This is a genomic window from Burkholderia sp. BCC1638 (assembly GCF_902833195.1).
In the GTDB taxonomy this organism is placed as follows: Bacteria; Pseudomonadota; Gammaproteobacteria; order Burkholderiales; family Burkholderiaceae; genus Burkholderia; species Burkholderia diffusa.
On sequence record NZ_CADFEC010000004.1, the window covers coordinates 55,245 to 109,905 of the forward strand.

57 protein-coding genes and 2 tRNA genes (2 of these 59 only partly in view) are annotated in these 54,661 nt (G+C 67.3%); 30 read left to right on the top strand and 29 right to left on the bottom strand.

Annotation, left to right across the window (positions count from 1 at the left end):
- The 3 genes in view from HWX22_RS05560 to rluC are tightly spaced (at most 5 nt apart) and all read right to left on the bottom strand, a layout consistent with a single transcriptional unit that may run on beyond the window.
- Positions 1–142, bottom strand: partial view of a Rieske 2Fe-2S domain-containing protein gene (locus tag HWX22_RS05560; RefSeq protein ID WP_059523743.1) — the start only. Its footprint begins 269 nt before the window's first position; the window shows 142 of its 411 coding nt (coding positions 1–142); the start codon lies at positions 140–142; the stop codon falls past the left edge of the window.
- On the bottom strand, positions 139–798 hold the full coding sequence (locus HWX22_RS05565) for an HAD-IA family hydrolase (RefSeq protein WP_059523745.1): 660 nt from the start codon (positions 796–798) through the stop codon (positions 139–141). The genes HWX22_RS05560 and HWX22_RS05565 overlap by 4 nt, the downstream gene beginning before the upstream one ends.
- Positions 799–803: 5 nt before the next feature.
- Positions 804–1,808 carry a 23S rRNA pseudouridine(955/2504/2580) synthase RluC gene (gene rluC / locus HWX22_RS05570; RefSeq protein WP_059702505.1) on the bottom strand — a complete coding sequence of 335 codons (1,005 nt, stop codon included), beginning with the start codon at positions 1,806–1,808 and terminating at the stop codon, positions 804–806.
- 723 nt (positions 1,809–2,531) lie between these two features.
- On the opposite strand from rluC, the gene HWX22_RS05575 reads away from it, so the two are divergent.
- The 6 genes from HWX22_RS05575 (at position 2,532) to HWX22_RS05600 (ending at position 9,725) form a co-directional block, all read left to right on the top strand.
- Positions 2,532–5,639, top strand: coding sequence for an Rne/Rng family ribonuclease (locus HWX22_RS05575; RefSeq protein ID WP_175915176.1), 3,108 nt, complete (start codon positions 2,532–2,534; stop codon positions 5,637–5,639).
- Between the two features lie 131 nt (positions 5,640–5,770).
- Positions 5,771–6,883, top strand: a complete 1,113-nt coding sequence (gene moaA, locus HWX22_RS05580) for a GTP 3',8-cyclase MoaA (RefSeq protein ID WP_175915177.1) — start codon at positions 5,771–5,773, stop codon at positions 6,881–6,883.
- A 28-nt stretch (positions 6,884–6,911) separates the two neighbouring features.
- The gene (mobA, locus tag HWX22_RS05585; RefSeq protein ID WP_175915178.1) at positions 6,912–7,529 is read left to right on the top strand and encodes a molybdenum cofactor guanylyltransferase MobA; all 618 of its coding nucleotides are present in this window, start codon (positions 6,912–6,914) and stop codon (positions 7,527–7,529) included.
- Positions 7,530–7,634: 105 nt separating this feature from the next.
- Positions 7,635–8,930, top strand: a complete 1,296-nt coding sequence (gene glp, locus HWX22_RS05590; RefSeq protein WP_175907370.1) for a gephyrin-like molybdotransferase Glp — start codon at positions 7,635–7,637, stop codon at positions 8,928–8,930.
- Positions 8,931–8,967: 37 nt separating this feature from the next.
- Entirely contained in the window at positions 8,968–9,243 is a 276-nt protein-coding gene (locus tag HWX22_RS05595) for a hypothetical protein (protein WP_006476519.1), read from the top strand.
- The gene (locus HWX22_RS05600) at positions 9,240–9,725 is read left to right on the top strand and encodes a GNAT family N-acetyltransferase (protein ID WP_175907371.1); all 486 of its coding nucleotides are present in this window, start codon (positions 9,240–9,242) and stop codon (positions 9,723–9,725) included. The genes HWX22_RS05595 and HWX22_RS05600 overlap by 4 nt, the downstream gene beginning before the upstream one ends.
- A gap of 96 nt (positions 9,726–9,821) precedes the next feature.
- On the opposite strand, the gene rmuC is transcribed toward HWX22_RS05600, so the two are convergent.
- The 5 genes from rmuC to pncB form a co-directional block, all read right to left on the bottom strand.
- Positions 9,822–11,300: a DNA recombination protein RmuC gene (gene rmuC, locus HWX22_RS05605; protein ID WP_175907372.1), complete on the bottom strand. Its 1,479-nt coding sequence runs from the start codon at positions 11,298–11,300 to the stop codon at positions 9,822–9,824.
- The gene (locus HWX22_RS05610; RefSeq protein ID WP_175915179.1) at positions 11,297–12,286 is read right to left on the bottom strand and encodes a D-glycerate dehydrogenase; all 990 of its coding nucleotides are present in this window, start codon (positions 12,284–12,286) and stop codon (positions 11,297–11,299) included. Before HWX22_RS05610 ends, rmuC begins: the two co-directional genes overlap by 4 nt.
- A gap of 81 nt (positions 12,287–12,367) precedes the next feature.
- Positions 12,368–13,798: a sodium:proton antiporter gene (locus tag HWX22_RS05615; RefSeq protein ID WP_175915180.1), complete on the bottom strand. Its 1,431-nt coding sequence runs from the start codon at positions 13,796–13,798 to the stop codon at positions 12,368–12,370.
- A gap of 52 nt (positions 13,799–13,850) precedes the next feature.
- A complete protein-coding gene (locus HWX22_RS05620) occupies positions 13,851–14,513 on the bottom strand; it encodes a lactate utilization protein C (protein WP_059523763.1) in 663 nt (220 codons plus the stop codon).
- 86 nt (positions 14,514–14,599) lie between these two features.
- Positions 14,600–15,799 (bottom strand): nicotinate phosphoribosyltransferase, encoded by a 1,200-nt coding sequence (gene pncB / locus HWX22_RS05625; protein ID WP_059523765.1) that lies wholly within the window; start codon positions 15,797–15,799, stop codon positions 14,600–14,602.
- A 289-nt stretch (positions 15,800–16,088) separates the two neighbouring features.
- Between pncB and fdxA the strand changes: the two genes are divergently transcribed.
- The 8 genes from fdxA to HWX22_RS05665 all read left to right on the top strand — a co-directional run bounded on the left by fdxA (position 16,089) and on the right by HWX22_RS05665 (position 20,468).
- Positions 16,089–16,412 (top strand): ferredoxin FdxA, encoded by a 324-nt coding sequence (gene fdxA, locus HWX22_RS05630; protein ID WP_006753067.1) that lies wholly within the window; start codon positions 16,089–16,091, stop codon positions 16,410–16,412.
- A gap of 103 nt (positions 16,413–16,515) precedes the next feature.
- Positions 16,516–16,591 (top strand) — tRNA-Asn (locus HWX22_RS05635).
- A gap of 75 nt (positions 16,592–16,666) precedes the next feature.
- Positions 16,667–16,742: transfer RNA gene (locus tag HWX22_RS05640), tRNA-Asn, on the top strand.
- Between the two features lie 107 nt (positions 16,743–16,849).
- Positions 16,850–17,335: a CreA family protein gene (locus HWX22_RS05645; RefSeq protein ID WP_059523767.1), complete on the top strand. Its 486-nt coding sequence runs from the start codon at positions 16,850–16,852 to the stop codon at positions 17,333–17,335.
- Positions 17,336–17,396: 61 nt separating this feature from the next.
- Positions 17,397–18,302 carry an AraC family transcriptional regulator gene (locus HWX22_RS05650; RefSeq protein WP_175907375.1) on the top strand — a complete coding sequence of 302 codons (906 nt, stop codon included), beginning with the start codon at positions 17,397–17,399 and terminating at the stop codon, positions 18,300–18,302.
- Positions 18,303–18,424: 122 nt separating this feature from the next.
- Positions 18,425–19,198 (top strand): AzlC family ABC transporter permease, encoded by a 774-nt coding sequence (locus tag HWX22_RS05655; RefSeq protein ID WP_175907377.1) that lies wholly within the window; start codon positions 18,425–18,427, stop codon positions 19,196–19,198.
- On the top strand, positions 19,195–19,533 hold the full coding sequence (locus HWX22_RS05660) for an AzlD domain-containing protein (protein ID WP_175907379.1): 339 nt from the start codon (positions 19,195–19,197) through the stop codon (positions 19,531–19,533). The genes HWX22_RS05655 and HWX22_RS05660 overlap by 4 nt, the downstream gene beginning before the upstream one ends.
- Positions 19,534–19,691: 158 nt before the next feature.
- Positions 19,692–20,468, top strand: coding sequence for a DUF4088 family protein (locus HWX22_RS05665; RefSeq protein ID WP_059816122.1), 777 nt, complete (start codon positions 19,692–19,694; stop codon positions 20,466–20,468).
- A gap of 117 nt (positions 20,469–20,585) precedes the next feature.
- Here the strand turns inward: HWX22_RS05665 and HWX22_RS05670 are convergent, their stop codons facing one another.
- Positions 20,586–20,996, bottom strand: coding sequence for a hypothetical protein (locus HWX22_RS05670; RefSeq protein ID WP_059816124.1), 411 nt, complete (start codon positions 20,994–20,996; stop codon positions 20,586–20,588).
- 279 nt (positions 20,997–21,275) lie between these two features.
- On the opposite strand from HWX22_RS05670, the gene HWX22_RS05675 reads away from it, so the two are divergent.
- From HWX22_RS05675 to fumC, 3 genes are all read left to right on the top strand, one after another.
- Complete coding sequence (locus HWX22_RS05675; protein ID WP_006753074.1) at positions 21,276–21,494, top strand: RNA-binding S4 domain-containing protein; 219 nt, start codon at positions 21,276–21,278, stop codon at positions 21,492–21,494.
- A gap of 129 nt (positions 21,495–21,623) precedes the next feature.
- Positions 21,624–23,012: a multidrug efflux MATE transporter NorM gene (gene norM / locus HWX22_RS05680; protein WP_175915181.1), complete on the top strand. Its 1,389-nt coding sequence runs from the start codon at positions 21,624–21,626 to the stop codon at positions 23,010–23,012.
- A 142-nt stretch (positions 23,013–23,154) separates the two neighbouring features.
- Positions 23,155–24,549, top strand: coding sequence for a class II fumarate hydratase (fumC, locus tag HWX22_RS05685; protein WP_175915182.1), 1,395 nt, complete (start codon positions 23,155–23,157; stop codon positions 24,547–24,549).
- A 56-nt stretch (positions 24,550–24,605) separates the two neighbouring features.
- Here fumC and HWX22_RS05690 read toward each other — a convergent pair whose 3' ends face one another.
- Together HWX22_RS05690 and HWX22_RS05695 are read right to left on the bottom strand one after the other, a co-directional pair.
- On the bottom strand, positions 24,606–25,118 hold the full coding sequence (locus HWX22_RS05690) for an acyl-CoA thioesterase (RefSeq protein WP_014897688.1): 513 nt from the start codon (positions 25,116–25,118) through the stop codon (positions 24,606–24,608).
- A 142-nt stretch (positions 25,119–25,260) separates the two neighbouring features.
- Positions 25,261–25,401, bottom strand: coding sequence for a hypothetical protein (locus HWX22_RS05695; protein WP_175915183.1), 141 nt, complete (start codon positions 25,399–25,401; stop codon positions 25,261–25,263).
- 178 nt (positions 25,402–25,579) lie between these two features.
- On the opposite strand from HWX22_RS05695, the gene HWX22_RS05700 reads away from it, so the two are divergent.
- Positions 25,580–26,287 (top strand): helix-turn-helix transcriptional regulator, encoded by a 708-nt coding sequence (locus tag HWX22_RS05700; RefSeq protein ID WP_059523783.1) that lies wholly within the window; start codon positions 25,580–25,582, stop codon positions 26,285–26,287.
- A gap of 162 nt (positions 26,288–26,449) precedes the next feature.
- A complete protein-coding gene (locus tag HWX22_RS05705; protein ID WP_175915184.1) occupies positions 26,450–28,969 on the top strand; it encodes a DUF6600 domain-containing protein in 2,520 nt (839 codons plus the stop codon).
- Positions 28,970–29,075: 106 nt separating this feature from the next.
- Here HWX22_RS05705 and HWX22_RS05710 read toward each other — a convergent pair whose 3' ends face one another.
- Complete coding sequence (locus tag HWX22_RS05710) at positions 29,076–30,047, bottom strand: thymidylate synthase (RefSeq protein ID WP_059816398.1); 972 nt, start codon at positions 30,045–30,047, stop codon at positions 29,076–29,078.
- A gap of 42 nt (positions 30,048–30,089) precedes the next feature.
- The gene (locus HWX22_RS05715; RefSeq protein ID WP_175915185.1) at positions 30,090–31,487 is read right to left on the bottom strand and encodes a sigma-54 dependent transcriptional regulator; all 1,398 of its coding nucleotides are present in this window, start codon (positions 31,485–31,487) and stop codon (positions 30,090–30,092) included.
- Between the two features lie 500 nt (positions 31,488–31,987).
- Between HWX22_RS05715 and HWX22_RS05720 the strand changes: the two genes are divergently transcribed.
- Positions 31,988–32,314 carry a hypothetical protein gene (locus tag HWX22_RS05720; RefSeq protein WP_175907657.1) on the top strand — a complete coding sequence of 109 codons (327 nt, stop codon included), beginning with the start codon at positions 31,988–31,990 and terminating at the stop codon, positions 32,312–32,314.
- 297 nt (positions 32,315–32,611) lie between these two features.
- Entirely contained in the window at positions 32,612–33,112 is a 501-nt protein-coding gene (locus tag HWX22_RS05725; RefSeq protein WP_175907389.1) for a dihydrofolate reductase, read from the top strand.
- 83 nt (positions 33,113–33,195) lie between these two features.
- Here the strand turns inward: HWX22_RS05725 and pmbA are convergent, their stop codons facing one another.
- Positions 33,196–34,566 carry a metalloprotease PmbA gene (gene pmbA / locus HWX22_RS05730; protein ID WP_059523791.1) on the bottom strand — a complete coding sequence of 457 codons (1,371 nt, stop codon included), beginning with the start codon at positions 34,564–34,566 and terminating at the stop codon, positions 33,196–33,198.
- A 128-nt stretch (positions 34,567–34,694) separates the two neighbouring features.
- Here pmbA and yjgA point away from each other — a divergent pair, with 128 nt between their 5' ends.
- Together yjgA and mog are read left to right on the top strand one after the other, a co-directional pair.
- On the top strand, positions 34,695–35,300 hold the full coding sequence (yjgA, locus tag HWX22_RS05735; protein ID WP_279610426.1) for a ribosome biogenesis factor YjgA: 606 nt from the start codon (positions 34,695–34,697) through the stop codon (positions 35,298–35,300).
- Positions 35,284–35,901 carry a molybdopterin adenylyltransferase gene (gene mog, locus HWX22_RS05740; protein ID WP_175915187.1) on the top strand — a complete coding sequence of 206 codons (618 nt, stop codon included), beginning with the start codon at positions 35,284–35,286 and terminating at the stop codon, positions 35,899–35,901. The genes yjgA and mog overlap by 17 nt, the downstream gene beginning before the upstream one ends.
- Before the next feature lie 16 nt (positions 35,902–35,917).
- Here the strand turns inward: mog and orn are convergent, their stop codons facing one another.
- The gene (gene orn, locus HWX22_RS05745; RefSeq protein WP_049030222.1) at positions 35,918–36,538 is read right to left on the bottom strand and encodes an oligoribonuclease; all 621 of its coding nucleotides are present in this window, start codon (positions 36,536–36,538) and stop codon (positions 35,918–35,920) included.
- 117 nt (positions 36,539–36,655) lie between these two features.
- Here orn and HWX22_RS05750 point away from each other — a divergent pair, with 117 nt between their 5' ends.
- From HWX22_RS05750 to HWX22_RS05760, 3 genes are read left to right on the top strand one after another with little or no spacing between them, the layout of a single operon-like run.
- Positions 36,656–37,915, top strand: coding sequence for a M48 family metallopeptidase (locus tag HWX22_RS05750; protein ID WP_175915188.1), 1,260 nt, complete (start codon positions 36,656–36,658; stop codon positions 37,913–37,915).
- Complete coding sequence (rsgA, locus tag HWX22_RS05755; protein ID WP_175907401.1) at positions 37,912–38,853, top strand: ribosome small subunit-dependent GTPase A; 942 nt, start codon at positions 37,912–37,914, stop codon at positions 38,851–38,853. Before HWX22_RS05750 ends, rsgA begins: the two co-directional genes overlap by 4 nt.
- A 58-nt stretch (positions 38,854–38,911) precedes the next feature.
- Complete coding sequence (locus HWX22_RS05760) at positions 38,912–39,229, top strand: DUF2007 domain-containing protein (protein WP_059816149.1); 318 nt, start codon at positions 38,912–38,914, stop codon at positions 39,227–39,229.
- A gap of 78 nt (positions 39,230–39,307) precedes the next feature.
- On the opposite strand, the gene HWX22_RS05765 is transcribed toward HWX22_RS05760, so the two are convergent.
- The 6 genes from HWX22_RS05765 to rpsP all read right to left on the bottom strand — a co-directional run bounded on the left by HWX22_RS05765 (position 39,308) and on the right by rpsP (position 43,435).
- A complete protein-coding gene (locus HWX22_RS05765) occupies positions 39,308–40,246 on the bottom strand; it encodes a CobD/CbiB family protein (RefSeq protein WP_059523804.1) in 939 nt (312 codons plus the stop codon).
- 120 nt (positions 40,247–40,366) lie between these two features.
- Entirely contained in the window at positions 40,367–41,053 is a 687-nt protein-coding gene (locus HWX22_RS05770) for a CoA pyrophosphatase (protein ID WP_059816153.1), read from the bottom strand.
- An 87-nt stretch (positions 41,054–41,140) separates the two neighbouring features.
- Positions 41,141–41,533, bottom strand: a complete 393-nt coding sequence (gene rplS / locus HWX22_RS05775; RefSeq protein ID WP_006753174.1) for a 50S ribosomal protein L19 — start codon at positions 41,531–41,533, stop codon at positions 41,141–41,143.
- Between the two features lie 133 nt (positions 41,534–41,666).
- The gene (trmD, locus tag HWX22_RS05780; RefSeq protein WP_059447922.1) at positions 41,667–42,461 is read right to left on the bottom strand and encodes a tRNA (guanosine(37)-N1)-methyltransferase TrmD; all 795 of its coding nucleotides are present in this window, start codon (positions 42,459–42,461) and stop codon (positions 41,667–41,669) included.
- A complete protein-coding gene (rimM, locus tag HWX22_RS05785; RefSeq protein WP_059816162.1) occupies positions 42,461–43,138 on the bottom strand; it encodes a ribosome maturation factor RimM in 678 nt (225 codons plus the stop codon). Before rimM ends, trmD begins: the two co-directional genes overlap by 1 nt.
- 42 nt (positions 43,139–43,180) lie before the next feature.
- Positions 43,181–43,435, bottom strand: a complete 255-nt coding sequence (rpsP, locus tag HWX22_RS05790) for a 30S ribosomal protein S16 (RefSeq protein ID WP_006476550.1) — start codon at positions 43,433–43,435, stop codon at positions 43,181–43,183.
- 153 nt (positions 43,436–43,588) lie between these two features.
- Between rpsP and HWX22_RS05795 the strand changes: the two genes are divergently transcribed.
- Together HWX22_RS05795 and HWX22_RS05800 are read left to right on the top strand one after the other, a co-directional pair.
- Positions 43,589–44,728, top strand: coding sequence for a PQQ-dependent sugar dehydrogenase (locus tag HWX22_RS05795; RefSeq protein WP_175915189.1), 1,140 nt, complete (start codon positions 43,589–43,591; stop codon positions 44,726–44,728).
- A gap of 110 nt (positions 44,729–44,838) precedes the next feature.
- Positions 44,839–45,306 (top strand): TM2 domain-containing protein, encoded by a 468-nt coding sequence (locus tag HWX22_RS05800; protein WP_175907404.1) that lies wholly within the window; start codon positions 44,839–44,841, stop codon positions 45,304–45,306.
- A 22-nt stretch (positions 45,307–45,328) separates the two neighbouring features.
- Here HWX22_RS05800 and HWX22_RS05805 read toward each other — a convergent pair whose 3' ends face one another.
- Positions 45,329–46,507, bottom strand: a complete 1,179-nt coding sequence (locus tag HWX22_RS05805) for a PA0069 family radical SAM protein (protein ID WP_175915190.1) — start codon at positions 46,505–46,507, stop codon at positions 45,329–45,331.
- Between the two features lie 91 nt (positions 46,508–46,598).
- The gene (locus HWX22_RS05810) at positions 46,599–47,087 is read right to left on the bottom strand and encodes an Lrp/AsnC ligand binding domain-containing protein (protein ID WP_006762687.1); all 489 of its coding nucleotides are present in this window, start codon (positions 47,085–47,087) and stop codon (positions 46,599–46,601) included.
- Between the two features lie 144 nt (positions 47,088–47,231).
- Here HWX22_RS05810 and HWX22_RS05815 point away from each other — a divergent pair, with 144 nt between their 5' ends.
- On the top strand, positions 47,232–48,518 hold the full coding sequence (locus HWX22_RS05815) for a D-amino acid dehydrogenase (RefSeq protein ID WP_175915191.1): 1,287 nt from the start codon (positions 47,232–47,234) through the stop codon (positions 48,516–48,518).
- Between the two features lie 187 nt (positions 48,519–48,705).
- On the opposite strand, the gene HWX22_RS05820 is transcribed toward HWX22_RS05815, so the two are convergent.
- The 5 genes from HWX22_RS05820 to HWX22_RS05840 all read right to left on the bottom strand — a co-directional run bounded on the left by HWX22_RS05820 (position 48,706) and on the right by HWX22_RS05840 (position 53,137).
- Positions 48,706–49,641, bottom strand: coding sequence for an electron transfer flavoprotein subunit alpha/FixB family protein (locus HWX22_RS05820; protein WP_175915192.1), 936 nt, complete (start codon positions 49,639–49,641; stop codon positions 48,706–48,708).
- A 16-nt stretch (positions 49,642–49,657) separates the two neighbouring features.
- Positions 49,658–50,407, bottom strand: a complete 750-nt coding sequence (locus tag HWX22_RS05825; RefSeq protein WP_059678648.1) for an electron transfer flavoprotein subunit beta/FixA family protein — start codon at positions 50,405–50,407, stop codon at positions 49,658–49,660.
- A gap of 229 nt (positions 50,408–50,636) precedes the next feature.
- On the bottom strand, positions 50,637–51,431 hold the full coding sequence (locus HWX22_RS05830; protein WP_059529974.1) for a MetQ/NlpA family ABC transporter substrate-binding protein: 795 nt from the start codon (positions 51,429–51,431) through the stop codon (positions 50,637–50,639).
- Positions 51,432–51,459: 28 nt separating this feature from the next.
- Positions 51,460–52,113: a methionine ABC transporter permease gene (locus HWX22_RS05835; protein ID WP_059529977.1), complete on the bottom strand. Its 654-nt coding sequence runs from the start codon at positions 52,111–52,113 to the stop codon at positions 51,460–51,462.
- Positions 52,103–53,137: a methionine ABC transporter ATP-binding protein gene (locus HWX22_RS05840; RefSeq protein ID WP_059509785.1), complete on the bottom strand. Its 1,035-nt coding sequence runs from the start codon at positions 53,135–53,137 to the stop codon at positions 52,103–52,105. The genes HWX22_RS05835 and HWX22_RS05840 overlap by 11 nt, the downstream gene beginning before the upstream one ends.
- 216 nt (positions 53,138–53,353) lie before the next feature.
- Here HWX22_RS05840 and HWX22_RS05845 point away from each other — a divergent pair, with 216 nt between their 5' ends.
- On the top strand, positions 53,354–54,277 hold the full coding sequence (locus HWX22_RS05845; protein WP_175915193.1) for an alpha/beta hydrolase: 924 nt from the start codon (positions 53,354–53,356) through the stop codon (positions 54,275–54,277).
- A gap of 21 nt (positions 54,278–54,298) precedes the next feature.
- Here the strand turns inward: HWX22_RS05845 and HWX22_RS05850 are convergent, their stop codons facing one another.
- Positions 54,299–54,661: the 3' end of a histone deacetylase family protein gene (locus tag HWX22_RS05850; RefSeq protein WP_059699499.1), read on the bottom strand. The gene runs 561 nt beyond the window's last position; 363 of the gene's 924 nt are visible here — the last part of the coding sequence; the start codon falls outside the window, past its right edge — the gene reads right to left on this strand; it ends in the stop codon at positions 54,299–54,301.

Sequence of the window (54,661 nt, forward strand, 5' to 3'; positions counted from 1 at the left end):
AGCCGTACGCGCGACCTTCGTAACGCACGAAGAACACGACCGCCTGCTCGCCGCGCAGCGACGCGTCGACCCGCACGCCGGCGCCGCCGTCGGCCAGCGCGTCCGATGCGCACACGCGCACGGCGTCCGGCGTCGTGCTCATGCGTGCTCCCGCAGCCACGCCGCCAGCGCGCCGACGTCCGGTGCGACGAAGCGCGGTGTCAGGGCGGCCAGCGCATCGGCCGTGTGGGCGCCGTACGCGACGCCGATGCCGGCGGCCCCGGCACTGGCGGCCATTTGCAGGTCGTGCGTGGTGTCGCCGATCATCACGGTACGCGCAAGATCCTGCCCCAATTCGCGCGACAATTCGTGCAGCATCGCCGGGTGCGGCTTCGAGAATGTTTCGTCCGCGCAGCGCGTCGCATCAAACAGGCTCGTCAGCTTCGACTGGTCGAGCACGCGGTTCAGTCCGACACGGCCCTTGCCGGTCGCGACCGCGAGCAGGTAACCCGTATCGCGCAATTCCGCGAGCAGTTCGCGCACGCCGGCGAACAGTTCGATGCGCTGATCGTCCAGCAGGTAGTGATGGCGATAACGTTCGGCCAGCCGCGGATAGTCGGACGGATCGAGGGTCGGTGCAGTGATCTGGAGCGCATCGCGCAGGCCGAGGCCGATCACATAGCGGGAGGCCTCGTCCGACGGCGTGGGCAGGCCGAGATCGCGGCACGCGGCCTGGATGCTGTGCGCGATGTGCGCAGTCGAATCCATCAGCGTGCCGTCCCAGTCGAAGACGATCAGGTCAAATTGCTGTCGGGCCATGCGAGTCAGGCGGTATCGCGCAGAGCGCGGAGTTGATCGAGGAAGCGCCGGCATTCGTCCGGCAGCGGCGCGTCGAACTGCAGCGCCTCGCCGGTCAGCGGATGCGCGAGCTTCAGCCGGTGCGCATGCAGGAACATCCGTTTGAGCGACGGCTGCGCGTTCGCGCGCGCCAGCGCCTTGTTCAGTGCGAAGTCGCCATACTTGGCGTCGCCGGCGATCGGCAGGCCGAGATGCGCGAGGTGCACACGGATCTGATGGGTCCGCCCCGTTTTGAGTTCCGCCTCGACCAGCGCGTAGTCCGGCCAGCGCTCGATCAGGTTGAACACCGTGTGCGACGGCAGGCCGTCGTCCTGCACGCGCACGCGCCGCTCCCCTTCCGGGGTCGAATACTTGAACAGCGGCGCCTTCACCGCGCGGCGGCGGCCCCAGTCGGACTGCCACTCTCCGTGTCCGCACGCAAAGTAACGCTTGTCCATCCGGTTCTCGCGGATCTGCTCGTGCAGGCCGACGAGCGCCGAGCGCTTCTTCGCGAGCATCAGGATCCCGGAGGTCTCGCGGTCGAGCCGATGCACGAGTTCGAGGAACTTCGCGCGCGGACGCGCCTGGCGCATCTGCTCGATCACGCCGAACGCGACGCCGCTGCCGCCGTGCACGGCGACGCCGGCCGGCTTGTTGATGACGAGCATCGCATCGTCTTCGTACAGCACCTCGAACTGCGCGGGCGGCACGATCGGCGTGTCGGCGCGCGCGAGGTCGGCCGCCGCCACCCGCACGGGCGGCACGCGGACGATGTCGCCGAACGCGAGGCGATACTGGGCGTCGACCCGACCCTTGTTCACGCGCACTTCGCCGCTGCGCAGGATCCGGTAAATATGGCTTTTGGGCACGCCTTTACAGACGCGCAACAGGAAGTTGTCGATCCGCTGACCGGCCGAGTTTTCGTCGATCTGGATCATCGATACCTGGCCGCTTGCGACTGAATTCTGGGATATTTTGCCTAACTCATTCATACTGAATATAATTTTGCCCAGCCGGACGTTGAGGGTGGCCTGACAGGCCGGCCCCGACGGAATCGGGCAAGGCGCAAGCGCAAACCGCTATTTTACTTGCGCCGGGGGTCTGCTGCTCGCCCCTAATCAAAGAGATGCAGCAAGTTGCACGCACGGCGCCGCCCGTCGGCAAGGATCGCGCCCACAGGCGGATTCGGTCGGCAAGGCGCCGCGGTAACGGAAAGTTGGTTGAAAAGAATTTGATCGGCAGCCCGACGGCGTGAAGTACGTCCGTAGGCTGCCGGTTGCGAAAATACGGCGTTGCGCCCGATTTGGCCCCGCGAAGCGTGCGGGGCTTGGCGACGTCAAACCAGGGAAGTACACCCCAGGCGGGAAAGTCGGGCTGGATTCGATACTCCCCGCTGCGGCCCAAGCCGCAGCATCTGCCGCCCGTCGGCGCGCGCGACGCATTGCGCGCGCCCCGTGGCAGTGCCCCGGTCTCAGGCTTAGCGCGCTTTCGCAGCGTGCGGTGTGTGGACGCCGTGCTTTGAAGCCGTGTTCGCAGGTGCCCTTTGGCCGCCGGCCCCGTCTTTCGGGCCCAAGCGCCTCTTCAGGCAATTCTCCCCGCCATCCTTCCCGCTCCAGCGTGCCCGTGACAACACAACAAGGCGCGGCCTGCCGTCGTTCCCGCCCTCGCGACTGACAATCGCGAGGCGCCGGCAGCAGAGCCGCCTGGAGTCGTTCATGAAACGCATGCTGTTCAATGCGACGCAGCAGGAGGAGCTGCGCGTCGCCATCGTCGATGGGCAAAAGCTCATCGACATCGACATCGAGACAGCCGGGCGCGAACAGCGCAAGGGCAATATCTATAAAGGTGTCGTGACCCGCATCGAGCCGTCGCTCGAAGCGTGCTTCGTCAACTACGGCGAAGACCGCCACGGCTTCCTGCCGTTCAAGGAAGTCGCCCGCCAGTACTTCAAGGAAGGCATCGACATGCGCTCCGCGCGCATCCAAGATGCCCTGCGCGAAGGCCAGGAGCTGATCGTTCAGGTCGAGAAGGAGGAGCGCGGCAACAAGGGCGCCGCCCTCACGACCTTCATCTCGCTCGCCGGCCGCTACCTCGTGCTGATGCCGAACAACCCGCGCGGCGGCGGCGTATCGCGCCGGATCGAAGGCGACGAGCGGCAGGAACTGCGCGAAACCATGGCGCAGCTGCAGATTCCCGACGGCATGAGCATGATCGCCCGCACCGCGGGCATCGGCCGCAGCGCCGAGGAACTGCAGTGGGACCTGAACTACCTGCTGCAGCTGTGGCGCGCGATCGAAGCGGCATCGCAAAGCGGCAATTCCGGCCAGCCGATGCTGATCTATCTGGAATCGAGCCTCGTGATCCGCGCGATCCGGGACTATTTCCAGCCCGATATCGGCGAAATCCTGATCGACACGACCGAGATCTACGATCAGGCCCGTGCGTTCATGGACATCGTGATGCCGGACAACGTGTCGAAGGTGAAGCGTTACCACGACGACGTGCCGCTCTTCTCGCGCTTCCAGATCGAGCACCAGATCGAGACCGCGTATTCGCGCACGGTGCCCCTGCCGTCGGGCGGCGCGATCGTGATCGACCACACCGAAGCGCTCGTCGCGATCGACGTCAACTCGGCGCGTGCGACCAAAGGCGCGGACATCGAGGAAACGGCGACCCGCACGAACCTCGAAGCGGCGGACGAAGTGGCCCGCCAGCTGCGCCTGCGCGACCTCGGCGGCCTGATCGTGATCGACTTCATCGACATGGAGTCGGCGAAGAGCCAGCGCGAAGTCGAGCAACGCCTGAAGGACGCGCTCAAGCACGACCGTGCGCGCGTGCAGATGGGCAAGATCTCCCGCTTCGGCCTGATGGAACTGTCGCGCCAGCGCCTGCGTCCGGCCCTGTCGGAAGGCAGCCACGTGACGTGCCCGCGCTGTAACGGCACCGGCCACATCCGCGATACCGAATCGTCCGCGCTGCAGGTCCTGCGGATCATTCAGGAAGAAGCGATGAAGGAAAACACCGCGGCGATCCACTGCCAGGTGCCGGTCGAGGTGACCGCCTTCCTGCTCAACGAAAAGCGTCAGGAAATCAACAAGATCGAGTCGCGCTTCAAGGTCGGCATCGTGCTGATCCCGAACAAGCACCTCGATACGCCGCACTACAAGCTCGAGCGCCTGCGCCATGACGACGCGCGCCTCGACGATCCGCGTGCGTCCTGGAAGATGGCGGAAGAAGCCGCCCGCGAACTGGAGTCGGAAACCGGCTACAGCAAGCGTGCGGCCGACGTGAAGCCGAAGCAGGAAGCCGCGGTCAAGGGCATCACGCCCGAGCGTCCGGCACCGAGCCCGGCACCGCAGCGCCCGGTCGAACCGGTTGCGGTACCCGCCCCGGTCGCCGCGGCGAGCGGCGGCTTCATCGGCTGGCTGAAGGGTCTGTTCGGCATGTCGCCGGCTCCGGCACCCGCGCCGGTCGCACCGGCACCGGCCAAGGAGCAGGCAGCCCGTCCGGCCCGCGAGCGGACCGAGAAGACCGAGCAGCGCGGCGGCGATCGCAACCGCAACCGTCGCGGCGGCGCCCAGCAGGCTCAGGGCGGTCGCGATCAGGCAGCGGCAGGCCGTGGCCAGTCGCAACGCCTGGAACGCGAAGGCAAGGAAGGGCGCGAGCCGCGTGAACCGCGCGAAGGTCGCGAACCGCGTGAAGGCCGTGAGCCGCGCGAAAGCCGTGAGGGTCGCGAAAGTCGCGAGGGTCGTGGCCCACGCGAAGGCCGCGAACCGCGTGAGCCGCGTGAGAGCCGTGAACCGCGCGAGAACCGCGAACCGCGCGAGCGCACCGAGCAGCCGGAAGCCGTCGAGGCAGCCGGCCGCGGCGAGCGCCAGGAACGCGGCGAACGTCGCGAGCGCGGAGAGCGCCGCAAGCCGACGCAACACGCGGCGACGCTCGAAACCGTCACCCGTGGCGAGAACCATCCGGAAGCGGCAGCCGACCAGACTGCAGCCGTCGCCCTGCCGGGCGCCGATGTCGCAGCCGACGCGGAAGCCGGCGCACGTGACGGCGAGGAACGTCGCCGCCGCCGCCGCGGTCGCCGTGGCGGTCGTCGCGAGCGCGAGGACGAAGGCGCAGTCGTCGACCACGCCGAGCAAGGCGCGGACGGCGAAGCCGCCGTGCAGGCCGTGACGACGGAAACCCCGAGCGCGGTCGAGCCGGCTCATACGGCCGCACCGGTCGCGGTGGCAGCCGTCGCCGCAGCAGGCGCAGTCGTTGCCGAAGCGGCGGCACCGGTCGCAGCCGAGCCGCAACCGGCACCGGTTCGCGTCGAAGCGACGCCGGTCGAGCCGCTCGAGCCGGCCGTCGTCGCACCGGCAGCCGAAGCGGCACCGGTCACGCCGGCCGCTGCTCCGGAAGCCGCCCCGGCTCCGGTCGCGGTTTCGCCGACCGATGCGTTCGAAGTGCCGGCCGCGCCGGCTGCCGCCGAAGCGCCGCAGTCCGCGCCCGTCGAGCAGGCCGCACCGGCACCGGTCGTCGCAGCCGAAGCAGCTCCGGCCGCCGTCGAACCGGCTCGCGTCGAAACTGCGCCGGTCGAAGCCGTCGCCGCGCCGGCACCGGCGCCCGTGCAAACGGCCGCTGCGCCAGCGTCGGCGAGCCTCGATGTCGTGCTGGAACAAGCCGGTCTTGTGTGGGTGAACACCGACGCCGACAAGTTCCGCGCTGCTCAGGAAGCCGCGTCTAGCCTGCCGCGCGCAGTCCGCGTTCCGCGCGAGCGCAAGGCGCTGCCGCCGGTCGACACGACCCCGATGCAGCAGGTCGAAACGTCGCAACATTAAGCGGCGCATCGCCCGACCAGGAAAAGCCCGCCTCCGGCGGGCTTTTCCATTTCCGCGCTGCGGGTTTCCGCCCACCGGCCCGGCCAGCCGCTTCCGGCTAGAATAGAAGCTTGGCTCGCACTTCTTTCAACATGTCCCGACGCATCATTCCTCTCGCCGACGTCAGCGGGATGCCGGATATCTCCGGCGTCGCGCATACCCCTGACGGCGCCTTGGCCGACACGCTCGCCAGGCCGCTGCGCGACCTGCGCATCTCGGTGACGGACCGCTGCAACTTCCGTTGCGTGTACTGCATGCCGCGAGACGTGTTCGACAAGAACTACCCGTTCCTGCCGCACAGCGCGCTGCTCACGCACGAAGAAATCGAGCGCGTGGCGCGGCTGTTCGTCGCACACGGCGTCGAAAAGATCCGGATCACCGGCGGCGAACCGCTGCTGCGCAAGAACCTCGAATTCTTGATCGAGCGCCTCGCGCGCCTGACGACCCATGACGGCCGCCCGCTCGACCTGACGCTGACGACCAATGGCTCGCTGCTCGCGCGCAAGGCGCGCGCGCTGAAGGATGCCGGCCTCACGCGCGTGACGGTCAGCCTCGACGCGCTCGACGATAAGTTGTTCAAGCGCATGAACGACGCCGACTTCGCGAGCGCCGACGTGCTCGACGGCATCTTCGCCGCGCAGGCCGCGGGCCTCGCGCCGGTCAAGGTCAACATGGTCGTGAAGCGCGGCACCAACGACAGCGAGATCCTGCCGATGGCCGAGCGCTTCCGCGGCACCGGCGTGATCCTGCGTTTCATCGAATACATGGACGTCGGCACGTCGAACGGCTGGAACATGACCGAAGTGCTGCCGTCCGCGGACGTCGTCGCACGGATCGCCGAACAGTTCCCGCTCGTGCCGCTCGAGCCGCACACGGCGGCGGAAACCGCGCAGCGCTGGGGCTATGCCGACGGCAGCGGCGAAATCGGCGTGATCTCGAGCGTCACACAAGCATTTTGCGGCGACTGCACGCGCGCGCGGTTGTCGACCGAGGGCAAGCTGTATCTGTGCCTGTTCGCGTCGACCGGCCATGACCTGCGCGCCCTCGTGCGCGGCGGCGCCAGCGACGCCGAGATCGCGACCGCGATCGCCCGCATCTGGCAGGCCCGCACCGACCGCTATTCGCAACTGCGCGGCAGCGCGGCCGCCGACGCGGCGCCCCACGATGCCGGCAAGCGCGTAGAAATGTCGTACATCGGCGGCTGACGCGCGCCCGCCGCCTCGATTTCCCGCGATGTCCGCTTCCGCCTCGCCTTCCGTCACCGGCCTGCTGCTCGCGGGCGGCCGCGCGACGCGCATGGACGGCGCCGACAAGGGTCTGCAACTCCTCGACGGTACGCCGCTTGCGCTACACGTGCTGCGCCGGCTCTCGCCACAGGTCGACGAGACGCTGATCAGCGCGAATCGCAACATCGATCGCTATGCCGAGCTCGGTGCGCCGTTCGACGCGCGCATCGTGCCGGACGAAACACCCGATTTCCCCGGCCCGCTCGCGGGTCTGCTCGCCGGCATGCGCGCGGCGCGCGCACCGCTCGTCGCGTGCTCGCCGTGCGATACGCCCTATTTGCCGACCGACCTCGTCGCGCGGCTGCATGCGGCGCTCGATGCGCAGCAGGCCGACATCGCGATGGCGGTGACCGTCGACGCGCAACAGGCACGTTCGCCGCAGCCGACCTTCGCGCTGCTGCGCACGTCGCTCGCCGACGACCTCGCGGTCAGGCTCGCGGCCGGCGAGCGCAAGGTGCGTGCGTGGTACGCACGCCACAAGACGGTCGAAGTCGAGTTCTGCGACGAGCGTGCGTTTTACAATGCCAACTCCTGGCAGGAACTTGCCGCGCTTGCCCGCCGCTGACGGCCCCGGCATCCGTTCCCGCCCGCCGCATGCGCCTTCGCGCTCCGGCGCCCTCCGCGCGCCACCGGCCACGAACCCGATACGCCTTGCGGCGCAGTCAGACTGATGATCACGCAATCCTCGCCCGCCTCCCGAACCGCACCCGATTCCGCTGCCCCGTTGTCGCTCGCCGACGCGCAGGCGCTCGCGTGCCGATTCGCGATGCCGGTCGACGCGTGCGACACAGTGCCGCTGCATGACGCCCTCGACCGCGTGCTCGCGGCCGACGTGAATGCGCCGTTCGACATTCCCGCGTACGACAACTCGGCGATGGACGGCTATGCATTCGACGGCAGCGCACACGGGCCTGCATCGGCCGCCGACATCGCGTTGACGGTCGCCGGCACGGCGTTCGCCGGCCATCCGTTCGACGGAGTCGTGGCGCCCGGTGCGTGCATCCGCATCATGACCGGCGCGCCGATGCCAGCCGGATGCGACACGGTCATTCCGCAGGAACGCGTGCGCGTCGACGGCGACGTCATCCGCTTCGCCGCGCACGACGTCACGCGCGGCGCAAACTGCCGCAGGGCCGGCGAGGATCTCGCCCGCGGCGCCTGCGCGCTTGCCGCCGGGCGCATCCTCCGCCCGTCCGATCTCGGCTTGCTCGCATCGCTCGGGTTGCACGAAGTCACGGTGCGCCGCCGCGTGCGCGTCGCCGTGTTCTCGACCGGCGACGAACTGCGCGAACCCGGCGAGCCGCTCGATCGCGGCACGCTGTACGACAGCAATCGCGGGATGCTGGTCGCGATGCTCGAAAGGCTGCACATCGACGCGCTCGATCTCGGGATCGTCCGCGACGATCCCGTGGCGCTCGAACGCGCGCTGCGCGAGGCCGCCGCCGCACAGGCCGACGCGGTGATCACGTCGGGCGGCGTGTCGGTCGGCGAAGCCGATTTCACGCGCGACGTGATGGCGCGGCTCGGCGACGTGACCTTCGCGAGCCTCGCGCTGCGGCCCGGCCGGCCGCTCGCGTGCGGCACGCTCGCGCCTGCGGCCGACGGCGCCGGCCACGTGCTGTTCTTCGGGCTGCCCGGCAATCCGGTCGCGTCCGCCGTGACGTTCTACGCGATCGTGCGCCCCGCGCTGCTGACGCTGGCCGGCGCGCATGCGCCACCGCCGGCGATGTACACGGCACGCAGCACGCAGGCGCTGAAAAAGCACCCGGGTCGTACCGAATACCTGCGCGCCGTCGCGACGCGCGACGCCGACGGCCAGTGGCACGTCGCACCGGCCGGCTCGCAGAGTTCCGCATCGCTGAGCGGCCTCGCGGCCGCCAACTGTTTCATCGTCCTGGGCCACGATTCCGCGGCAGTCGACGCGGGCGCCCCGGTCGACATCCTGCCGCTCGACGGCTTGATCTGAATTCCAATCGGTATATCTCTACGGGGGCAATCCGCACATGAAGAAACAAATCTCGTCGATCGCCGCGGGGCAGACCGCGAAGGCGCTGATCCTCGTCTATCTGACGTTCAGCGTGCCGATCGTGCTGCTCGGCATCCTGGTCGCGTACATCCGCTACGGGATGGTCGAACTGAGCACGATCCTGAGCGCGCTGCTGCTGAACGCGATCCTCGGTTTCGTGCTGCTGTGGATCGCCTGCCACGCGTACAACTGGGTCGCGTCGCGCTTCGGCGGCATCGAGATCGTGCTGTCCGATCCGCCGGAGGAAGCGTGAGCGGCACGCCGCTGATCCGCACGGCCGAAACGCGCGACGTCGGTGCGATTCTCGCGCTGATGCGCGAGCTGGCCGAGTTCGAGAAGCTTGCGCACCTGTTCGTCGCGAGCGACGCCGATCTGGCCGACGCGCTGTTCGGCGAGCGCCCCGCCGCCGAAGCGCTGGTGGCCGAGCGCGACGGCGCGATCGTCGCGTATGCGCTGTTCTTTCACAACTATTCGACGTTCCTCGGCCGTCGCGGCCTGTATCTCGAGGATCTGTACGTGCAGCCGTCGCAGCGCGGCACGGGCCTCGGCACCGCGATGCTGCAGCACCTCGCGGCACTCGCAGTCGAGCGCCGCTGTGCTCGCTTCGAATGGTCGGTGCTGGACTGGAACCAGCCGGCGATCGACTTCTACGAAAAGATGGGCGCGACCGTGCTGCCGGAATGGCGCATCGTGCGCGTCACCGGGGATGCGCTGAACGCGCTCGCCGCACGTTGAACGCGGGCCGGCCACGCCGGTCGGTGCTGCAAAGGAAAACGGGCGCCACGGCGCCCGTTTTTCGTTCCAGCCGGCTTCGGCTGTACACGTGATGCGTCATGCATCGTCCGCATCGGCGCCGTCGGCGGCTTCCGCGCCGAGCAGCCCGGCCGCCGTCTCGCCCGGCAACGCCTCGACCTGCTTCAGCTTGCGGTTCATCACGCGGGTGCGCTGCTCGGCGGCCTCGATCGAGCGCGTGACCGTTTCGAGCTGCGCCTTCGTGCGCGCGAGCACATCGCCGAACTTGCCGAATTCGGTCTTCACCGCACCGAGCACCTGCCACACTTCGCTCGAGCGCTGCTCGATCGCGAGCGTGCGGAAACCCATCTGCAGGCTGTTCAGCAGCGCGGTCAGCGTGGTCGGGCCGGCCACCGTGACACGATAGTCGCGCTGCAGCAGGTCGGTCAGCCCCGGGCGGCGCAGGATCTCCGCGTAGAGCCCCTCGGTCGGCAGGAACAGCAGCGCGAAATCGGTCGTATGCGGCGGTGCGACGTACTTCTCCGCAATCGTGCGCGCTTCCATCCGCACGCGCGCCTCGAGCGCACGGGCCGCGTCCTCGACCGCCACGGAATCGGCGCGCTCCTGCGCGTCGATCAGCCGCTCGTAGTCCTCGCGCGGGAATTTCGCGTCGATCGGCAGCCACACCGGCGGCGCGTCGCGCGTGCCGGCATCGCGCCCCGGCAGCCGGATCGCGAACTCGACGCGTTCGCTGCTCTTCGGCACCGTCGCGACGTTCTTCGCATACTGGTCGGGCGTAAGCATCTGCTCGAGCAAGGCCTCGAGCTGCACCTCGCCCCAGGTGCCGCGCGTCTTCACGTTCGTCAGCACCTTCTTGAGGTCTCCAACGCCGGCCGCGAGCGTCTGCATCTCGCCGAGCCCGCGGTGGACCTGCTCGAGCCGGTCCGACACGAGCTTGAACGATTCGCCGAGCCGTTGTTCGAGCGTCGCATGCAGCTTCTCGTCGACGGTGCGGCGCATCTCCTCGAGCTTCGCCGCATTGTTCGTCTCGATTTCCTTCAGCCGCTGCTCGAGCGTCGCACGCACTTCGCCGATCCGGCGATCGTTGGCCTCGGTCAGTTGCGTGAGCTGCCGGTTCAGCGTGTCGCCGAACAGCCGCAGCGCGACCGTCTGCTCTTCGCGCGCCTGCTGCGCCTGACGCTGCACGCTCTCGCGCATCGCATCGAACTGCTGCGCGTTGCCCGCGACGAGCTTGCCCAACTGTTGCGCGAACCCCTCGATCTGATTGTTCTGCACGGTCGCGATACTCGTGAGCTGTGTCGCGAGCGTCTGCTGAAGCTGCGAGAAACTGCCAGCCAGCTCGGTGCGCGAGCCGCGCGCGTTCTCGACGATCTCGCCACGCAGCTCGCGCTCGAGCCGCTCGACCGCGAGCGCCTGCGCGTGCGCGGCGTCCTCGATCCGGTCGCCGAGCACGGCCGCATCGTCGTGGCGGCCACCGCCGCGCACGATCGCGACGATCGCCACCGCGAGCGCGACGGCCAGCACGATGACCGTCGCCAGCAACAACATCGTCGTCATGCGCGCGGCTTCCCGATCACGTCAGGGTTGATCGGGTTCGGCGGCTGCCCCGCGCGCGGCCCTTCGCCCAGCGCGGCGATCAGGTTGTCGGCCGCGAGGTTCGCCATCGCGCGGCGCGTCTTCTCGGTCGCGCTCGCGATGTGTGGCGTCAGCACGACGTTCGGCACCTCGAGCAGCGCCGGGTGCACGCTCGGTTCGCCTTCATAGACGTCGAGGCCTGCCGCGGCGATCGTCCTGTCGCGCAGTGCGGCGGCCAGCGCCGCGTCGTCGACGATGCCGCCGCGCGCGATGTTGGTCAGCGTCGCGGTGGGTTTCATCTTCGCGAGCTCGGCCGCGCCGATCGTGTGATGGTTCTCCTTCGTGTACGGCAGCACGAGCACGATGTGATCGGCGCGCGCCAGCAAGTCGTCCTTCGACACGTATTCGGCATTCAGCTCGGCCTCGATCTCGGGCGCGACCCGCGACCGGTTGTGATAAATCACCTCCATCCCGAAGCCGCGCGCGCGCCGTGCGAGTGCCTGACCGATGCGCCCCATCCCGATGACGCCGAGCGTCGAGCCGTAAATGTCGCTGCCGAGGAAACCGTCATACGCCCACTTCTGCCAGTGTCCGGCGCGCAACCAGTGCTCGGATTCGGCGATCCGCCGCGCGGCGGCCATCATCAACGCCCAGCCGAAATCCGCGGTCGATTCGTTCAGCACATCGGGCGTGTTGGTGCCGAGCACGTTCGCAGCATTGAACGCGGCCATGTCGAAATTGTTGTAGCCGACCGCCATGTTCGACACGACGCGCAGGCGCGGCGCCGCCGCGAGCGCGGCCGCGCCGACCGGGTCGCCCGCCGTCAGCGCGCCGTCCTTGTCAGCGAGGCGCGCGGCGAGCGCGTCGGGGGCGAGCGCGTCGCCATTGTTCCAGTCGACTTCGAAATACTGCTCGAGCCGTTCGATCACGTCCGGAAAGATCGGACGTGCGACCAGGATCTTCTGCATCGCCATCTCCGCATGCCGCGGCCGGCACGCGGCACATCGTGCGCCGCCGGAGCCGTCCGCGCTTGGTTGAAAATCGTCAGCCTACGCCGGGAAGAAGATCCACGACGTCAGCAGGAATACGGGTACCAGGATCACGAGCGCCCAGCCCAGATACGCGAAGAAGCTCGGCATCTTCACGCCGCGCGATTCCGCGATCGCCTTCACCATGAAGTTCGGCGCATTGCCGATGTAGCTGTTCGCGCCCATGAACACCGCCCCCGCCGAAATCGCGGCGAGCGTCGTCGCGCCGGCCGTCATCAGCGCTTGCGCATCGCCGCCCGCGAGGTTGAAGAACACGAGGTAGGTCGGCGCGTTGTCGAGGAACGACGACAGCAGGCCGGTTGCCCAGAAATACATCGCGTCGATCGGCTTGCCGTCGGGCCCCGTGACGAGATGGACGATCTGGGCGAACGCGCCGTCCGCACCCGCGCGCAGGATCACGATCACCGGCGCGATCGTCACGAAGATCCCCGCGAACAGCTTCGCGACCTCCTCGATCGGCGCCCAGTTGAACGCGTTGCCTTCGCGCGCCGAGCGCGGCGTCAGCGCGAGCGACGCGAGTGCCACGACGACCAGCGCGACGTCGCGCACGAGATTCTGCAGCGCGACGTGCGTGCCCCACACGTCGAACGAGATGCCCGGCTTCCAGACGCCGCTCATCAGCACGAGGCCGATCACGGCCGCGAGCAACACGAAGTTGACCTTGCCGTCGATCGACAGCGCGCCGCCGTCGGGCGTCGGGTCGAGTGCGGCCGGCCGCTCCTCGCCGGCCTTCCGGTAGAAGTACGTGTCGAGCACGAAGAAAAGTGTCAGCAGCACCGCGCAGATGAACAGCATCGGCAGTGCGAGATGCGTGGTCGTCCAGAAGAAGCTCACGCCATTCAGGAAGCCGAGGAACAGCGGCGGATCGCCGAGCGGCGACAGCGAGCCGCCTGCGTTCGCGACGAGGAAGATGAAGAAGATCACGACGTGCACGACGTGCTTGCGGTTATCGTTCGCGCGCAGCAGCGGCCGGATCAGCAGCATCGCGGCGCCCGTCGTGCCCATCACGCTCGCGAGCAGCGTGCCGAGCGCGAGGATCGCGGTGTTCAGCTTCGGTGTGCCGTGCAGGTTGCCGTTGACGCAAATGCCGCCGGCGACCGTATAGAGCGCCGTCAACAGCACGATGAACGGAATGTACTCCTCGAGCAGCGCGTGCACGAGCGTACCGAATGCCGTGCCCGCACCGAACGCGGCGGCGAACGGAACCAGGAACACGATCGCCCACGCCGCGGCGATCTTGCCGAAGTGGTGATGCCAGAACACCGGCGCGACGAGCGGGAACACCGCGATGGACAGCAGGATCCCGGCGAACGGGATGCCCCAGAGTGCGGACAGCGTGGCACCGTCGAGCGTGGCGGCCGATGCAAGGGCGGGAACGGCGCCAAGCGCTGCTCCCGACGCCATGCCCGCCCAGGCGGCATGTCGTTTCATGCAGAACTTCCTTGTGCGTGTGAGTCGAGTGAGGATGGATCAGGCGCGCGCATCATGCGCCGCGTACGACGATCGCGTGAACGCGGTACGGGCCGTGCGCGCCCAGCACGATGGTCTGCTCGATATCGCCCGTGCGCGACGGGCCCGATACGAAATTGACCGCACGCGGCAATTCGCCGCGCTCCGCGCGAATCAGCGCGAATGCGTCTTCATGGCCCGCGACGATCCGCGACGCCGGCACGATCGCGATGTGCGTCTCCGGCAGCAGCCCGGCCGACGCATAAGTGTCGGGGCCGGACAGCAGCACCAGCGACCCGGTTTCGGCGGTTGCGCAGAAGCAGCCGGTGAGGCCGACGAGATCGCCGTCGCGCGGTTTTCGGCATTCGACCGACAAGCCCGCGCCGGCCCAGTCGAGCTCGGCCAGCGTGCGCCACGCGACGGCCTGCATCGGCAGGCCGTGAGCGGAAAGATAGCGGGCGGCGGCGGCCGGCGCGTCGGCCAGTGTCGCGACTTCGTCGACCGTCGTCGACAGGCGAGCCGCTTCGTCGACGAATGCGGCGACGAGGTCGGCCGGCATCGGCGGGCGCGGCCCCTCGGGATGGCGGGCGAGATAGTCGGCGACGCCGTCGCGCTCCGCTGCATCGGGTTCGGGCGCGCGTCCTTGCGCCGCGCGAATGCGTGCGAGGATCTGGCGACGGGCAGCGGAAGTGTCCATGAACGGTCCTCGTGACGTTGGCGTGCAATACCGTCGGATTATACCGGCCGCCCTCGCCGCGACGCACCTGGCCGCTTGGCCGACGCTTACTGCGATGCGTCCTCGTCGACCGGCTGCGCGATGCCGAACACCTGGCGCAGGTACGCGAGATACGCCTTGTCGTCGCACATGCTCTTGCCCGGCGAATCCGACAGCTTCGCGACCGGCTGTCCGTTGCAGCGGACCATCTTGATCACGATCTGCAGCGGCACGTAGCCGAGATCGTTCGTGAGATTGGTGCCGACGCCGAACGCGAGCTTGCAGCGGTTGCGGAACCGTTCGTACAGCTGCATGACCTTCGGGATGTCCAGCGCGTCGGAGAACACGAGCACCTTGGTGCGCGGATCGCAGCGGTTCGCCTCGTAGTGGCGCAGCATGCGCTCGCCCCATTCGAACGGATCGCCCGAATCGTGGCGCGCGCCGTCGAACAGCTTGCAGAAGTACATGTCGAAGTCGTTCAGGAACGCGTCCATCCCGTAGACGTCCGACAGCGCGATCCCGAGGTCGCCGCGATACTCCTTCGCCCACATCTCGAAACCGTAGGTCTGCGAATCGCGCAGCCGCGGGCCGAGCGCCTGGCAGGCCTGCAGGTATTCGTGGGCCATCGTGCCGAGCGGCGTCAGGCCGTGCTTCATCGCGTAGAACACATTGCTCGTGCCCGCGAACTGCGGCCCGAGCCCGTCGCGCAGCGTCAGCGCGACCTCCTCGTGCCACACCTTCGAAAAGCGCCGGCGCGTGCCGTAGTCGGCGATCTTGCAGTCGGCGAACTCGGGCTTCGCGCCGAGCAGCTTGATCTTCTCGCGCAGCCGTTCGCGGCCTTCGCGATAGTCGGGCTCGCGCTGCGTATTGCGGAAATAGACCTCGTTGACGATCGCGAGCGCCGGGATCTCGAACAGGATCGTGTGCAGCCACGGCCCCTCGATCACGATGTCGATCTCGCCGTTGCCCTTCGGCGAAGGCGTGATCGAGATGTATTTCTCGTTCAGGTGGAACAGCGCGAGGAAGTCGACGAAGTCGCTCTTGATGAAGCGCATGCGCCGCAGGTAGTCGAGTTCGTCGTCGGTGAAGCGCAGCGAACACAGGCCGCGCACCTCGTCGCGGATCTCGTCGATGTACGGGACGAGATCGACGCCGGGCGTGCGACACCGGAACCGGTACTCGACGTTTGCGGCAGGAAAGTGATGCAGGACGACCTGCATCATCGTGAATTTGTAGAGATCCGTGTCGAGCAGCGAAGTGATGATCATGATTACGGCACCGCCAATATCGTGACAGGGCCCCGGCGCACCGCGCGCCGCCCGGTCTGCCGGCCATGTTACCCGAATGCGGGCCCGACCATCGTGAAACCGCCTCCCCCTTGCCCACCGCGTCGTGCAGCCGGCCGCACGCACCGCGCCCACGGTCGGCCCCATAAACTAATCACGAAACGATATAAGCCGGAAAGCCGACCACGCCATGCGGGTTTTGCGCTTCAGTTACAATGCCGCTTTTGGCGCAAACGCCACCCCATATATACCGCCAAGCAGGAGCGTTTTAATGACTCACGTTGTGACCGAAGGCTGCATCAAGTGCAAATACACGGATTGCGTGGATGTGTGCCCGGTGGATTGCTTCCGTGAAGGTCCCAACTTTCTCGCCATCGATCCGGACGAGTGCATCGACTGCGCCGTGTGCGTCGCCGAGTGCCCGACCAATGCGATCTATGCCGAAGAAGACGTTCCGGGCGACCAGCAGCAGTTCACCGAGCTGAACGCCGAGCTGGCGAAGAACTGGCCGTCCATCACGAAGACGAAGCCGGCACCGGCCGACGCGGACGAGTGGAAGGACGTGCAGGAAAAGCTGCACCTGCTCGAACGCTGATCGCGCAGCGGCGCCGCAAAATATTTTGCACGTCGCCGCTCAAAAGTGTTGACAGGTTAGCGAACGCTCCATACAATCTCGTTTCTCTGCTGTTGTTGTTTGTTCCCCGATAGCTCAGTCGGTAGAGCGCCGGACTGTTAATCCGTAGGTCCCTGGTTCGAGCCCAGGTCGGGGAGCCAAAAACGCAAGAGCCCGTTGAAGGTGGACGGGTTTTTTGTTGGCCACCAAACAAGCACGCAGATGTACCGATTTATTCCCCGATAGCTCAGTCGGTAGAGCGCCGGACTGTTAATCCGTAGGTCCCTGGTTCGAGCCCAGGTCGGGGAGCCAGACAGCAAAAGGCCCGTCATTCGACGGGCCTTTTGTTTTTCCGGCGCCCGTCGGTCACCGCCGCGCATGCTAGAGTTTCTGTCCCGCATTCGCATCCGGTTCCATCGATGAAGCACCGCCTCCTTTCCGCTGCGCCGTTCGCCCTTCTGCTCTCCGCCCTTGCCGCCGCGCCGCTCGCGCACGCGGAGGAAGTCGGCAGCGTCAACACTCATTTCCGCGTGACGGGCTCCGACCGCGTGGTCGTCGAAGCGTATGACGATCCGCTCGTGACGGGCGTCACCTGCTACGTGTCGCGGGCGCGCACCGGCGGGATCAAGGGCACGCTCGGCGTCGCCGAGGATCCGAGCGAAGCGTCGATCGCGTGCCGGCAAGTCGGTCCGCTCAGCTTCAAGGAGCCGCTCAAGCAGCAGACCGACGTGTTCAGCGAGCGGATGTCGTTCATCTTCAAGACGCTGCATGTCGTGCGCGTGGTCGACAAGAAGCGCAACACGCTCGTCTACCTGACCTACAGCGACCGCATCGTCAGCGGCAGTCCGAAGAACGCCGTGACCGCGGTGCCGATGCCGGCCGGCACGACGATTCCGGTCAAGTAAGCCCGCGCCGGCCGGGCGCTCGAGCGATACACTGTCGATTCGACCGCCCTCGCGCCCGACCATGTCCGCCCCCCGCCTTCTTCCGGACTCCGCACGTTACTGGCGCACGCCGCTGCTGCCGGATGCGGACCTGCTCACGGCGACCTATCGCGACCATACGTTCGCGCCGCACTGGCACGACGCGTACACGATTCCCGTGATCCTCGAGGGCGCGGAGCGCTACACCTGTCGCGGCAGCGGCCATGTCGCCGAAACGGGCACCGTGCCCGTGATCAATCCCGGCGAGGTGCACACGGGCTCGCGCGCGACGGACGAAGGCTGGTGCTATCGCGTGAGCTACGTGCCGGTCGACTACATTCGCGCGCTCGCGAGCGCGATCGCGGGGCGCCCGCAGGATGCGCCATGGTTCCCGTCCGACGTGATCCGCGACGCCGATCTCGCGGCACGGCTCGCGCTGGCCCACCGGATGATGGAGGCAGGCAGCGAGTGCATGCCGCCGTTCCATCCGCACGAGCAGCCGGCCGCCGACGTTCCGGCCGCCGCGGCACCGTGCGCCTACGATCCGCTCGCCGCCGAAACGGCGATGCTCGATGCATTGTCGACACTGATCGCGCGCCATGCCGACGCGCGGCTTCAGCCGGCGGCGCTCGCGGCCGACGAGCCGCGCGTCGACGCGATGCGCGAGAGGCTCGCCGCCGATCTCACGTGCACGGTCACGCTCGACGACGTCGCGCAGGCCGCCGGCCTGTCGCCGTTCCACGCAGCGCGCCTGTTCACCCGGACGATCGGGATGCCGCCGCATGCGTGGCGCAACCAGCTGCGGCTGCAGCGCGCGCTTGCGCCGTTGCGCGCGGGCGTGTCGATCGCCGACGTCGCCGCGGCCAGCGGCTTCGTCGACCAGAGTCACTTCTCCCGGCATTTCAAGCGGATGTTCGGCGTGCCGCCCGGACGCTGGCAGGCGCGCTGACGCGCACACGCCCATCCTGCATTCGACGATACGCGGCAACCGGCACGCAGATTGCGCCGCCGGCGCCGCGTGCGCAAGAACGTACAAGCCGCCACGAGCAGCGCACCGCTATCCTGCATTGCATGGAGACGCGCCCTGTGAAACCTGCACCCACACCTTCATCCCCGCCCCGCCGCCCGCTCAACGAATGGCTCGACGGCGCACGCGACACGATCCCGATGATGATCGGCGCGGCGCCGTTCGGCGTGATCTTCGGCACGCTGGTCGGCGGCGGCCCGCTCGCCGCATGGCACGGCGCGTTGATGTCGCTTGCGGTGTTCGCGGGCTCAGCGCAATTCATCGCGCTCGGCCTGATCGCCGGCAGCGCGAGCTTCGTCGTCGTGCTCGCGACGACGCTGATCGTGAACCTGCGTCACCTGCTGTACAGCGCGACGCTCGCCCCGTACGTCGCGCACCTGCCGCTGCGCTGGCGCGCGACGCTCGGCGCGCTGATGACCGACGAGGTGTTCGCGGTCGCCTACGCGCACTACCGGCACTTCCCGCCCGGTGCGATCGGCCCCCACTACTTCTTCGGCTCGGGCCTCGCGATGTACCTGAACTGGCAGGTCTGGACGCTCGCGGGCATCGGTTTCGGCGCGGCCTTCCCGGGCCTCCAGTCGCTCGGCCTCGATTTCGCGATGGCGGCGACCTTCATCGCGATCGTCGTTCCGCAACTCGGCACGCTGCGCTATTTCGCGGCCGCCGCGACGGCCGGTACGCTCGCGTACTTCTGGCAGGGCTGGCCGTACAAGCTCGGGCTGCTGGGCGCGGTCGCCGCCGGCGTCGCGGTCGGCGTCGCGCTGACACTGCGGCACGAGCGTTCGCGCACCGCCTCACACACGGAGACCGCATCGTGAGCTACGCGCTGCTGATCCTCGGGATGGCCGTGATCACCTATGCGATCCGGACGACGCTGTTCCTGTTCGGCGAGCGGCTGACCTTCCCGCCGCTCGTGCGGACCGCGCTCGGCTTCGTGCCCGTCACCGTGCTGACCGCGATCATCGTGCCGATGACCGTCTCGCCGCACGGCGGCACGGCCGAACTGACCTGGCGCAATCCGCAGCTCGTCGGCGCGCTCGCCGCCGTGCTGGTATCGGCGACGACACGCCGGCCGCTCGTGACGATCGCGGTCGGGCTCGCGGTGTTCTTCTTCTGGCAAGGGATCGTGATGCCGCACTGGCTGTCGGCCTGAGCGAACGTCGCCGGCCGCGCTCAAGTTTTCGCCTGGCGCGCCGATATCGGGTAGGAAGACCCGCCATCGGCCTCGGCGCGAACCGGTCCGTCGACGCTGCGCCCGCACCGGTGCGCGGTGTCGGCCGCCGGCCGCGCGGGCCGCCATCGAGACGATTCATGGGCCAGATCACCCTTTCCCTCAAGGACGACACGCTTGCGTCCCTGCGCAAGGACTACGACGCATTCGTGCGCGTGTCGCTGAAACTCGACCCGCAGTTCGCGACGCCGTCGTTCGAGGATTTCCTGCGCGCCAAGCTGCTCGACAACATGGTGCCGCTGACCGAGCATGCCGTGCAGCGGATGCTCGAGGGCGGCCAGTACGCATGGGCGAAGCGCACGCTCGACAAGGAATTTCCGGACGTCGTCGCGATCCTGATGCGGCAGGCCGGCGAATTCGGCTTCGGCTTCGCGTCGCGCTCCGAATGGACCCCCGACGAGCTCGCGAAGGCGTGCCGCGACTGGGCCAAGGCGATCGTCGCCGAAGCACAGGGCGACGCGTCGCTCGTCGATCCGCTCGCCGCGCAGATCAAGAGCGCGGTGCACGACATCCAGGCGCTCGAGGAAATGATGCAGACGCCCGCATGGCGGCTTGCGGAATCGCTGCGCCAGCGCGTCTACGAGGCGAAGCTCGCGTGCGAGATGAGCGTCGGCAGCGCCGCGCGCGACAAGCTCGGCGAACTGCGCGGCCTGCTGCGACTCGGGCTCGCGCACGGTTCGTTCCAGAAACAGGAGGCGCAGCAGATCATGGAATACCTGCGGCTGCTGAAGCCCGAGATCTTCGTCGACGAGCCGTACGACGTTTTCGCGCGGCTTGCCGCGTGGCTGCGCAGCGTATTCACGCCGTCCGCCGCGCGACCGGCGCCCGGACCGGGCCAGGAACAGCACCGGCCATGACGGCCCGCGTCCACGCATGAAGAACGGCCCGGTTCGCGCGAAGCGAACCGGGCCGCCGATCGATCGCCGTCACGACGCGCCGTCCGGGGCGAACGTCGTGCGACGTCGGAGGGCCGCTTACTGTGCGGCGCCCGAGGCCGATGCGCCGCCCTGCACGCCGGCCGACGCGCCGCCGTCGACCGCCTCGTCGCCCACCTTCGACTTTGCCGTGCCGGCATGATGCTTGGCCGACTTCGCCGCATGCTTCGCGTGCTTCTTGGCCGAGTGGACCGACGACGACGCCGTATCCTTCGCGCCGTCGGCTGCCGCGCCGACCGCGTCGGTTGCGCCGCCGACCGCATTGCCCGACGCATTCGCGCCGGCATCACCCTGCATGCCCGCACCTGCGCCAGCCCCTGCTGCCGGCGCCTGCGCCTGCACGCCGGCACCTGCGGTGCCCTGTGCCGCGACACCCGTCTGCGCGAATGCGGCCGAAGTGGCGAACGCCGTCAGCGCGGCACCGATCAGCATCGAACGAATCTTGGACATGACAATCCTCCTCAAGAAGTTGTGGGCGCGGACCGCGTCGATGCGACCCGTCGCGTCCCCTGCCGCAACGCGCAGCAGGTACGACGAAAGACCCGCGGGCCGCACGTCCGGTTCTCGAATCTCTCAGACTGTTACCCACCGTTTCATTTGCTGACGAATCGCTCACAGTCCTTAACAACTGCGGCGCGCGGGCCTGCACGAGCGTCCGCACTCGCGCGCCGGCCGTCGGTGCCGTATGATGCGGGGCGATTCCTCCCGCGCACGCGCGCTCCCTTCGTCATGCCCAATCTGGATTTCACGCTGACCGGCGAATACGTCGAGCTGCACAACCTTCTCAAGATCACCGGCCTCGCGGATAGCGGCGGCACCGCGAAGATGTTCGTCGCGTCCGGCGCGGTGAAAGTCGACGGCGTGGTCGAGCTGCGCAAGACCTGCAAGATCCGCGCGGGTCAGGTCGTGCTGTTCGGCGATACGCGGATCGCGGTTCACGACGCGTAGCGGTTCCCCCTGACCACGACATGGCCATCGGCGCGCGCGTTCGACACCGTTCGAATAAAGCCGTAAGCTAGCCGTCTCTCAAAATAAATACAGACAGCGCGGGCCCGCACCCGCGCGAGCGCTCACTCCATGTCGCATTCCGGTCTCACGCGGACGGCCGCCGCGCCGCCGTCGCTGTCCAGCCATGCCGCCGATACCGCGCGCCTCGCCGCGCCGCTCGCGATCGCACAACTCTCGCAGATGGCGATGAGCGTCACCGACACGGTGCTGCTCGGCTCGCTCGGCCCCGATTCGCTCGCGGCGGGCGGCCTCGGCGCCAACTTCTTCTTCGTCATCGTGACCGTGCTGCAGGGCGTGCTGTCGTCGATCAGCGTGAGCGTCGCGCATGCGCGCGGCGCGCAGGCGGAACATCGCGTGCCGCACATCTACTGGACCGGCTTCGTGCTGTCCGTGCTGCTCGCGATTCCGGCGATCGTCGCGCTGTCGCTGTCCGAACCGATCCTGCTGATGTTCCACGAGCCGCCGACGCTCGCGCGTCATGTCGGCGAATACACCGGCATCCTGCGGTTCGCGGCGCTCGGCAGCCTGATCGGCGTCGGACTGATGCGCGCATTCCTGCCGGCGATCGGCGCCGCACGACGCCTCCTGTGGGTGTCGATCGGCGGCGTCGGCGTCAACGGCGTGCTGAACTATGGGCTGATCCACGGCGCGTTCGGCTTGCCGCGGCTCGGTTTCCTCGGCTCGGCGGTCGCGACGACCATCACCATCTGGCTCACCGCGCTCGCGCTGATCTGGCTGCTGCACGGCCGCCAGCGGTTCCGTCATTTCGTGACCGCCGCCCGCCCGAAACTGCCGGTGATGGGCGAGCTGATCGGCATCGGCTGGCCGGTGGCGATCACGTACGGGGTCGAATCGACGCTCTTCCTCGCCACGGGCCTCACCATCGGCGTGCTCGGCGCGACGTCGCTGGCCGCGCATCAGATCGCGCTGAACGTCGCGTCGGTCGCGTTCATGGTGCCGCTTGCGATCGGCCAAGCCGCCAACGTGCGGGTCGGCTACTGGGTCGGCGCCGGCCAGCCGGTCGCCGCGCGGCATGCGGGCTTCGTCGCGCTCGGGCTCGGCGTCGCGTTCATGTCGCTGTCGGGGCTCGTGCTGATCGTCGCGCCGCATGCGATCGTCGGCCTGTATCTGCAACTCGACGACCCGGCCAACGCGGCGACCGTGTCGCTGGCCGCGTCGCTCCTCGGCATCGCCGCGGTGTTCCAGATCGTCGACGGCATGCAGACCGTCGGGTCGGGTGCACTGCGCGGGCTGCGGGACACGCGCATCCCGATGCTCGCGGCGACCTTCGGCTACTGGGGCATCGGTTTCCCGACCGGTTACTGGCTGGCGTTCCATGCCGGCCTCGGCGCGCGCGGCCTGTGGTGGGGGCTCGCGGCCGGCCTCGCGAGCGTCGCCGTGCTGATGGCCTGGCGCTTTCACCGGAAGACATCGTCTCTCGTCGCGCCGACGCGTTGAACTCGGCACGACGCGAAATCGCGGCCGGCGCTATGCTTGTCGGCTGAAGACCCAAGGACGCCGCGCCAGCGGCGCGACTGCCTCACGATACGCCAGACGCCGCGCCACGCGCGGCCTTTCCCCTTCCCAAGAGGAGTGCATCATGAACGAAGCAGTTCGGATGGAACGCGACACGTTCGGCGAGATCGCCGTGCCGGCCAACCGGCTCTGGGGCGCGCAGACGGAACGCTCGCTGCAGAATTTCCGGATCTCGACAGAGAAGCAGTCGCCCGAGCTGATCCGCGCGCTCGCGATCGTCAAGCGCGCCGCGGCCGCCGTGAACCAGTCGCTCGGCGTGCTGGCCGACGACAAGGCGCGCGCGATCATCGACGCGGCCGACGAGATCATCGCGGGCAAGCATCCGCGCGAATTCCCGCTCGCGGTCTGGCAGACGGGCTCCGGCACGCAGACCAACATGAACCTCAACGAGGTGATCGCGAACCGGGCGAGCGAGTTGCTCGGCGGCGAGCGCGGCGAAGCACGCAAGGTCCACCCGAACGACGACGTGAACCGCGGCCAGTCGTCGAACGACGTGTTCCCGACCGCGATGCATGTCGCGGCCGCCTACGCGATCGTCAACCACCTGCTGCCCGCGCTGCGCACGCTGCGCGCGACGCTTGACGCGAAGTCGAAGGCTTTCGCCGACATCGTGAAGATCGGCCGCACGCACCTGCAGGACGCGACGCCGCTCACGCTCGGGCAGGAGTTTTCCGGCTATGTCGCGCAGCTCGACCAGGGCGTCCGGCACGTCGAGTCGGCGCTGCCGCACCTGTACGAACTCGCGCTCGGCGGCACCGCCGTCGGCACGGGGCTGAACGCGCATCCGGAGTTCGCGGTGCGCGTGGCCGACGAAATCGGCCGGCTGACGAAGCTGCCGTTCGTGACCGCACCGAGCAAGTTCGAGGTGATGGCGGCTGCCGATGCGCTGGTGTTCGCGCACGGCGCGCTGAAGACGGTCGCGGCCGGCCTGATGAAGATCGCCAACGACGTCCGCTGGCTCGCGAGCGGGCCGCGCTGCGGGCTCGGCGAACTGTCGATTCCGGAAAACGAACCGGGCAGCTCGATCATGCCGGGCAAGGTGAACCCGACGCAGTCGGAAGCCGTGACGATGCTGTGCTGCCAGGTGTTCGGCAACGACGTCGCGGTCAACGTCGGCGGCGCCAGCGGCAATTTCGAGCTGAACGTGTTCCGGCCGATGATCGCGCACAACTTGCTGCAGTCGGTGCGGCTGCTCGCCGACGGCGCGCAGAGCTTCAACGACCACTGCGCGGTGGGCATCGAGCCGAACCGCGCGCGCATCGACCTGCTGCTGAACGAATCGCTGATGCTCGTGACGGCGCTCAATCCGCACATCGGCTACGACAAGGCCGCGCAGATCGCGAAGAAGGCGCACAAGGAAGGCACGACGCTGAAGGCCGCCGCGCTCGCGCTCGGCTACCTGACCGAGGCGGAATTCGACGCGTGGGTGCGCCCCGAAGAGATGATCGGAGCGCGGTAATCGCGGGGAGGTGACGCGATGACGGGCGCGGCACGCATGCGCGGCGCCCGTTGTCGTCAGACGGTGCCCTTCGCCACTTCCTCGGGCTTCATCTCGACGATCTTGTCGAGCGCGGCGCGCACGTCGGCCGCATATTTGGCGAGCACCTTCTGCTCGTCGGTCTCGGGCACGAACGGCGGCACCGGCACCGGGTTGCCGTTCTCGTCGACCGCGACGAACACGACGAGGCAATCGGTCGTCTGGCGCAACACGCCGCCCTTCGGATCGCCGGCATGCACGGACACATGGATGTGCATGCTGGTGCGCCCCGTCGCGACGACGCGCGCCTTCAGTTCGACCAGGTTGCCGACGAGAATCGGACGCTGGAAGCGGATGTTGCCGACGCTGACCGTCACGCAATAGCGGCTCGACCAGACCGCCGCACACGCATACGCGACCTCGTCGATCCACTTCATCAACGCTCCGCCATGCACCTTGCCGCCGAAGTTCACGGACGACGGCTCGGCGAGGAAGCGGAATACGGTTTCGGTGCGGTCGAGGGCGGCCGGTACGGGGGACGGTTGGGACATCGTGGTAGCTCCAGGCGGCGGGGGCACTGCAATCGGCGCATTATACGTTGCACTGCGGCAACACGTCGCGGCGCCCGCCGCGCGGCCGCGACGGCACGCCCGCGCACGCTGAGCCGGCGTCGGCGCCGGAAATCGGCGCTCGTCAGCGGCGCACCGTGATCCCTTGGTCGATCGTCCCGTACATCTCGAGGCTGCCGCCCCGCGCGCCGGCGGCGCCCGCGCCGCCCTGCGCACAGGCCGCGCAGAGGAGCGCGGCCGCCAACAAGCAGAAAATCGTCTTCATCGTTGCATCGTGTCGCATCCGGCGGCCCACTGCCGCCGCGTCGGGTCATTCTACGCGCGCGCGGCCGGCGACCGCCGGTCGCGCCCCGCCCCGCCGCATCCGACATTTCATCCGAACGCGAAACATCGAATGCGCGCAGCGCCTACACTGCAGTCATTCCGACTGACGAGACACGACGATGACCGATCAAGACGACCACCACTTTCCAGGCCTGAGCCGGATCGGCGCACTGATCGCCGATCCCGGGCGCGCCGCGATGCTGTGGGTGCTGATGGACGGCAGCGCGCGGCCGGCCGGCGAACTGACGATGATCGCGGGGCTGTCGCCGTCCGCGGCGAGCGCGCACCTTGCGCGCCTGACCGAAGGTGGCCTGCTCGCGCTCGACGTGCGTGGCCGGCACCGCTACTACCGGCTCGCGTCGGCCGACATCGCGGCGTCGCTCGAGGCACTCGCGAACGTGGCCCGCGCGGCCGCGCCGAACCGTCCGGTGCCGCCGCCGTCGCGCACGGTGCCGGCCGAACTGCGCTATGCACGCACCTGCTACGACCACATGGCCGGCGAACTCGCGGTCCGCATCTTCGACGGGCTCACCGCGCGCGGCTGGCTGCAGGCGGACGGCGACGCGATCGAGGCCACCGAGCTCGGCACGCAAGCGCTCGCGCGCTGGGGCATCGACGTCGCACAGCAGCGCACGCGCCGCCGCCGTTTCGCATGCGGCTGTCTCGACTGGAGCGAGCGCCGCCCGCATCTCGGCGGCGCGCTGGGCGCGGCACTCCTCGACAGCTTCTGCGCGCACGGCTGGATCGAGCGTGCCGCGCGGCCGCGCGTGCTGCGCGTCACCGTGCCCGGACAGCAGATTTTCGACGACTGGCTTACGTCCGCTTGACGCGCACATTGCGACCGGACGACAACGGCGCGCGATGGACAGGTTTTGTTACATCGCGTGCCATTAGACTTACAAAACACCGAGCACTGAAACAGGCCGAGCGGATATTGTGAACTCAACGGCACGAATCGACGCGCCGCGATAACGACGAAGACGCTCATCATGGCCTCCCTGTTCACGCTCAAGCGAACCGCCAGCTGCACGCTGCTCGCGTTCGCCACGCTGGCGACCCTGCCCTCCGCATTCGCGCAAGCGACACAGGCCGCGGCGTATGCGGCCGCCGCCCGACAACCGGGCGGCGATCCGCCGAGCCGCGTCGCCCGGCTCAACTACATGTCGGGTGCCGTGACGACGGAGCCCGCCGGCACCGATACCTGGTCGTACGCCGCCGTGAACCGGCCGCTGACGACCGGCGACCAGCTGTGGAACGATGCCGGCGCGCGCTCGGAGCTGCACATCGGCTCGACCGCGGTGCGTCTCGGCGAATCGACGAGCCTGTCGGTCCTGAACCTCGACGACAACACGACGCAGTTGAAGGTCGGACTCGGCACCGTGTCGACGCACGTGCGCGATCTGCCGCCGGGCGGGACCTACGAAATCGACACGCCCAATCTCGCGCTCGGCGTCACGGGCCCCGGCGACTATCGCGTCGATGTCGCGCCGAACGGCGAGACGACGACGGTCACCGTCCGCAGCGGCAGCGCGACCGTCTACGGCAGCAACGGGCAGTATCCGCTGTCGCCCGGGCAGCAGGTCGTGTTCACCGGCACCGACCTGCAGGTCGCACAGCAATCGGCCGCACCGGCCCCCGACGCGCTCGACCAGTGGGCCGCCGGCCGCGATGCGGCCGAGCAGCGCTCGGTGTCGGCCCGCTACGTATCGCGCGACGTTCCCGGCTATCAGGACCTCGACGCGAACGGTACTTGGCGCGACACGCCGAATTACGGCAACGTCTGGGTGCCGAACGACACGCCGGCCGACTGGGCGCCGTATCACGACGGTCACTGGATCTGGCAAGCGCCGTGGGGCTGGACGTGGGTCGACGATGCACCGTGGGGCTTCGCGCCTTATCACTACGGCCGCTGGGCCTATGTCGACGACAGCTGGGCGTGGGTGCCCGGCCCGATGGTCGTCAGCCAGCCGCCCGTCTACGCGCCGGCGCTCGTCGCGTTCGTGGGTGGAGGCGGCGGTCCCGACTGGAGCGTCGCGCTGACGGTCGGCGGCGTCGCCGCGGCCGGCTGCGCGTGGTTCGCACTCGGCCCGGGCGAACCCTGGCATCCCGGCTGGGGTGGCTGGAGCCCGCATTACTACGATCGCGTGAACCGGAACATCGTGGTCAACAACGTGACGGTCAACAAGACCGTGAACGTGACGAACATCAACAACGTCACCAACATCACGAACATCAACAAGACGTTCGTGAACTTCCGGGCGCCGCATGCGATCACGGCCGTGCCGGCATCCGCGTTCGTGCACGGTCAGCCGGTCGCCCACTTCTCGCAGCGCGTCGATCCGCAGCAATGGCGCAATGCGCACGTGATGCCGGGCACCCCCGGCATCGCGCCGGTACGCCAGAGCTTTACCGGCGGACTGCGCACGGCCAGCTACCGCCCGCCGGCGGCGATCGGACAGCACACGTTCGTCGCGACGCGCAATCCGGCGGTGCCGGCCGCGTATCGCGACCAGGCGGCCGCGCATCTCGCCCGGCAAGGCGGGCGCGTGCCGGGCGCGGGCGCGCCCGTCGCGAGGACGAATGTGCCGGCCGACTATACGGCTCGCCCGGTCCGCGTTCCGGGCAATCCGAAAGCCGGTGCATGGGCGATGCGCAACGTGCAGCTCGTGAATCCGCACGGTCCCGTCGTGCAACCGGCGCACGCGCCGCGCGACGGGCAGCCCGCTCCGGCACAGGCACAGGCCGCACGGCCGGGTGCGCCGATGCCGATCATGCCGAATGGCGCGCGGCCGATGAACGGCGAAGGCCCCAATGCGCCGCGTGTCGCGAACGGCGCCACGCCGCAGGCGCCGGGCAATCCGGCTCCGCATCAGGCGCCCGGCGCCGGAAATGGCGTCCCGCACCCGCCGACGGCCGTCAACGCGCCGACCGGGCACGACAACACGCACGCTGCCGCGGCGCCCGCGCCCGCGTGGATGCAGCCGCATACGCCGATGGAACGTCAGCGCCCGACGCCGCCGACGGCACTCCACGCAGCCGGACAGAATGCACTGCCGCCCGTGCGCAGTGCGGCGGCGGTCCCGCATCCGGAAGCCGCGCACGGCACGCAACCCGATGTGCGGCAGGAAACGCCGCGCGCGTTACCGCAACCACGAATCGATACGACCGCGCAGATTCCGCAGCCACGTCCGCGTCCTGACTTCGCGGCACCGGCCCAGCATGCGCAGCCGCGGCCCGAGCGGGCGACCCCGACACCGCAACCGCGCCCCGAATACGCGCAACCGGCACCGCGGCGCGAGGTCGCGCCGCCGCGCGTGAACGAGTACCGCCCGCCCGCGCCGGCCGTGCACGACATGCCGCGGCCACAGCCGCAGGCGCCGCGCATGGAGCCGCGGCCGTCGATGCCCGCGCCGCACATGGAACCGCGGCCGCAACCGGCGCCGCACGTCGAGGCGCCGCGCCCGAGCAATCCGCCGCCCGGCGGCCACGAGGAGCGGCACCGCCAGTAACCGCGCCCGATGAAACGAAAAGGCCCGACCGGCGAATGCCGGTCGGGCCTTCTTCATTCCGTCTGGCGCGGATCGCGTAACCCCCGCCGCCATCGAACGCCGGGGCTCAGACCGCCATCGGCGCGGTCAGCGGCTCATGATGCCGGTAGCCGACGAGCGAGAAGTCGGACGGCTCGATCTGCTCGAGCCATTCGGGTGCATAAACGCCCGTCTTCGCGTAGTCCGGCACGCGCTCGGCGATCTCGAGCCGCGGGCTATCGTACGGTTCGCGCGTGAGCTGCTGCTGCAGCATGTCGAGCTGGTTCTCGTAGATGTGCGCGTCACCGATGAAGTACGTGAACCAGCGCGGCGTGTAACCCGTCAGCCGGCCGACGAGCGACAGCAGCGCGGCCCCTTCCGTCAGGTTGAACGGCGTGCCGAGCCCGACGTCGTTGCTGCGGATGTACAGGCACAGTGAAATCTCGCGCTTCGTGACGTTCGGCAGGAATTGGTACAGCAGATGGCACGCGGGCAGCGCGATCTGGTCGAGTACGGCCGGATTCCACGCGTGAAACAGGATGCGGCGATCGGCCGGGTTCTCCATGATCGTGTCGAGACACTGGCGCAACTGGTCGATCGCCTTGTACAGCAGCACCTTCGGCGCACCGTCCTCGTCGAAGCGCGTGACGATCCGGAAACCGCGGCGCGTCGCGTCGGCGATCTGCGCGTCGGCGTCCGCGTCGAGCACCTTGTAGCCGGGCCACTGGCGCCATTGCACGCCGTACACGTCGCCCAGGTCGTCGACGCCCTGGCGGTACGGGTTCGCGAGCCACTGCGCGTTGTCGTTCGCGTTCGCGTCCCACACCTTGCAGCCGAGCGCGCGGAAATCGGCCGCACTGCGCGATGCCCGCAGGAAGCCGACCAGTTCGCCGATCGCGGACTTGAACGCGAGCTTCTTGGTCGTCACGGCCGGGAAACCTTGCTGCAGGTCGAACCGCAGCATCGCACCGGGCATGCTGATGGTGCGGATGCCCGTGCGGTTCTCCTGCCAGGTGCCGGTGTCGAGGATGGTGCGAACGAGGTCGAGGTACTGTTTCATGCGGGTTCCTTCGGCCGCGAGGGCGGCCGTCACCCGCCAATTTTAGCAAGCTTGACGCGGAACCTCCGGCAACGGCGCCGAAAACCCTCCCAGCGGGTCGCTGCGATCGCGCATGCCATGCGCGCACATCAGCCGGTACAACGTGACGCGCGACACGCCGAGTTCGCGCGCCGCATCGGCGAAACGGCCGCGGTGGCGCAGCAGCGCCTGCTCGATCGCCTGCCGTTCGGCCGCTTCCCGCGCCTCGGTGAGCGAGACGGGCGCCAGGATCGCAAATTCGTTGAGCTCGAGATCGGCCGCGGTAATCATCCGGCCCTCCGACATCACGATCGCGCGGCGCACGCGATTGATCAGCTCGCGCACGTTGCCCGGCCACGAATAACCGTACAGCGCGGCGATCGCGTCCGGCGAGAAACCGCGCAGACGGCGATGCGCATCGCCCTTGAAACGCTCGAGCATGTGGCGCGCCAGCAGCTCGATGTCCTTGCCGCGCGCGCGCAGCGGCGGCTCCTCGATCTTCAGCACGCACAGCCGATGGAACAGATCCTCGCGGAACCGCCCGTCGCGCAGCGCCGCTTCCATGTCCACGTGCGTCGCGCAGATCACGCGCACGTCGACCGGCACCGACACATGCGCGCCGAGCCGCTCGATCTTGCCTTCCTGCAGGAATCGCAGCAGGCTCGCCTGGCTCTCGAGCGGCAGGTCGCCGATCTCGTCGAGAAACAGCGTGCCGCCGTTCGCGGCCTCGACGCGGCCGATCTTGCGCTGATTCGCGCCCGTAAAAGCACCGCGCTCGTAGCCGAACAGTTCGGCTTGCAGCAGCGTCGACGGAATCGCACCGCAATTGATCGCGACGAACGGCGCCTGCGCGCGCGCCGAGCGCTCGTGGATCGCAACGGCCGTCAGTTCCTTGCCGGTACCCGATTCGCCGGAGATGAACACCGGTGCATCGGTCGTGGCGACGCGCCGGATCGTCCTGAAGAGGCCGAGCATCGCGTCGCAGGTGCCGACCATCTCACCTTCGGCGCGCCCGGCGCCGACGGGCGACGCCACCGGGTCGGTCAGCGCGACCATGCCGTGCGCATGGCCGATGGTCTCGACGATGCGCGACGCCTCGTACGGCATCGTCACGTAGTCGAAGCAATAGTCGCGAATGAGATGTCGCAGCGTGGCGTCCTGCAACTGCCCACGCCGGGTCGCCGCGATCCAGCCGATTTGCTGGATGCTCAAGCACGTTTCGAGTTCGCGCAGATCCGCGGGCCGAAAACCCGGCGAGAAATCGAGCAGGCCGGCGGTTGCCACGCCGTGCTGCACGACACGCCGCACGTCGCGTGCGCTTTCCGCAAGATCGACGCGCCACCCGCATTCGTCGAAATGCCCGCGCAACGCGTCGTTCGGCTCGCGCGAGAAATAGATCACATGCCGCTGCTCGGCTCCCATATGCCCACCCCGTTCATCAACCGTCTAACGATTGCCGTACACGCCAAGTCGCGTGCAAAAGGATCGAACCGGGTCAGCCGAAGCGGCTCGATTCGCCATGCCGATGCGCGGCGGCGACCAGCCTCGCATGATGGCGCTTATCTCGCGTCCAGTTATTTTTTGGTCACGACGGCTTAGTTATAGGCGCTGAATACGACAAACCAATTGCAGCGCAAAGGGGCGAGCGGCCGAATCGCTCAATGGTCGACGTTTATCAATCATCTGCACATAGCACACGCGCAGCGACGCGTACCTGCATCGACACACGCGCAGATTTTCATCCTTGAAGCGTTTTGATTGAATCCGCAGTATTCCCAAGCCCCGTCGTTTCACGCCTGAAACATTTCCCGGCGTTTTCGATTGCGATTCGTGACGCTCCCCCGCAAATCGCAGACGCGACAATGCTCTTCGCCCGATGGCATGCATTTCGCTGAATGTGCAACGGATCGGAGAAGGCGGCCATGCGAACACTTTTTTCACGGTCTTGCGTGCAGATGACGATAGCGTTTGCGCTCGCGTGCCCGTTCATGCCGGCACGCTCGGAAGAAGGCGCGCGGCCCGAACGCGCGATGCTGCTTGCCGATAACGCGCCGCGCATGCAACAGGACAACCGCATCGGTATCGTGCCGATCGCCGCACCCAAACCGCGTTCGTCGGGCAACACATGGGTGACGCTGTGGGACGAGCTCGCCCCGCCTGCTCCGCTGCCGGTCCCGATTCCTGTTCCGCTTCCCGGCAACGCGCAACATGCGATGGAGGGAAACACCGGAAACCGCATGCATCAATAATCCGCTCACGACGCCACATGCCGCTCAATCGATGAGGATTACAGATCGAATGGGATGGGTCCGGTCGTTTCACGCAGCGTCGATATCTCGACGCGAACCGTTTTTTGTGTCCGTCCCCCGGCGGGCACTCTTTTTATTCTGGACATCACGGCGCAAAGGCCGCACCTCGTCGCCACCGCCGACGAGGCGCGGCGGACCGAACACCGCCAATGCGCCCGCGCGCCCGCATCGATGCGGTCGCGCGCCGCCATTCCGGTAGAATCGGCGCCATTCCGGTTCTCTTCTTCCCCGACCTTCATGACGACGTTGACCCTGATCGTCGCGCGCGCCCGCAACGGCATCATCGGCCGCGACAACCAGTTGCCCTGGAAACTTCCCGAGGACCTCGCGTTCTTCAAGCGCACGACGATGGGCGCGCCGATCGTGATGGGCCGCAAGACCCACGAGTCGATCGGTCGGCCGCTACCGGGCCGCCGCAATATCGTCGTCACGCGCGACGCAACGCGCCGCTTCGACGGTTGCGACACCGTCACGTCCCTCGCGGATGCGCTCGCGCTCGCCGCGCGCGACGGGGTCGCCGAAGCATTCCTGATCGGCGGCGCACAGCTCTATGCGGAAGGCCTGGAACTCGCCGACAAGCTGATCGTCACCGAAATCGACGCGGACTTCGACGGCGATGCGTCGTTCCCGGCGCCCGATCCCGCGCACTGGCACGAAGTGTCGCGCGACCCGCACCAGGCCGCCGCGCCGAACACGTTCGGCTATGCGTTCGTCGTCTACGCGCGCAAGCGCGGCTGACACGCGGCCCACGACAAAAAGCCCGACCGGCGCATCCACGCCGGTCGGGCTTTTTTGTTTCCTGGCGGCCGACGCCGCGCCGTTTACTGCCCGGCGATCGTCATCTGCTCGATCAGCACCGAGCCCGTTTCCTTCGTACCGCGCACGATCGAATCCGCACCGATCGCGACGATATGCCGGAACATCTCCTGCAACGTGCTCGCGACGGTGATTTCCTCGACCGGATACTGGATCACGCCGTTCTCGACCCAGAAGCCAGCCGCGCCGCGCGAATAATCGCCGGTCACGTAGTTCACGCCCTGCCCCATCAGCTCGGTCAACAGCAGGCCCGTGCCGAGCTTCTTCAGCATCGCGTCGAAATCGTCGCCCGGCTGCGTGTTCGAACTGCGCAGCGCGAGGTTGTGCGAGCCGCCCGCGTTGCCGGTCGTCTGCGTGCCGAGCTTGCGCGCCGAATAGGTCGACAGGAAGTAGCCTTCGACGACGCCGTCGCTGACGACGCTGCGCGCACGCGTGCGCACGCCTTCCTCGTCGAACGGCGCGCTGCCCATCGCACGCGGCACGTGCGGATCCTCGACGACCTGCACGTGCGGCGCGAACACCGGCTTGCCGAGGCTGTCGACGAGGAACGACGTCTTGCGGTACAGCGCGCCGCCGCTGACGGCCTGCACGAATGCGCCGAGCAGGCCGGCCGCGAGCGGCGCCTCGAACAGCACGGGCACCTTGCGGGTGTCGAGACGGCGCGCGCCCATCCGCGCCAGCGCACGCTCGGCCGCATAGCGCCCGACGGCTTCCGGCGCAGCGAGGTCGACCGCGCTGCGCTTCGACGAATACCAGTCGTCCCGCTGCATGTGGCGGCCGGTGCCCGCGATCGGCGCACACGCGATGTAGTGGCGCGAGTACGGGTAGCCGGCGAGGAAGCCGCGCGACGTCGCGAGCACGAACTGCGAATGCTGTGCCGACACGCTCGCGCCTTCCGAGTTGCGGATCTGCGGGCTGACCGCGAACGCGGCGTCTTCCGCGCGGCGGGCGAGCTCGACGGCCTCGTCGGCCGTCAGCGCCCACGGGTGGTAGAGATCGAGGTCGCGCGGGTCGGTTTCGAGCAGCTCGGCCTCGGCGAGGCCGGCCGCGTCGTCCTCGGCCGTGAAGCGCGCGATGTTGTACGCCGCGGCGACGGTATCCTTGATCGCGGCCGGCGAGAAATCCGACGTGCTCGCGTTGCCGCGCTTCTTGCCGATGAACACCGTCACGCCGACCATCTTGTCGCGGTTGTGTTCGATCGTCTCGACCTCGCCGCGGCGCACCGACACCGACAGGCCGTCGCCTTCGGAGATTTCGGTCGCGGCATCCGTCGCGCCGAGCGCCTTCGCATGGCGAAGGATGTCCGAGGCAATTTCTTTGAGCTGGTCCTGCGTGTGCGGGAAATAGCGCGCTTGTACGTCGAGATTGGCTGCCATCGTCGTGATATCCGGTGGCGGGCGAGCCGCCCGCATGTTCAAAATGTTGCGTATCCCGCGATCATAGCAAGGTCCGGGGCCACATACCGACAAGCTTGGGGTGTCCGCGCCGCGATACAATGCCGCCCATGACACGCAAAACCCGAATCCAGCCGATCGAGCACGCCGACGACGACGCCGGCAATGGCTACGATCGCCCCAGCAAATCCCAGTTGAAACGCGAGATGCACGCGCTGCAGGAGCTCGGCCAGGCCCTGGTCGACCTGCCGAAGGACGCGCTCAAGCGCATGCCGATGCCCGAGGACCTCGCCGACGCCGTGCGCGAGGCGCGCCGGATCACCGACCACGAAGGCAAGCGCCGCCAGCTCCAGTACGTCGGCCGCGTGATGCGCTCGCTGACGGACGAGGAAACGGCCGCGCTGCGCACCGCGCTGGACGCCCAGCGAGGCGTGAACAAGGCTGCGACCGCTCGCCTGCACTGGATCGAGCGCACGCGCGAGCAGCTGCTCGCCAGCGACGACGCGCTGACCGAATTCCTCCGCCAGCACCCCGAGGCCGACATCCAGGAAGGCCGCATGCTGATCCGCAACGCACGCAAGGAAGCGCAGCAAGGCAAGCCGCCGCGCTATTTCCGCGAGCTGTTCCAGTGGATCAAGACCGCGAGCGGTACGGACGAGGCCGACGCAGACGAAGCGCCGGACCAAGCCGGAGACGACCATGACGACGAAGCGTAACCACCCGGACGAGCTCGTGGTCGGCCTCGTGTCGATCAGCGACCGCGCCAGCACGGGCGTTTATGAGGACAAGGGCATTCCGGCGCTGCAGGAATGGCTCGCCGGCGCATTGCGCTCGCCGTGGCGCGCCGAAACCCGGCTGATCCAGGACGACGCGCCGACGATCTCCGCCACGCTGGCAGAACTCGTCGACGTCGCGGGGTGCGATCTGGTGCTGACGACCGGCGGCACCGGCCCCGCGCGGCGCGACGTGACGCCGGAAGCCACGCTGGCCGTTGCGACGAAGGAAATGCCGGGATTCGGCGAACAGATGCGGCAGATCAGCCTGAATTTCGTGCCGACCGCGATTCTGTCGCGGCAGGTCGCGGTGATCCGCGAGACGGCCGACCACGCGGCGCTGATCATCAACCTGCCCGGCCAGCCGAAGTCGATCCGGGAAACGCTCGAAGGGCTGCGCGACACCGACGGCAAGTCGACCGTGCCCGGCATCTTCGCGGCTGTACCCTACTGCATCGACCTGATCGGCGGCCCGTACATCGAGACCGACGCCGCGGTGGTCGCGGCGTTCCGGCCGAAGAGCGCGCAACGCGCGCCGCGCTGAGCGCGTGCCGGCCCGCTCAGGCGGCCGGCGCGGACTCGCCTGCCGGCGCCGACGCGGCCGGAATCAGAAAATGCTCGCGGTAATACTTCAGTTCGTCGATCGACTCGTGGATGTCCGCGAGCGCCGTGTGCATCGCGCGCTTCTGGAAGCCCTTGTAGATCGCGGGCTGCCAGCGGCGGCACAGCTCCTTGAGCGTGCTGACGTCCAGGTTGCGGTAGTGGAAGAACCGCTCGAATTCCGGCATCCAGCGCGCCATGAAACGGCGATCCTGGCAGATCGAATTGCCGCACATCGGCGACTTGCCGGGCGATACATACTGCGCGAGGAACGCCTGCAGCTGCGCGGCAGCCTCCGCCTCGGTCACGGTCGACGCGCGCACGCGATCGATCAGGCCCGAGCGGCCGTGCGTCGACTTGTTCCAGTCGTCCATCTTCGCGAGCGTTTCGTCGCTCTGGTGGATCGCGAACACGGGGCCTTCCACCGCGATGTCGAGCGTGGAATTGGTCACGACGACCGCGATTTCGATGATGCGGTCGTTATCCGGGTCGAGGCCCGTCATCTCCATGTCGAGCCAGACGAGGTTCAACTCGTTGCGCACGAGCGCGGGCTGGCTGGCGGAAGCGGCGGTATCGGTCATGAGTCATCCTGGAAAATGGCGGACGGCGCGCGGCGCCGCCCAGGCGGCCGGCATCGCGTGAGCGGGCCCGGTCCGCAAGAACATATAATTCTCGCATAGAACCCTTTGGCGCCTTCGATGTCACCCTTTTCGTTCACCCTGCTGTTCGCGATCGTCGTGCTCGCGATGGTCGTCACCAAGCTGTGGCTCGCATCGCGGCAGATCCGCTTCGTCGCCGCACACCGCAACGGCGTGCCCGCGCAGTTCAGCGCCACCATTCCGCTGACCGCCCACCAGCGCGCGGCCGACTACACGGTCGAGCGCACCCGGCTGGCGATGTTTGAAATCGTCGTCAGCGCGGCCGTGCTGGTCGGCCTCACGCTGCTCGGCGGCGTCGGCGCCCTCGACACGCTGCTGACGGGCTGGTTCGGCCGCGGCTACGGTCAGCAGGTCGCGCTCGTCGCCGCCGTGCTCGCGATCATGAGCGCGATCGACGTGCCGTTCGAGTATTACCGCCAGTTCGGGATCGAACAGCGGTTCGGCTTCAACCGCATGACCAAGCGCCTGTTCTTCACCGACATGCTGAAGAACACGCTGCTCGGCGCCGTGCTCGGCCTGCCGCTGCTGTTCGTCGTGCTGTGGCTGATGAACCAGGCCGGCAGCCTGTGGTGGCTGTGGACCTGGATCGTCTGGGTCGCATTCCAGATGCTCGTGCTGCTGATCTACCCGACCTTCATCGCGCCGATCTTCAACAAGTTCGAACCGCTGAAGGACGAAGCGCTGCGCACGCGCATCGAGTCGCTGATGAAGCGGTGCGGCTTCGCGGCGAAGGGCCTGTTCGTGATGGACGGCAGCCGTCGTTCCGCGCACGGCAATGCGTACTTCACGGGCTTCGGTGCCTCGAAGCGGATCGTATTCTTCGACACGCTGCTCGCGCGGCTGTCCGGCCAGGAAATCGAGGCCGTGCTCGCGCACGAACTCGGCCACTTCAAGCGCCGCCACGTAATGAAGCGGATGCTCGTGTCGTTCGTGCTGAGCCTCGTGCTGCTCGCGCTGCTCGGCTGGCTCGCACAGCGCACGTGGTTCTATACGGGGCTCGGCGTCACGCCGTCGCTCGACACGAGCAACGCGGGCGCCGCGCTCGTGTTGTTCTTCCTCGCGATCCCCGTGTTCCTGTTCTTCGCGACGCCGTTCAGCAGCCTCACGTCGCGCAAGCATGAATTCGAGGCCGATGCGTTCGCGGCCAGCCAGACCGATGCGCAGGATCTCGTCAGCGCGCTCGTGAAGCTTTACGAGGACAACGCGTCGACCCTCACGCCGGACCCCGTCTACACGGCCTTCTACTATTCGCATCCGCCGGCGTCGCAGCGGATCGACCGCCTGATGCAGCACGCATGAGCCGGCCGACCTCCCGCAAGCCGGCTCCGCGCGCATCGGGCGCGCCGCGTGTCGAAGGCCGCGTGATCGCGGCGCACGGCCGCCACTATATCGTCGCGCCCGACGACGGCGGCCCGATGCTGCAGTGCTTCCCGCGCGGCAAGAAAAGCGAGATCGCGGTCGGCGACCGCGTCGTGTACGAACAGGCGTCGGCCGACCAGGGCGTGATCGTCGAGATCGGCGAGCGGCGCAACCTGCTGTACCGCTCCGACCAGTTCAAGTCGAAGCTGTTCGCGGCCAACCTCGATCAGTTGCTGATCGTGCTCGCGACCGAGCCCTATTTCAGCGAGGATCTCCTCGGCCGCGCGCTGATCGCGGCCGAAGCGAATGAACTGAAGCCGCTCGTCGTGCTGAACAAGATCGACGTCGAGGCCGCGCTGCCGGTCGCCCGCGAGCGCCTCGCGCCCTACCGCGCGCTCGGCTACGACGTGCTCGAACTGTCGGTGAAGGGCGCGCCCGACGATGCGCGCGCGCAACTGATGCCTCATCTGGCCGGGCATTCGACGATCCTGCTCGGCCAGTCCGGAATGGGCAAGTCGACGCTCGTGAACCTGCTCGTGCCGGATGCCGAAGCCGCGACCCGGGAAATCTCGGCCGCGCTCAACAGCGGCCGTCACACGACGACGTTCACGCGCCTCTACCCGCTCGACGGCGGCGGCGCGCTGATCGATTCGCCGGGTTTCCAGGAATTCGGCCTCTACCACCTGACGGAAGGCCGCCTCGAGCGCGCGTTCCCGGAATTCCGCCCGCTGCTCGCGGACTGCCGTTTCTATAATTGCCATCATCTGCACGAGCCGGGCTGCGCGATTCTCGAAGCCGTCTCCGACGGTCGCATCTCACCGTCGCGGCATGCGCTTTACGCACAGCTCGTGCACGAGGCGAGCCAGATCGTCCGCTGACCGCACGGCGGGCAGAAGGCGGCCGGGGCTGACCCGGCCTTCACCGACAGGAGCCGCGATGCGTTTCAAGGCCCCCGATCTCGCCACCGCGCAGCATTGGGCGAATGTGCTGCAGGCGGCCGGCATCGGTTGCGAACTGCACAACTGCTACGCGACCGGCGCGCTCGGCGGCCTGCCCGCCGACGCGTGCGCCCCCGAGCTGTGGCTCGACGACGAGCGCGACGATGCGCTCGCTCGGCGGCTCCTCGATGCGGCGTCGCATGGCCCGTCGGCCGGCGCCGCTCCGTGGCGCTGCCGCCAATGCGGCGAGGCGCTGGAGGCCCAGTTCACCGCCTGCTGGCAATGCGGCGCCGTACGCGATCCGCTCGACGACTGAGCGGACTGACCTGACGCATAGCAAAAAGGCCGGCATGAAGCCGGCCTTTTTGTTTCATCGCGCACCTGCGCTGCCGCGTCACGACACCCAGACGGCCAGCGTCAGCATCAACAGCAGGATCATCCACAGGATCACGGCGCGCCAAACCAGGCCGACCGCGGACTGCAGCGTGCGCGGCGTGCAATCATCACCGACCGTCAACGGGCCGCTGTCGCCGACCGCCAACGCGTCGAGACTCGACGGTTCCGCGAGCGGCCCCGCGAGGCGCGCGCCGAGCGCGCCGCTACCGGCCGCGAGCAGCACGCCGTCGTTCGGGTCGGGCCACTGGCGCGTGTGATTGCGCCACGCGTAGATCGCATCCTCGAAGTTGCCAACGATCGCGAAGCCGAGCGCGGTCAGTCGCGACGGAATCCAGTCGATCACGAAGAACGCGCGCTGCGCGAACGTCGAGAACGCGGCGGTGCGATCGTCGCCCGGCGTCGACCAGCTGCGCGCGAGATATTCGGAGATGCGGTACAGCACGGCACCGGCCGGACCGATGGGCAGCACGTACCAGAAGAACACGCCGAACACGTGGCGATGCGACGCAACGACCGCATGAATCAGCGTATGGCGGACGATTTCGCCGACCGGCATGTCGACCGTGTCGAGGCCCGTCCACTCGTGCAGGATTTCACGCGCGCGCGGCACGTCGTCGTTGTTGAGCGCGAGATGGATATCGGTGAAATAGTGGCTGAACTGGCGGAAGCCGAGCGTGAAATACACGACGACGACGTTCCAGATGAACGCGAGCACGAAGCTCACCTTGAACAGCAGAAAGTAGATCAGCGCGACGATCAGCACCCACGGCAGCACGACTGCAAGCCATGCGAGCACGCCATGCTTTTGCTTGCCGGCGTCGAGGCCATGCGCGACGGTTTCCGCATGAAACTGGAACAGGGCGAACACCGGATTGCTCGGCGACAACGCGCGGACCTGTTCGATGATGAGGGCGAGAAGAACCGAAAAGAAAGTCATGCGTGGCGCCGTCTTCGGAGTTATGTCATTTTTTGCATAACGATAGCACAGCGTAAGCGGCGCATGGCTGCCGACGCGACGGGCCGGCAGCGGGCCGCGTGCGCGGGTTCGGGCCGGATGCTATCCGGCTGCCAAGAAGCGGTACAGATTGCGCAACATGCCGGCAGTTGCGCCCCAGATGAAGTAATGCCCGGCCGATTCGCCGTTCGGATAGGGCATCGCAAAAAAACGACGCTCGCCGCCTTCCCAGCGGAACACGCGCACCTGGTGGTTCGCCGGACTCATCAGGAACGCGAGCGGCACCTCGAAAATCTCGGCAACCTCGAACGTGTCGGCCTGCACGGTAAACGGCGGATGCACGAGCCCCACGATGGGCGTCACGCAGAAGCCGGTCCCCGTCAGGTAGTCAGGCAACGCACCGAGCACCTCCACCGGTTCGGCGGCCAGTCCGATTTCTTCCTTCGCCTCACGCAACGCGGTCGCCGTCGCATCGCGATCGAACGGCTCGCGACGGCCACCGGGGAAGCTGATCTGCCCGGCGTGATCGTTCAGGTGGTCGGCGCGCTGGGTCAGCAGCACGGTGAGGCCGCCCTCGCGAACGACGAGCGGGATGAGGACGGCGGCGCTGCGCGGATCGACGCCCTCCTGCAGCCGTACCTCTCCGGGCTCGACGCTCCATTCGAGCGTGCGCGCGAAACGCTCGCGCAGCCCGGGCGGGGTCATCAAGCGGGTTTCGATGGACGGCAAGCCGGCGCCAGTGCCTTCGACCGGCAGCACTTCGGGATCAATGATGGGGCGGCGATTCAATGGGGATCTCGAGTTCGTGACGTATCGAGCATATTGTCGCGCCAGAATGAAAAAAGCACCCGGAAGGGTGCTTTTTCCTTACAGCTCTTACTCTTGGGAAGCTGCTGCGGCGCGATCCTTCGACACCAGCTTTTCCTTGATTCGAGCCGACTTGCCCGAACGCTCGCGCAGGTAGTACAGCTTCGCGCGACGCACATCACCGCGACGCTTCACGACGATGCTCGCCAGCAGCGGCGAGTAGGTCTGGAACGTACGCTCGACGCCTTCGCCCGACGAAATCTTGCGGACGATGAAGTTCGAGTTCAGACCACGGTTGCGAATCGCGATCACGACGCCTTCGTACGCCTGAACGCGCTTGCGGTTACCTTCAACCACGTTCACGTTCACGATCACCGTGTCGCCCGGGGCGAATTCGGGGATCGTCTTGCCGGCGAGCGCGCGCTCGATCTCTTCCTGCTCAAGTTTTGCGATCAGATTCATCACTGACTCCTAAAGCCATCTTGTCGGCGTTTGCACCCGCCTGCTTCCAGGCTTGGCCCCGATAGAGGATGGATTCACATCAGGCACCGCGCACGCATGCACGGCACCGCCATTTCCCGCCCGCGCCGCCGCCTCAGGAGGCGTTCTTCGCTTCGCGTGCGAGGTTCGCAAGCCATGCCTCGTCGGCACGGCTCAACAACTTCTCGCGGCGCGCCCGGACGATCAGGTCCGGCCGCTTCCGCAATGTATTCCTCAATGCTTCCTGGCGCCGCCACCGCTCGATCTCGGCATGATGGCCGCCGAGCAGCACGTCCGGCACGCGCATCCCCTCGTATTCCTCGGGGCGCGTGTAATGCGGACAATCGAGCAGCCCGTCAGCGAAGCTGTCCTGCACAGCCGACTGCGCGTCGTTCAGCACGCCGGGCAGCAGGCGCACGACGGCATCCATCATCGCCATCGCCGGCAGTTCCCCGCCGGACAGAACGAAATCGCCGAGGCTGATTTCCTCGTCGACGCACCGGTCGAGCAGACGCTGATCGATCGCCTCGTAGCGGCCGCACAGCACGATGACACCAGGCTCCTGCGCCATTCGCACCGCACGTTCGTGCGTGAACGGTGCACCTTGCGGCGACATCATCACCACACGCGTGCTCGCGACGCCCTGCTCCGCCTGCGCTGCTTTCGCAGCGCCGATCGCGGCCTCGAGCGGCCTGGCCAGCATCACCATGCCCGGACCGCCGCCGTACGGACGATCGTCGACCGTGCGGTAGTTGTCCGTCGTGAAATCACGCGGATTCCAAGTGCGCAGCCCGAAGCGCCCCTGCTTCACAGCCCGGCTGGTGATTCCCCAGTCGGTCAGCGCGCGGAACATTTCGGGAAAGAGCGTGACGACGTCGAACTGCACCGCGCTCTCCGTAACCTGGTTCATTAGTAATCGGCTTCCCAGTCGACGACGATGCGACGTGCCGCCTGATCCACCGTTTTGACGTAGACGCCGACGAACGGAATCAGCCGTTCGTCGGTGGTCGGCCGACCATCCTTGCCGACTGCCGGATACTCGACGCGCATGATCGAATGCACGCCGTTGTCGATCATCCCGCTCACCGTCCCGAGCGCCACCGATTGCTCGTTGACGACCTCGAGGCCGATCAGGTCGACCCAATAGAATTCGTCCGCGGCCAATGCCGGAAAATCTTCCCGGCGCACGAACACGCGAAAGCCGCGCAAAGCCATTGCGGCATCGCGGTCGCTGACACCCGCGGTATGCGCGACGACTGTGTCGCCGTGCGTCTTCGATTGCAGGATGCGGGCGGACAACCGCTCCCCACCCCGTTCCAGCCACCAGCGGCGCGCCTTGAGCAGCGCATCGCCGCCGCGACCGGCGTCTGCATGCGTCGCCACCTTGACCCAGCCTTTCAGGCCATAGGCGTCGACGACCGCCCCGACCTCGACAGCATCGTCGGGCCAGGCTTGTACTGCCTCGAGACTGCCCTGCTCGGCAGCCACACCGGCGCTCGCGACAGTGTCGCGCTCGACCGGCTTGCGGACGAATGCGCCAAATGACGCTCGCCCGCGCTTTGCGTTACCGGAATCGTGACCGGACATTAATGCTCCTTGCAGCCGGCACGACCGGCACACCGCGCCATGTTAGGCAGCCGGTTGCGCCTTTTGCGCTTCCTTCACGAGACGCTGGACGGTCGGCGACAGTTGCGCGCCAACGCCTTGCCAGTACGTCAGGCGGTCCTGAGCGATACGCAGCGATTCGCCCTTCGTGGCGACCGGGTTGTAGAAGCCGACGCGCTCGATAAAGCGGCCGTCACGACGGTTGCGCGAATCGGTAGCGACGATGTTGTAGAACGGGCGCTTCTTCGAGCCGCCGCGAGCCAGACGGATGATAACCATATGAAATCCTTCGGGAAAACCGGGTTCGAAACTACTGAAACGTGCGATTATAGCCGGAAACCAAAGCCACAACAAACACTTACGCGCAAAAATTCCACGGACGCCCTGCACGCCGGGCATACAATCGTCGTGTCCTCGACGCTTACCGCCGCCATGCCGCCATCTTGCGTCACCCCGGCGCGCCGCGCGCAGCACCGCCTCGCGGGCTTGCTGACCGGCCTCGTTGCCTGCCTCGCAGCCACCGCGGCTTGCGCCGCAACGCCAGCGGACAAACTCGTCGTGCCACCCGGCTTCCACGTCGACGTGCTGACCGACGCTGTGCCGACCGCCCGCGAAATGGCGTGGTCGCCGCGCGGAATTCTGTATGTCGGCTCGCGGGAAGGCCGCGTGCACGCATTTGTGATGCAGGAGGGTCGGATCACGGCCCGCTACGTGATCGCATCGGGGCTCGACATGCCCGTCGGCGTCGCGTATCGCGACGGCGCGCTCTATATCTCCGCCGTGTCGCGTATTCTGCGCCTCGATCACATCGACGACCGGCTCGCCAGACCTCCGGCGCCGGCGGTCGTGACGGATGCGCTGCCAGCCGATCATCATCACGGCTGGAAATTCATCGCATTCGGCCCCGACGGCAAGCTCTACGTGCCGACCGGCGCCCCATGCAACGTGTGCCTCGCCGATCGCGATCGATACGCGATCATCGCACGCATGAACACGGACGGCAGCGGCCGGGAAGTGTTTGCCCGCGGCGTGCGCAATACCGTCGGCTTTGCCTGGCACCCCGAGTCGCGCGAGCTGTGGTTCACCGACAACGGGCGCGACTTGATGGGTGACGACGTGCCCGACGACAAGCTGAATCGTGCGCCACGCGCAGGCCTCGATTTCGGCTTTCCATACTGCCACGGCGGTGACACGCCCGACCCTGAATTCGGGAGCGCCGACGTGTGCCGCCGCTACGCGCCGCCCGTGCTGAAACTCGGCGCGCACGTCGCGGCACTCGGCATGCGCTTCTATACGGGGACAATGTTTCCGGCGTCATACCGCAACAACATCTTCATTGCCGAGCATGGTTCGTGGAATCGCAGCACGAAGGTCGGCTATCGCGTAATGCGCGCGGTCGTGTCGGCCGACGGCAGCCATGCAAGCCAGACTCCGTTCATCACAGGCTGGCTGCGCGCGGACGGCACCGTGTGGGGGCGCCCGGCCGACGTACTGCCGCTGCCGGACGGCTCGCTGCTCGTCAGCGACGACTACGCAGGCGCCATCTACCGCATCACCTATGCGGCACCTTGACGCAGGCAAGGGGTGACCCGGCCCGACCGGGCATCGTAGAATGCGTGCCGGGCCGAGCGCCCCGCGCCGGCCTGCCGGCCGCCCATGCCAACGATAATCCGCCGCCATCCATGTCCAGCAGCACCGCATTGTCCCGCCGCTTCCGCTCCAAGACACTCACCGCCGCCCTCGCGTTCCTGCTCGGTTCGCTCGGCGCGCACCGCTTCTACCTGTACGGCTTTCGCGACGTGTACGGCTGGGCGCACCTGCTCGCGACGATCGTCGGGATCCCGGGTTTCCTGCTGCTCGCCGCGACCCAGCGCAGTGCCAACCTCGGCTGGTGGCTCGCCGTGCCGGGTGCGATCTCGCTTCTGGCTGCGTTCCTCGCCGCGCTCGTCTACGGCCTGCGCCCCGACGAGAAGTGGGACGCACAATTCAATGCCGACACCGGCAAGCACAGCCAGTCAGGCTGGACGGTGATCTTCATCGTGATCTTCTCGCTGCTGATCGGTGCGTTCCTGCTGATGACCGCCCTCGCCCTGTCGTTCCAGACGTACTTCGAATCGCAAGTCGAAGCGGCAAAGCAAATCTCGCAGTAAGCACCAACACGTGTCGGCCAGATCAGAACAGGCTCAGTTGCACGTCGTCACGCGACTTCGTGCCGGTCGCGCCCGCCACCGTGCGCTGCGCTGCCGCCCCGGTCGCCGGCGCACCGCGAAACTGCGACAGATCCAGAATGCCGTTCGCACGCTCGTTCAACCCTAGCCGCTTCACGGCCTGACGGAACCGCTGCCGCAACAGGTCGGCCCAGATTCCCTCGCCCTTCATCCGCTTCGCGAAATCCGAGTCGTAGTCCTTCCCGCCGCGCATGTCGCGCACGCGGTTCATCACGCGCTCCGCGCGATCGGGGAAATGCGCGGAGAGCCAGTTCTTGAACAGCGGCGCGACCTCCCACGGCAACCGCAGGATGATGTAACTCGCGTGTGTCGCGCCGGCTTCCGCACAAGCTTCCAGCACACGCTCCATGTCCGGCTCGGTGACGAACGGGATCATCGGTGCAATGCTGACGCCTACCGGCACGCCCGCATCGCGCAGCGCGCGGATCGTGCGCAGCCGGCGCGCCGGCGTCGCCGCACGCGGCTCGAGCGTGCGCGCGAGATCGGCATCGAGGGTCGTGATCGTGACCGCGGCCATCACCTGCCCGCGCTCGGCCATCGGGGCCAGCAGATCCAGATCGCGCTCGATCAGGGACGATTTCGTGATCGCGGCGAACGGCAGCCCGTGATCGTGCATCACCTGGATCACGCTGCGCGTGATGCGCAGATCGCGTTCGACCGGCTGGTATGCATCGGTGTTGACGCCGAGCGCGATCGGCTCCGGCACGTAGCGCTTGCGCGAAATCTCGCGCTCGAGCAATTCGGCAGCGTTGACCTTCGCATAGATGCGACTCTCGAAATCGAGCCCCGGCGACAAACCGAGGTAACTATGGGTCGGCCGTGCAAAGCAGTAGATGCAGCCATGCTCGCAGCCGCGATACGGATTGAGCGACACGCTGAACGGTATGTCCGGTGACTGGTTGTGCGTCAGGATGCTCTTAGCGTGCTCCTCGAACACCTGCGTGCGCAGCGGCGCGGGCAGATCGGCGTCGTCCGATTCGTGTGTCCAGCCGTCGTCGACCGCTTCGCGCAGCGCCGTTTCGTATCGCCCCTGGAGGTTGTCGACCGCACCGCGCCCCTTGCGGGGCGCCGGCGGCGCTATCGGAAATTCGTTGTCGGACCGACCGTCCATGCGCTCACCCATTCGCCTGCACCCAATACTGTATATTTATACAGTATTGGGTGCAGCATGCCAAGGGCGGGATAGAGGGACGGACTGCTGGCGGCAACCACGGTCATTCGCCGACCGAGATCGTCAGCGTCTCCTTGATTTCTTCCATCACGACATAGCTCTTCGACTGCACCGCGCCGGGCAGCTGCAGCAGGATATCGCCCAGCAGCTTGCGATAGTCGGCCATTTCACCGATGCGCGCCTTGATCAGGTAATCGAAGTCGCCGGACACGAGATGGCACTCGAGCACCTCGTCGATCTTCATCACTTCGCGCCGGAACTGCTCGAACATGTTGCCGCCCTTGTGGCCGAGCGTGATCTCGACGAACACCAGCAACGCGGCGCCGAGCTGCCCCGGATCAACGCGTGCGTGATAGCCGGTGATGACACCGTCGCGCTCCATGCGCCGCACGCGTTCGATACACGGCGTGACGGTCAGCCCGACCTGCTCTGCGAGGTCCTTCATCGCCATCCGGCCGTCGTCCTGGAGCAGTTTGAGGATGCGCCGGTCGAGCTTGTCGAGCGAGCGTACTGGCTGGCGTTGCGTTCTCATTTGTTTATGCTGAAAACCTGAAAAATACGATAACAAAACCTACACATTCGACAATACCATAGCGCAAAAAACTAGATCAGCTAGAGGTTACACGGAGACGCACGTGCGCCCGGCCTCGCCCTGATCCTTCCATCTGGAGCAGCTATGCGAGTCGTCATTCTGGGCAGCGGTGTGGTGGGCGTGGCAAGCGCGTATTACCTCGCGCGCGCCGGTCATGAAGTCACGGTGATCGACCGGGAAGCCGGCCCGGCGCTCGAGACGAGCTTCGCGAACGCAGGTCAGATCTCGCCCGGCTATGCCGCGCCGTGGGCCGCGCCCGGCGTGCCGCTGAAGGCCGTCAAGTGGATGTTCGAGAAGCACGCGCCGCTCGCGATCCGCCTCGACGGCACGCGCTTCCAGCTCCAGTGGATGTGGCAGATGCTGCGCAACTGCACGGCCGAGCGCTATGCAGTCAACAAGGGCCGCATGGTCCGCCTCGCCGAATACAGCCGCGATTGCCTGCAGGCGCTGCGCGCCGACACGGGCATCCAGTACGAAGGCCGCACGGGCGGCACGCTGCAACTGTTCCGCACGCAGCAGCAACTCGACGGCGCGGCGAAGGACATCGCGGTGCTGCAGGAAGCGAACGTGCCGTTCGAACTGCTGTCGCCGGCCGAGCTCAGGAATGCCGAACCGGCGCTCGCCGCCGTGTCGCACAAGCTGACGGGCGGCCTGCGCCTGCCGGGCGACGAAACGGGCGACTGCCAGTTGTTCACGACGCGCCTCGCGGCGCTCGCGGAATCGCTCGGCGTGAAGTTCCGCTACAACACGCCAATCGACGCGCTGGCGATCGGGGGCGGCAAGATCGCCGGCGTGCAGTGCGGCAGCGAGACGGTGCGCGCGGATGCATACGTCGTCGCGCTCGGGTCATACTCCACCAGCTTCATCTCGAACCTGATGAAGATCCCCGTCTATCCGCTGAAGGGCTATTCGATCACCGCGCCGATCGTCGACGAGACGGCTGCGCCCGTGTCGACGGTGCTGGACGAAACCTACAAGATCGCGATCACGCGTTTCGACCAGCGCATCCGCGTGGGCGGCATGGCGGAGATCGTCGGCTTCGACAAGAACCTGCGTGCCGCGCGTCGCGAGACGCTCGAAATGTGCGTGAACGACCTGTTCCCGGGCGGCGGCGACACGTCGAAGGCAACGTTCTGGACCGGCCTGCGCCCGATGACGCCGGACGGCACGCCGATCGTCGGCCGCACGCCGGTCTCGAACCTGTTCCTGAACACCGGCCACGGCACGCTCGGCTGGACGATGTCGTGCGGGTCGGGCCAACTGCTCGCCGACCTGATTTCGGGCAAGAAGCCGGCAATTCAGGCCGACGACCTGTCGGTGCATCGCTACCTGAAGGACGTGGCCGGCCAAACGCGCCCGGCATACGCATAAGGCGGAACGGTCAGCCGCGACGCAGGCCGGTCCGCATCAACGAAAAAGGCGCCCACGGGGCGCCTTTTTCGTTACAGCGAATGCGTTGCGGGCTCGAAACAGCGCTTCCGTCATCGCACAAAAAAAGGGGCGCTCATCGCGCCCCTCGTCTTGCGTACTTGCCGCCGAAGCGTCAAGTCACACCGTGTCAGCCCAGTTCGTTCACGAGTTCCGGCACGAGCGCGAACAGATCGCCGACGAGGCCGTAGTCGGCCACGCTGAAGATCGGCGCTTCGGGATCCTTGTTGATCGCGACGATCACTTTCGAATCCTTCATGCCGGCCAGATGCTGGATCGCACCCGAGATGCCGACCGCGATGTACAGCTGCGGCGCGACGATCTTGCCGGTCTGGCCGACCTGGTAGTCGTTCGGCACGTAGCCGGCGTCGACTGCCGCGCGCGACGCGCCCAGTGCTGCCGACAGCTTGTCGGCCAGCGGCTCCAGCACCTTCGTGTAGTTTTCGCCGCTGCCCAGGCCACGGCCGCCCGACACGATGATGCTCGCCGACGTCAGCTCCGGACGATCCAGCTTCGTCACTTCACGGCTCACGAACTGCGATTTGCCCGCATCGGCCGCCGCTTCGATCTTCTCGACAGCCGCGCTGCCGCCTTCGGCCGCAACCGGATCGAAACCGGTCGTACGCACCGTGATCACCTTGATCGGATCGCTCGACTGCACCGTCGCGATCGCGTTGCCCGCGTAGATCGGACGCTCGAACGTGTCGGCCGAATCGACCGCCGTGATGTCGGAAATCTGCGCGACGTCCAGCTTCGCGGCGATGCGCGGTGCGATGTTCTTGCCGTAGGCGGTTGCCGGCGCGAGGATGTGCGAATAGTCCTTCGCGATGTTCAGCGCGGTCGCCTCGACGTTTTCCGCCAGGCCCGCTTCGAGCTGCGGCGCATCGGCCAGCAGCACCTTCGACACGCCTGCGATCTTTGCTGCCGCATCGGCAGCGCCCTGCGCGTTGTGCCCCGCGACCAGCACGTGAATGTCACCGCCAATCTTCGCTGCCGCCGCCACCGTGTTCAGCGTCGCGGCCTTGATCGACGCGTTGTCGTGTTCTGCAATCACCAGAATCGTCATTTCTTTCCGCTCCCTCTTACAGCACCTTGGCTTCGGTCTTCAGCTTCTCGACCAGCGTCTTCACGTCCGGCACCTTCACGCCGGCCGCGCGCTTCGGCGGCTCGGCCACCTTCAGCGTCTTCAGACGCGGCGTGACATCCACGCCGAGGTCTTCCGGCTTCACCGTTTCCAGCGGCTTCTTCTTCGCCTTCATGATGTTCGGCAGCGTCACGTAGCGCGGCTCGTTCAGGCGCAGGTCCGTGGTCACGACTGCCGGCAGTTGCAGCGACAGCGTTTCCGCGCCGCCGTCGACTTCACGGGCGACCGTGGCACGGCCATCGGCGATCGTGACCTTCGACGCGAACGTCGCTTGCGGCAGGCCAGCCAGGGCGGCCAGCATCTGGCCCGTCTGGTTCGAATCGTCGTCGATCGCCTGCTTGCCGAGAATGACGAGTTGCGGCTGTTCCTTGTCGACCAGCGCCTTCAGGATCTTCGCGACGGCCAGCGGCTCGACGCTGTCGTTCGACTCGACGAGGATCGCACGATCCGCACCGATCGCCAGCGCCGTGCGCAGCGTTTCCTGCGCTTGCGTCACACCGACCGACACCGCGATCACTTCGGTCGCCACACCCGCTTCCTTCAGGCGCACCGCTTCTTCCACCGCGATCTCGTCGAACGGGTTCATCGACATCTTCACGTTCGCGATGTCGACGCCGGTGTTGTCCGACTTCACGCGGACCTTCACGTTGTAATCGACCACTCTTTTCACTGGCACCAGGATTTTCATGCACACGCTCCAAAGTTACGAATACGACCAGAGGCCATTCTATAGCGAGGCCTCATGACTGCGCGGCCAAGCGGACCAATCCATCGCGGCTATCGAGGATAGCGCTCCTCTTCGGTGCGCCGGCAATAGCGAACGGTCGTTCTATTTTAAAAGAGAAAAAACCCGGACGCAAAGCCCGGGTTTTCGATCATCGACTCTAATCGTCACCGGGCGCGCCCAGCACCACGTATCACCAGGCGGCGATGACCGCGCCGCCGAACTTCTGTTCGATGAACTGCTTCACTTCCGCGGAATGGTAGGCCGCGACCAGCTTCGCGACCCACGGCTTGCTCCGGTCGGCCTCGCGAATCGCGAGGATGTTCGCATAAGGACCGTTCGGACCCTCGATCGCGATCGCGTCCTGTTTCGGCTTCAACCCCGCTTCCATCGCATAGTTGGTGTTGATCGCCGCAGCGTCGACGTCGCCGAGCGAGCGCGGAATCTGTGCCGCATCGAGTTCGACGATCTTCAGCTTGCGCGGATTGTCGACGATGTCGAGCGGCGTCGCCTTCAACCCGGCGTCCGCACGCAGCTTCAGCAGGCCCTGCTTCTGCAGCAACAGCAGCGCGCGGCCGCCATTGGTCGGATCGTTCGGCACCGCGATGCGCGCGCCCGGCTTCAACTCGGCCAGCGACTTCACCCGCTTCGAATAAATGCCCATCGGGAACGTGACGGTATCCGCGACCTTGATCAGCTTGTAGCCGCGATCCTTCACCTGCGCCTGCAGATAAGGATCGTGCTGGTAGCTGTTCGCGTCGAGATCGCCCGACGCGAGCGCCGCGTTCGGCTGCACGTAATCCGAGAATTCGACGATGCGGATGTCGAGGCCGCTCTTGGCCGCGACCTTCTTCACCACGTCCATGATCTGCGCGTGCGGACCGCCCGTCACGCCCACCTTGATGGTTTCGGTCTGCGCGTGCGCACTCGCGAACAGCGCGGCCGCGCCGAGTGCGGCCGCGAACTTCAGCATGAAACGTCGTTGCATCGTCTCCCCCTACCCATGAATGTCGTTATTACTTGTGGCTCAGCCGCCGCACGAGCCAGTCGCCGAACGATTGCACGATCTGCACGAACACGATCAGGATCGCAACGACCGTCCACATGACTTCCGGCAGATAGCGCTGGTAGCCGTAACGGATGCCGAGATCGCCGAGCCCGCCGCCGCCGATCGCACCGGCCATCGCCGAGTAGCCGACGAGCGACACGAACGTGATCGTCAGGCCAGCGACGATGCCGGGCAGCGATTCGGGCAGCAGCACCTTGAACACGATTTGCGACGTCGTCGCGCCCATCGACTGCGCGGCCTCGATCAGCCCGCGGTCGACTTCGCGCAGCGCCGTCTCGACCAGTCGCGCGACGAACGGCGCGGCCGCGAGCGTCAGCGGCACGACCGCCGCAGCCGTGCCGATCGACGACCCCGTGACGAGCCGCGTAAATGGAATGACCGCAACCAACAGAATGATGAATGGCGTCGAGCGCACCGCGTTCACGATGCCGCCGAGCACGCGATTCACGCCGAGGTTCTGCAGCACGCCCTGGCGGTCGGTCAGGTAGAGCAGCACGCCGAGCGGCATCCCGACGAGCGCGCCGACCGCTCCCGAGATGCCGACCATGATCAGCGTCTCCCAGAACGACTGCACGAACATATCGAACATCTCACTCAACATACGAAAGCTCCTCTACCACCACACCTTGCTCGCGCAGGAACGCGAGTGCCTGCCCGACCTTGCCCGGTTCGCCGCCCGCGAGCACCGCGAGTGACCCGAACGCCTGCCCCTGGATCTCGTCGATCTGGCCGTGCAGGATATTGAAATCGAGTTCGTACCGGCGAATCGTCTCCGACAGGATCGGCTGGTCGACACCCGAGCCTGTGAATGCGAGCCGCAGCAAATGCCCGCTGCCCGTCTTCAGCCGCTCGGCCACGCGTGCCTTCAGCGCGGGCGGCAGTTCCTGCGCGATCACGTCGCCGATCAGCGCGCGCGTCACTTCGTGATGCGGCTGCAGGAACACGTCGATCACGCGGCCTTCCTCGACCACGCGACCCGCGTCGAGCACCGCCACGCGATCGCACACCTGCTTGATCACTTCCATCTGGTGCGTGATCAGCACGATCGTCAGGCCGAGTTCGCGATTGATGCGCTTCAGCAGGTCGAGGATCGCGCGCGTGGTCTCGGGATCGAGCGCCGACGTCGCTTCGTCCGACAGCAGCACCTTCGGCTTGCTCGCGAGCGCGCGGGCGATGCCGACGCGCTGCTTCTGGCCGCCGCTGATCTGCGCCGGGTAGCGGTCCTTCTGTGCGGACAGCCCGACGAGGTCGAGCAGCGGCAGCACGGCGGCCTCGATGTCGGCACGGCTCGCGCCAGCCAGCTCGAGCGGCAACGCGACGTTGTCGAACACCGTGCGCGACGACAGCAGGTTGAAGTGCTGGAAGATCATGCCGATTTCGCGGCGCGCTTCGCGCAGTGCGCCGGCCGGCAGCAGCGTGAGATCGCGCCCGCCGACGACGACGTTGCCTTCGGTCGGCCGCGTGAGCAGGTTGATGGTGCGCACGAGCGTGCTCTTGCCGGCGCCGCTTCGGCCGATGATGCCGAACACCTCACCCTGCGGGATCGTCAGATTGACGTTGTGCAATGCGTCGACCCAGCCGGTCGGCCCGGGGAAACGCTGCGACAGATTGCGTAATTCGATCATGTAAACAAAACGGCGGCCGACAGGCGAAGCCCGCCAGTCGGCCGCCGATGCATCTGGAATAGCCGGCGATTTTACCGCAAACGCCTCATTCCACTTAATAATCGATTTCGATCTTTTCATAACCAGACGAAATTAGAGGGGCACTGCTGGCCCGCCGTGCGAGTGCCGCGACTATGATCCGGAACACCGATGCCAACTAAACAGGGGACCCGCCAGATGACCGCCACCACCACGCAGACCGCCGCGCCCGCCGCCACCGCGGCACTGGACACGGCAGCGCCGCCCGCTCCGCGGATGGGCCGGCTGCGTACCGCGGACGGGCTCGAACTGGCGTCGTATCGCTGGCCGGCCGGCGACGGCACGGAGCCGCCGCGCGCGACGATCGCGCTCGTGCATGGCCTTGCCGAGCATGCGGGCCGCTACGCGGCGCTCGCGGCCAGATTGAACGCGGCCGGCATCGACGTGCTGGCGATCGATCTGCGCGGGCACGGCCAGTCGCCCGGTAAGCGCGCGTGGGTCGAGCGTTTCGACGATTACCTGAACGATGCGGATGCCCTCGTCGCCGAAGCCGCCCGCGACGATACGCCGCTCTTCCTGATGGGCCACAGCATGGGTGGCGCCGTCGCGGCGCTGTATGCGATCGAACGCGCGCCGGTTCGCGGCCACGCGCTGGCGGGCCTCGTGCTGTCGAGCCCGGCGCTCGCGCCGGGACGCGACGTGCCGCGCTGGATGCTCGCGATGAGCCGCTTCATCAGCCGCGTGTGGCCGAGCTTCCCCGCGATCAGGATCGACGCGGCGCTGCTGTCGCGCGATCCGGCCGTCGTCGCGGCCAATCGTGCCGATCCGCTCGTGCACCACGGCGCGGTGCCGGCGCGCACCGGCGCCGAGATCCTCGATGCGATGGCGCGCATCGAGCGTGGTCGCAGCGCGCTGCGCGTGCCGGTGCTTGTCTATCACGGCACCGAGGACAAGCTGACCGAACCGGACGGAAGCCGTGCGTTCGGCGCACGCGTCGGCTCGCCAGACCGCACGCTGACGCTATACGAAGGCGGGTTCCACGAAACGATGAACGATCTCGAGCGCGACCGCGTGATCGATGCGCTGATCGCGTGGATTCACGCGCACGTGCCGGCACGCTGAACGCGCGCGGGTCGCTCCCGGTCAGATGCCGGCCAGCACGCGCAGGTGCGCGACCACGCTGCGGCCGAGCGCGGACAAGTTGTAGCCGCCCTCGAGGCAGCTCACGATGCGGCCCTGCGCGTGCCGGCGCGCGACGTCGACGATCTGCGTGGTCAGCCATTCGAAATCGGCCTCGACGAGACCGAGGTTGCCGATGTCGTCCTCTCGATGCGCGTCGAAACCGGCCGACACGAACAGCATCTGCGGCTTGAACGCGTCCAGACGCGGCAGCCAGGACATGTCGACCGCTTCGCGGATCGCCATCCCGTTGCTGCGCGCAGGCATCGGCAGGTTGACCATGTTCGGCGCCTGGTGATCGACGCCCGAGAACGGGTACAGCGGATG

Coding starts and splice junctions, on each gene's coding strand:
- HWX22_RS05830 (WP_059529974.1), bottom strand. CDS start 51,431: ATGCAACGACGTTTCATGCTGAAGTTCGCGGCCGCACTCGGCGCGGCC.
- HWX22_RS05835 (WP_059529977.1), bottom strand. CDS start 52,113: ATGTTGAGTGAGATGTTCGATATGTTCGTGCAGTCGTTCTGGGAGACG.
- HWX22_RS05690 (WP_014897688.1), bottom strand. CDS start 25,118: ATGTCCCAACCGTCCCCCGTACCGGCCGCCCTCGACCGCACCGAAACC.
- HWX22_RS05725 (WP_175907389.1), top strand. CDS start 32,612: ATGACGACGTTGACCCTGATCGTCGCGCGCGCCCGCAACGGCATCATC.
- HWX22_RS05765 (WP_059523804.1), bottom strand. CDS start 40,246: ATGACTTTCTTTTCGGTTCTTCTCGCCCTCATCATCGAACAGGTCCGC.
- HWX22_RS05565 (WP_059523745.1), bottom strand. CDS start 798: ATGGCCCGACAGCAATTTGACCTGATCGTCTTCGACTGGGACGGCACG.
- HWX22_RS05815 (WP_175915191.1), top strand. CDS start 47,232: ATGCGAGTCGTCATTCTGGGCAGCGGTGTGGTGGGCGTGGCAAGCGCG.
- trmD (WP_059447922.1), bottom strand. CDS start 42,461: ATGAACCAGGTTACGGAGAGCGCGGTGCAGTTCGACGTCGTCACGCTC.
- rimM (WP_059816162.1), bottom strand. CDS start 43,138: ATGTCCGGTCACGATTCCGGTAACGCAAAGCGCGGGCGAGCGTCATTT.
- HWX22_RS05705 (WP_175915184.1), top strand. CDS start 26,450: ATGGCCTCCCTGTTCACGCTCAAGCGAACCGCCAGCTGCACGCTGCTC.
- HWX22_RS05675 (WP_006753074.1), top strand. CDS start 21,276: ATGCCCAATCTGGATTTCACGCTGACCGGCGAATACGTCGAGCTGCAC.
- HWX22_RS05610 (WP_175915179.1), bottom strand. CDS start 12,286: ATGCAGAAGATCCTGGTCGCACGTCCGATCTTTCCGGACGTGATCGAA.
- HWX22_RS05670 (WP_059816124.1), bottom strand. CDS start 20,996: ATGTCCAAGATTCGTTCGATGCTGATCGGTGCCGCGCTGACGGCGTTC.
- HWX22_RS05700 (WP_059523783.1), top strand. CDS start 25,580: ATGACCGATCAAGACGACCACCACTTTCCAGGCCTGAGCCGGATCGGC.
- HWX22_RS05575 (WP_175915176.1), top strand. CDS start 2,532: ATGAAACGCATGCTGTTCAATGCGACGCAGCAGGAGGAGCTGCGCGTC.
- HWX22_RS05840 (WP_059509785.1), bottom strand. CDS start 53,137: ATGATCGAATTACGCAATCTGTCGCAGCGTTTCCCCGGGCCGACCGGC.
- orn (WP_049030222.1), bottom strand. CDS start 36,538: ATGACCGATACCGCCGCTTCCGCCAGCCAGCCCGCGCTCGTGCGCAAC.
- mobA (WP_175915178.1), top strand. CDS start 6,912: ATGTCCGCTTCCGCCTCGCCTTCCGTCACCGGCCTGCTGCTCGCGGGC.
- rplS (WP_006753174.1), bottom strand. CDS start 41,533: ATGAATCTGATCGCAAAACTTGAGCAGGAAGAGATCGAGCGCGCGCTC.
- HWX22_RS05795 (WP_175915189.1), top strand. CDS start 43,589: ATGCCGCCATCTTGCGTCACCCCGGCGCGCCGCGCGCAGCACCGCCTC.
- rmuC (WP_175907372.1), bottom strand. CDS start 11,300: ATGACGACGATGTTGTTGCTGGCGACGGTCATCGTGCTGGCCGTCGCG.
- rsgA (WP_175907401.1), top strand. CDS start 37,912: ATGAGCCGGCCGACCTCCCGCAAGCCGGCTCCGCGCGCATCGGGCGCG.
- glp (WP_175907370.1), top strand. CDS start 7,635: ATGATCACGCAATCCTCGCCCGCCTCCCGAACCGCACCCGATTCCGCT.
- HWX22_RS05720 (WP_175907657.1), top strand. CDS start 31,988: ATGCGAACACTTTTTTCACGGTCTTGCGTGCAGATGACGATAGCGTTT.
- HWX22_RS05695 (WP_175915183.1), bottom strand. CDS start 25,401: ATGAAGACGATTTTCTGCTTGTTGGCGGCCGCGCTCCTCTGCGCGGCC.
- pncB (WP_059523765.1), bottom strand. CDS start 15,799: ATGATCATCACTTCGCTGCTCGACACGGATCTCTACAAATTCACGATG.
- HWX22_RS05825 (WP_059678648.1), bottom strand. CDS start 50,407: ATGAAAATCCTGGTGCCAGTGAAAAGAGTGGTCGATTACAACGTGAAG.
- HWX22_RS05800 (WP_175907404.1), top strand. CDS start 44,839: ATGTCCAGCAGCACCGCATTGTCCCGCCGCTTCCGCTCCAAGACACTC.
- HWX22_RS05645 (WP_059523767.1), top strand. CDS start 16,850: ATGAAGCACCGCCTCCTTTCCGCTGCGCCGTTCGCCCTTCTGCTCTCC.
- rluC (WP_059702505.1), bottom strand. CDS start 1,808: ATGAATGAGTTAGGCAAAATATCCCAGAATTCAGTCGCAAGCGGCCAG.
- HWX22_RS05655 (WP_175907377.1), top strand. CDS start 18,425: ATGGAGACGCGCCCTGTGAAACCTGCACCCACACCTTCATCCCCGCCC.
- HWX22_RS05710 (WP_059816398.1), bottom strand. CDS start 30,047: ATGAAACAGTACCTCGACCTCGTTCGCACCATCCTCGACACCGGCACC.
- HWX22_RS05845 (WP_175915193.1), top strand. CDS start 53,354: ATGACCGCCACCACCACGCAGACCGCCGCGCCCGCCGCCACCGCGGCA.
- HWX22_RS05760 (WP_059816149.1), top strand. CDS start 38,912: ATGCGTTTCAAGGCCCCCGATCTCGCCACCGCGCAGCATTGGGCGAAT.
- HWX22_RS05595 (WP_006476519.1), top strand. CDS start 8,968: ATGAAGAAACAAATCTCGTCGATCGCCGCGGGGCAGACCGCGAAGGCG.
- yjgA (WP_279610426.1), top strand. CDS start 34,695: ATGACACGCAAAACCCGAATCCAGCCGATCGAGCACGCCGACGACGAC.
- HWX22_RS05750 (WP_175915188.1), top strand. CDS start 36,656: ATGTCACCCTTTTCGTTCACCCTGCTGTTCGCGATCGTCGTGCTCGCG.
- HWX22_RS05665 (WP_059816122.1), top strand. CDS start 19,692: ATGGGCCAGATCACCCTTTCCCTCAAGGACGACACGCTTGCGTCCCTG.
- HWX22_RS05615 (WP_175915180.1), bottom strand. CDS start 13,798: ATGAAACGACATGCCGCCTGGGCGGGCATGGCGTCGGGAGCAGCGCTT.
- fumC (WP_175915182.1), top strand. CDS start 23,155: ATGAACGAAGCAGTTCGGATGGAACGCGACACGTTCGGCGAGATCGCC.
- pmbA (WP_059523791.1), bottom strand. CDS start 34,566: ATGGCAGCCAATCTCGACGTACAAGCGCGCTATTTCCCGCACACGCAG.
- HWX22_RS05820 (WP_175915192.1), bottom strand. CDS start 49,641: ATGACGATTCTGGTGATTGCAGAACACGACAACGCGTCGATCAAGGCC.
- norM (WP_175915181.1), top strand. CDS start 21,624: ATGTCGCATTCCGGTCTCACGCGGACGGCCGCCGCGCCGCCGTCGCTG.
- HWX22_RS05620 (WP_059523763.1), bottom strand. CDS start 14,513: ATGGACACTTCCGCTGCCCGTCGCCAGATCCTCGCACGCATTCGCGCG.
- moaA (WP_175915177.1), top strand. CDS start 5,771: ATGTCCCGACGCATCATTCCTCTCGCCGACGTCAGCGGGATGCCGGAT.
- HWX22_RS05715 (WP_175915185.1), bottom strand. CDS start 31,487: ATGGGAGCCGAGCAGCGGCATGTGATCTATTTCTCGCGCGAGCCGAAC.
- HWX22_RS05650 (WP_175907375.1), top strand. CDS start 17,397: ATGTCCGCCCCCCGCCTTCTTCCGGACTCCGCACGTTACTGGCGCACG.
- rpsP (WP_006476550.1), bottom strand. CDS start 43,435: ATGGTTATCATCCGTCTGGCTCGCGGCGGCTCGAAGAAGCGCCCGTTC.
- HWX22_RS05810 (WP_006762687.1), bottom strand. CDS start 47,087: ATGAGAACGCAACGCCAGCCAGTACGCTCGCTCGACAAGCTCGACCGG.
- mog (WP_175915187.1), top strand. CDS start 35,284: ATGACGACGAAGCGTAACCACCCGGACGAGCTCGTGGTCGGCCTCGTG.
- HWX22_RS05805 (WP_175915190.1), bottom strand. CDS start 46,507: ATGGGTGAGCGCATGGACGGTCGGTCCGACAACGAATTTCCGATAGCG.
- fdxA (WP_006753067.1), top strand. CDS start 16,089: ATGACTCACGTTGTGACCGAAGGCTGCATCAAGTGCAAATACACGGAT.